Annotated in this window: 51 protein-coding genes and 2 pseudogenes (2 of these 53 cut by a window edge); 28 read left to right on the plus strand and 25 right to left on the minus strand. The window is 64.9% G+C overall.

Features of this window, described 5'->3' with window-relative positions:
* The 6 genes from IVB40_RS20385 to IVB40_RS20410 form a co-directional block, all read right to left on the minus strand.
* On the minus strand, positions 1-670 hold the beginning of the coding sequence (locus IVB40_RS20385) for an HlyD family type I secretion periplasmic adaptor subunit (protein ID WP_247816118.1). The gene continues 785 nt to the left of window position 1, outside the view; the window shows 670 of its 1,455 coding nt (coding positions 1-670); it begins with the start codon at positions 668-670; its stop codon lies off the left edge, out of view.
* The gene (locus tag IVB40_RS20390) at positions 657-2,789 is read right to left on the minus strand and encodes a type I secretion system permease/ATPase (protein WP_247816119.1); all 2,133 of its coding nucleotides are present in this window, start codon (positions 2,787-2,789) and stop codon (positions 657-659) included. Before IVB40_RS20390 ends, IVB40_RS20385 begins: the two co-directional genes overlap by 14 nt.
* 29 nt (positions 2,790-2,818) lie before the next feature.
* A complete protein-coding gene (locus tag IVB40_RS20395) occupies positions 2,819-5,665 on the minus strand; it encodes a calcium-binding protein (protein WP_247816120.1) in 2,847 nt (948 codons plus the stop codon).
* Positions 5,666-6,103: 438 nt separating this feature from the next.
* A complete protein-coding gene (locus IVB40_RS20400) occupies positions 6,104-6,595 on the minus strand; it encodes a hypothetical protein (RefSeq protein ID WP_018459090.1) in 492 nt (163 codons plus the stop codon).
* A 166-nt stretch (positions 6,596-6,761) separates the two neighbouring features.
* The gene (locus tag IVB40_RS20405; RefSeq protein ID WP_247816121.1) at positions 6,762-7,214 is read right to left on the minus strand and encodes a DNA polymerase III subunit chi; all 453 of its coding nucleotides are present in this window, start codon (positions 7,212-7,214) and stop codon (positions 6,762-6,764) included.
* Between the two features lie 6 nt (positions 7,215-7,220).
* Positions 7,221-8,720: a leucyl aminopeptidase gene (locus IVB40_RS20410; RefSeq protein ID WP_247816122.1), complete on the minus strand. Its 1,500-nt coding sequence runs from the start codon at positions 8,718-8,720 to the stop codon at positions 7,221-7,223.
* Between the two features lie 339 nt (positions 8,721-9,059).
* On the opposite strand from IVB40_RS20410, the gene lptF reads away from it, so the two are divergent.
* The 10 genes from lptF to IVB40_RS20460 all read left to right on the plus strand — a co-directional run bounded on the left by lptF (position 9,060) and on the right by IVB40_RS20460 (position 19,502).
* Positions 9,060-10,229 (plus strand): LPS export ABC transporter permease LptF, encoded by a 1,170-nt coding sequence (gene lptF, locus IVB40_RS20415; protein WP_247461685.1) that lies wholly within the window; start codon positions 9,060-9,062, stop codon positions 10,227-10,229.
* Positions 10,226-11,323: an LPS export ABC transporter permease LptG gene (gene lptG, locus IVB40_RS20420; protein ID WP_027569681.1), complete on the plus strand. Its 1,098-nt coding sequence runs from the start codon at positions 10,226-10,228 to the stop codon at positions 11,321-11,323. The genes lptF and lptG overlap by 4 nt, the downstream gene beginning before the upstream one ends.
* Positions 11,323-13,812 (plus strand): LPS-assembly protein LptD, encoded by a 2,490-nt coding sequence (locus tag IVB40_RS20425; RefSeq protein ID WP_247816123.1) that lies wholly within the window; start codon positions 11,323-11,325, stop codon positions 13,810-13,812. The genes lptG and IVB40_RS20425 overlap by 1 nt, the downstream gene beginning before the upstream one ends.
* Positions 13,813-13,881: 69 nt before the next feature.
* Positions 13,882-14,808, plus strand: a complete 927-nt coding sequence (locus tag IVB40_RS20430) for a SurA N-terminal domain-containing protein (RefSeq protein WP_027569679.1) — start codon at positions 13,882-13,884, stop codon at positions 14,806-14,808.
* The gene (gene pdxA, locus IVB40_RS20435; protein ID WP_247816124.1) at positions 14,808-15,824 is read left to right on the plus strand and encodes a 4-hydroxythreonine-4-phosphate dehydrogenase PdxA; all 1,017 of its coding nucleotides are present in this window, start codon (positions 14,808-14,810) and stop codon (positions 15,822-15,824) included. The genes IVB40_RS20430 and pdxA overlap by 1 nt, the downstream gene beginning before the upstream one ends.
* Positions 15,821-16,681, plus strand: coding sequence for a 16S rRNA (adenine(1518)-N(6)/adenine(1519)-N(6))-dimethyltransferase RsmA (gene rsmA, locus IVB40_RS20440; protein ID WP_027569677.1), 861 nt, complete (start codon positions 15,821-15,823; stop codon positions 16,679-16,681). Before pdxA ends, rsmA begins: the two co-directional genes overlap by 4 nt.
* 16 nt (positions 16,682-16,697) lie before the next feature.
* Positions 16,698-17,756, plus strand: coding sequence for an alcohol dehydrogenase (locus IVB40_RS20445; protein ID WP_027569676.1), 1,059 nt, complete (start codon positions 16,698-16,700; stop codon positions 17,754-17,756).
* A 168-nt stretch (positions 17,757-17,924) separates the two neighbouring features.
* Positions 17,925-18,086: a Flp family type IVb pilin gene (locus IVB40_RS20450; protein WP_007609340.1), complete on the plus strand. Its 162-nt coding sequence runs from the start codon at positions 17,925-17,927 to the stop codon at positions 18,084-18,086.
* Positions 18,087-18,159: 73 nt separating this feature from the next.
* Positions 18,160-18,396, plus strand: a complete 237-nt coding sequence (locus tag IVB40_RS20455) for a hypothetical protein (RefSeq protein WP_007609339.1) — start codon at positions 18,160-18,162, stop codon at positions 18,394-18,396.
* Positions 18,397-18,749: 353 nt separating this feature from the next.
* Positions 18,750-19,502, plus strand: a complete 753-nt coding sequence (locus tag IVB40_RS20460) for a Crp/Fnr family transcriptional regulator (protein WP_051462927.1) — start codon at positions 18,750-18,752, stop codon at positions 19,500-19,502.
* Here IVB40_RS20460 and IVB40_RS20465 read toward each other — a convergent pair.
* A complete protein-coding gene (locus tag IVB40_RS20465) occupies positions 19,481-20,218 on the minus strand; it encodes a Crp/Fnr family transcriptional regulator (RefSeq protein WP_027569675.1) in 738 nt (245 codons plus the stop codon). The genes IVB40_RS20460 and IVB40_RS20465 overlap by 22 nt on opposite strands.
* Positions 20,219-20,390: 172 nt before the next feature.
* Between IVB40_RS20465 and IVB40_RS20470 the strand changes: the two genes are divergently transcribed.
* The 5 genes from IVB40_RS20470 (at position 20,391) to IVB40_RS20490 (ending at position 25,257) form a co-directional block, all read left to right on the plus strand.
* On the plus strand, positions 20,391-20,630 hold the full coding sequence (locus tag IVB40_RS20470) for a hypothetical protein (RefSeq protein ID WP_027569674.1): 240 nt from the start codon (positions 20,391-20,393) through the stop codon (positions 20,628-20,630).
* 17 nt (positions 20,631-20,647) lie between these two features.
* Positions 20,648-21,349, plus strand: a complete 702-nt coding sequence (locus IVB40_RS20475) for a Crp/Fnr family transcriptional regulator (RefSeq protein WP_027569673.1) — start codon at positions 20,648-20,650, stop codon at positions 21,347-21,349.
* A 671-nt stretch (positions 21,350-22,020) separates the two neighbouring features.
* Positions 22,021-23,367: a caspase family protein gene (locus tag IVB40_RS20480; protein ID WP_027569672.1), complete on the plus strand. Its 1,347-nt coding sequence runs from the start codon at positions 22,021-22,023 to the stop codon at positions 23,365-23,367.
* Positions 23,368-23,394: 27 nt separating this feature from the next.
* Positions 23,395-23,889, plus strand: a complete 495-nt coding sequence (locus tag IVB40_RS20485; RefSeq protein WP_247286407.1) for a hypothetical protein — start codon at positions 23,395-23,397, stop codon at positions 23,887-23,889.
* 150 nt (positions 23,890-24,039) lie between these two features.
* The gene (locus IVB40_RS20490; RefSeq protein ID WP_247286409.1) at positions 24,040-25,257 is read left to right on the plus strand and encodes a hypothetical protein; all 1,218 of its coding nucleotides are present in this window, start codon (positions 24,040-24,042) and stop codon (positions 25,255-25,257) included.
* Here IVB40_RS20490 and gmk read toward each other — a convergent pair.
* The 9 genes from gmk to IVB40_RS20535 all read right to left on the minus strand — a co-directional run bounded on the left by gmk (position 25,190) and on the right by IVB40_RS20535 (position 33,882).
* Positions 25,190-25,849, minus strand: coding sequence for a guanylate kinase (gmk, locus tag IVB40_RS20495; protein ID WP_027569669.1), 660 nt, complete (start codon positions 25,847-25,849; stop codon positions 25,190-25,192). The two genes, IVB40_RS20490 and gmk, sit on opposite strands and share 68 nt — an antisense overlap.
* 3 nt (positions 25,850-25,852) lie before the next feature.
* Positions 25,853-26,740: a YicC/YloC family endoribonuclease gene (locus IVB40_RS20500; protein WP_027569668.1), complete on the minus strand. Its 888-nt coding sequence runs from the start codon at positions 26,738-26,740 to the stop codon at positions 25,853-25,855.
* 119 nt (positions 26,741-26,859) lie between these two features.
* The gene (mltG, locus tag IVB40_RS20505) at positions 26,860-28,128 is read right to left on the minus strand and encodes an endolytic transglycosylase MltG (protein WP_027569667.1); all 1,269 of its coding nucleotides are present in this window, start codon (positions 28,126-28,128) and stop codon (positions 26,860-26,862) included.
* A gap of 125 nt (positions 28,129-28,253) precedes the next feature.
* Positions 28,254-29,519 carry a beta-ketoacyl-ACP synthase II gene (fabF, locus tag IVB40_RS20510; protein ID WP_247816125.1) on the minus strand — a complete coding sequence of 422 codons (1,266 nt, stop codon included), beginning with the start codon at positions 29,517-29,519 and terminating at the stop codon, positions 28,254-28,256.
* A 108-nt stretch (positions 29,520-29,627) separates the two neighbouring features.
* Entirely contained in the window at positions 29,628-29,867 is a 240-nt protein-coding gene (locus IVB40_RS20515; protein ID WP_006020277.1) for an acyl carrier protein, read from the minus strand.
* A gap of 308 nt (positions 29,868-30,175) precedes the next feature.
* The gene (gene fabG / locus IVB40_RS20520; RefSeq protein WP_007592006.1) at positions 30,176-30,913 is read right to left on the minus strand and encodes a 3-oxoacyl-[acyl-carrier-protein] reductase; all 738 of its coding nucleotides are present in this window, start codon (positions 30,911-30,913) and stop codon (positions 30,176-30,178) included.
* Between the two features lie 102 nt (positions 30,914-31,015).
* Complete coding sequence (gene fabD / locus IVB40_RS20525) at positions 31,016-31,975, minus strand: ACP S-malonyltransferase (RefSeq protein ID WP_027569665.1); 960 nt, start codon at positions 31,973-31,975, stop codon at positions 31,016-31,018.
* Positions 31,976-32,148: 173 nt separating this feature from the next.
* The gene (locus tag IVB40_RS20530; protein WP_247816126.1) at positions 32,149-33,174 is read right to left on the minus strand and encodes a fatty acid desaturase family protein; all 1,026 of its coding nucleotides are present in this window, start codon (positions 33,172-33,174) and stop codon (positions 32,149-32,151) included.
* A 3-nt stretch (positions 33,175-33,177) separates the two neighbouring features.
* Positions 33,178-33,882 carry a TetR/AcrR family transcriptional regulator C-terminal domain-containing protein gene (locus IVB40_RS20535; protein WP_247360587.1) on the minus strand — a complete coding sequence of 235 codons (705 nt, stop codon included), beginning with the start codon at positions 33,880-33,882 and terminating at the stop codon, positions 33,178-33,180.
* A gap of 355 nt (positions 33,883-34,237) precedes the next feature.
* Here IVB40_RS20535 and rpsF point away from each other — a divergent pair, with 355 nt between their 5' ends.
* From rpsF to rplI, 4 genes are all read left to right on the plus strand, one after another.
* On the plus strand, positions 34,238-34,759 hold the full coding sequence (gene rpsF / locus IVB40_RS20540) for a 30S ribosomal protein S6 (RefSeq protein ID WP_027569662.1): 522 nt from the start codon (positions 34,238-34,240) through the stop codon (positions 34,757-34,759).
* A 5-nt stretch (positions 34,760-34,764) separates the two neighbouring features.
* Positions 34,765-35,004, plus strand: coding sequence for a 30S ribosomal protein S18 (gene rpsR, locus IVB40_RS20545; RefSeq protein ID WP_007592020.1), 240 nt, complete (start codon positions 34,765-34,767; stop codon positions 35,002-35,004).
* 129 nt (positions 35,005-35,133) lie between these two features.
* Positions 35,134-36,111, plus strand: coding sequence for a DUF2232 domain-containing protein (locus tag IVB40_RS20550; protein ID WP_247360586.1), 978 nt, complete (start codon positions 35,134-35,136; stop codon positions 36,109-36,111).
* Between the two features lie 63 nt (positions 36,112-36,174).
* Positions 36,175-36,780: a 50S ribosomal protein L9 gene (rplI, locus tag IVB40_RS20555; protein WP_027569660.1), complete on the plus strand. Its 606-nt coding sequence runs from the start codon at positions 36,175-36,177 to the stop codon at positions 36,778-36,780.
* 38 nt (positions 36,781-36,818) lie between these two features.
* On the opposite strand, the pseudogene IVB40_RS20560 reads toward rplI, so the two are convergent.
* Both IVB40_RS20560 and IVB40_RS20565 read right to left on the minus strand, forming a co-directional pair.
* Positions 36,819-37,100, minus strand: a pseudogene (locus IVB40_RS20560) (PaaI family thioesterase); the annotation flags it as partial.
* A gap of 42 nt (positions 37,101-37,142) precedes the next feature.
* Positions 37,143-38,159, minus strand: a complete 1,017-nt coding sequence (locus tag IVB40_RS20565; protein ID WP_247816127.1) for a hypothetical protein — start codon at positions 38,157-38,159, stop codon at positions 37,143-37,145.
* A 279-nt stretch (positions 38,160-38,438) separates the two neighbouring features.
* Here IVB40_RS20565 and IVB40_RS20570 point away from each other — a divergent pair, with 279 nt between their 5' ends.
* From IVB40_RS20570 to alr, 3 genes are all read left to right on the plus strand, one after another.
* Positions 38,439-39,689 carry a cyclopropane-fatty-acyl-phospholipid synthase family protein gene (locus tag IVB40_RS20570; protein WP_247816128.1) on the plus strand — a complete coding sequence of 417 codons (1,251 nt, stop codon included), beginning with the start codon at positions 38,439-38,441 and terminating at the stop codon, positions 39,687-39,689.
* Positions 39,690-40,446: 757 nt separating this feature from the next.
* Positions 40,447-41,955, plus strand: coding sequence for a replicative DNA helicase (locus IVB40_RS20575; RefSeq protein ID WP_247408411.1), 1,509 nt, complete (start codon positions 40,447-40,449; stop codon positions 41,953-41,955).
* A 51-nt stretch (positions 41,956-42,006) separates the two neighbouring features.
* On the plus strand, positions 42,007-43,287 hold the full coding sequence (gene alr / locus IVB40_RS20580) for an alanine racemase (RefSeq protein ID WP_247816129.1): 1,281 nt from the start codon (positions 42,007-42,009) through the stop codon (positions 43,285-43,287).
* A gap of 12 nt (positions 43,288-43,299) precedes the next feature.
* Here the strand turns inward: alr and IVB40_RS20585 are convergent, their stop codons facing one another.
* Complete coding sequence (locus IVB40_RS20585; protein ID WP_027517508.1) at positions 43,300-43,518, minus strand: hypothetical protein; 219 nt, start codon at positions 43,516-43,518, stop codon at positions 43,300-43,302.
* 40 nt (positions 43,519-43,558) lie between these two features.
* On the opposite strand from IVB40_RS20585, the gene IVB40_RS20590 reads away from it, so the two are divergent.
* The gene (locus IVB40_RS20590) at positions 43,559-44,329 is read left to right on the plus strand and encodes an exodeoxyribonuclease III (RefSeq protein ID WP_247816130.1); all 771 of its coding nucleotides are present in this window, start codon (positions 43,559-43,561) and stop codon (positions 44,327-44,329) included.
* A gap of 1 nt (position 44,330) precedes the next feature.
* Here IVB40_RS20590 and IVB40_RS20595 read toward each other — a convergent pair whose 3' ends face one another.
* The 4 genes from IVB40_RS20595 to IVB40_RS20610 all read right to left on the minus strand — a co-directional run bounded on the left by IVB40_RS20595 (position 44,331) and on the right by IVB40_RS20610 (position 47,916).
* A complete protein-coding gene (locus tag IVB40_RS20595; RefSeq protein ID WP_247816131.1) occupies positions 44,331-45,146 on the minus strand; it encodes a hypothetical protein in 816 nt (271 codons plus the stop codon).
* Positions 45,147-45,243: 97 nt separating this feature from the next.
* Positions 45,244-45,612, minus strand: coding sequence for a GFA family protein (locus IVB40_RS20600; protein ID WP_027569653.1), 369 nt, complete (start codon positions 45,610-45,612; stop codon positions 45,244-45,246).
* Between the two features lie 307 nt (positions 45,613-45,919).
* On the minus strand, positions 45,920-46,615 hold the full coding sequence (locus IVB40_RS20605) for an alpha/beta hydrolase (protein WP_247816132.1): 696 nt from the start codon (positions 46,613-46,615) through the stop codon (positions 45,920-45,922).
* 434 nt (positions 46,616-47,049) lie between these two features.
* Positions 47,050-47,916: a L,D-transpeptidase gene (locus IVB40_RS20610; RefSeq protein ID WP_247816133.1), complete on the minus strand. Its 867-nt coding sequence runs from the start codon at positions 47,914-47,916 to the stop codon at positions 47,050-47,052.
* Between the two features lie 189 nt (positions 47,917-48,105).
* On the opposite strand from IVB40_RS20610, the gene IVB40_RS20615 reads away from it, so the two are divergent.
* On the plus strand, positions 48,106-48,831 hold the full coding sequence (locus IVB40_RS20615) for a sulfite exporter TauE/SafE family protein (RefSeq protein ID WP_007609293.1): 726 nt from the start codon (positions 48,106-48,108) through the stop codon (positions 48,829-48,831).
* Positions 48,832-48,842: 11 nt separating this feature from the next.
* Here the strand turns inward: IVB40_RS20615 and IVB40_RS35730 are convergent.
* Positions 48,843-50,913: pseudogene (locus tag IVB40_RS35730) on the minus strand (EAL domain-containing protein).
* On the minus strand, positions 50,913-52,070 hold the full coding sequence (locus tag IVB40_RS20625; RefSeq protein ID WP_247816134.1) for an ABC transporter substrate-binding protein: 1,158 nt from the start codon (positions 52,068-52,070) through the stop codon (positions 50,913-50,915). Before IVB40_RS20625 ends, IVB40_RS35730 begins: the two are co-directional and overlap by 1 nt.
* Positions 52,071-52,287: 217 nt before the next feature.
* On the opposite strand from IVB40_RS20625, the gene radA reads away from it, so the two are divergent.
* The 4 genes from radA to IVB40_RS20645 form a co-directional block, all read left to right on the plus strand.
* Complete coding sequence (gene radA / locus IVB40_RS20630; protein ID WP_027569647.1) at positions 52,288-53,733, plus strand: DNA repair protein RadA; 1,446 nt, start codon at positions 52,288-52,290, stop codon at positions 53,731-53,733.
* 166 nt (positions 53,734-53,899) lie between these two features.
* Complete coding sequence (locus IVB40_RS20635) at positions 53,900-54,529, plus strand: CvpA family protein (protein WP_007592055.1); 630 nt, start codon at positions 53,900-53,902, stop codon at positions 54,527-54,529.
* Positions 54,530-54,556: 27 nt separating this feature from the next.
* A complete protein-coding gene (purF, locus tag IVB40_RS20640) occupies positions 54,557-56,062 on the plus strand; it encodes an amidophosphoribosyltransferase (RefSeq protein ID WP_007609288.1) in 1,506 nt (501 codons plus the stop codon).
* Between the two features lie 157 nt (positions 56,063-56,219).
* Positions 56,220-56,892: the 5' portion of an SDR family NAD(P)-dependent oxidoreductase gene (locus tag IVB40_RS20645; protein ID WP_247816135.1), read on the plus strand. The gene runs 68 nt beyond the window's last position; only the first 673 of its 741 coding nucleotides appear in the window; the start codon lies at positions 56,220-56,222; its stop codon lies beyond the right edge, outside the window.

The following is a 56,892-nucleotide window of genomic DNA, read 5'->3' on the forward strand; positions in this document are numbered from 1 at the left end:
TCTCGACACGCTGCTGGGTGACCGGCAGCAACGCATCAAGCTTGTGAATCGTCGCCGCAATCGTCTGATGTTCGGCCTCCTTCTGCGCTTCCTGACGCGCCAGCGCCGCGAGCTTGGCCCTGTTCTCGCTGACCTGATTGGCGAGGAGCTGCCGTTGCGTCGCGACCAGCATGGGATCGGCGTCCTCTGGTACGACGAGATCGGCGGACACCTCTTCGCCGCCTGCCAATGCGGCGCGCAGGCGCGCAACGTTGAGCCGCTCGGCCATGAGATCGTCGTGCAGACGATCGCGCTCTGCGGCGTTCACGGTCGGATCGAGCTCGATCAGCAGGTCGCCCGATTTGACCGATTGACCGTCCTGCACGTGAATGGCGCGCACCACGCCGGTCTCGAACGGCTGGACCACCTTGCTTCGCCCGCTCGACACGACCTTGCCGGTCGCGGACGCCACGATGTCGATCGTGCCCCAGGCCGACCAGGCCAGCGCTGCGCAGACAAGCAGCATCAGGACCAGGGCGATGGCGCGGCCGATCGGCGACGGCGGTGTTTCCGTGATTTCCAGCGCCGCCGGCAGGAAGGCGACTTCCTCGGCGCGCCGGCCCTTTCCATTCCGGAACGGGATCACGGTCTGCTCCGGACGAGCGGCCGGCACAGTGCTAGCCGACCTCATAAATGCCTCCCTGGAGACGATGCAGGGCGGCGTAGCGGCCGCCGGTCTTGATCAGCGCATCATGCGTGCCGTCCTCGACCAGACGGCCGCGTTCCAGGGTGAAGATGCGATCGGCGCCGCGGACGGTGGACAAACGGTGCGCGATGATCAGGACGGTGCGGCCTTTCGCGATCTCCTTCATGTTGTCATGGATGATCCGCTCGCTTTCATAGTCGAGTGCGCTGGTGGCTTCGTCGAAGATCAGGATCCGGGGATTGCCCACCAGCGCACGGGCGATCGCGATGCGCTGGCGCTGCCCGCCCGAGAGCGTCGAGCCGCGCTCGCCCACCATCGTATCGTAGCCCTCGGGGAGCTCCAGAATGAAATCATGAGCGCCCGCCAGCTTCGCCGCGTCGATGATGCGGTCCATCGGCAGGCTTGGATCGGCCAGCGCGATGTTGTCGCGCACCGACCGGTTGAACAGCATGTTGTCCTGGAGCACGATTCCGATCTGCCGACGGAGCCCGGCCGGGTCGGTCGTCATCAGATCCATTCCGTCGACCAGCACGCGGCCGCCTTGCGGAACGTAGAGCCGCTGCACCAGCTTGGCGAAGGTGCTTTTGCCCGAGCCGGACGATCCGACAATGCCGACGGTTTGTCCGGCTGGAATGTCGAATGAGACATCGTGCAGGATCTCCGGCCCATCGGGCCGGTAGCGGAAAGAGACGTGCTCGAAGCGGATGTTGCCCCGGATCGGCGGCAGCCCCGCGCGGGCGGCGGAGTACGCCGGCTCCGCCGCGCTGTTGAGGATGTCGCCGAGCCGCGCGATCGACAGCCGCGCCTGATGAAAATCCTGCCAGACCTGCGCGAGCCGCAGCACCGGGGCCGACACCCGCCCCGCGAAGATGTTGAAGGCCACGAGCTCGCCGACCGTCAATGCGTCACCGATCACCAGCCTGGCTCCGACATAGAGAATGGCGGCAGTGACGACCTTACTGACGAGCTGCACCAGCTGGCTTGCCGTGTTGCCGAGGCTGGTGACACCGAAGCTCGCCGAGACATAACCGGCGAGCTGCTCTTCCCAGCGACGCTGCATCTGCGGCTCGACCGCCATCGCCTTCAGCGTTTCGATGCCGCTGACGCTCTCGACCAGGAAGGCCTGGTTCTCGGCGCCACGGCGGAATTTCTGGTCCAGCCTGCGGCGAAACAGCGGCGTCGCCACGGCCGAGATCGCGATGTAGAACGGGAACGATGCGAGCACGATGAAGCTCATCTGCGCCGAATAGGCGAACATCACCGCCAGGAACACCGAGGTGAAGACCAGGTCGATGAGAAGCGTCAGGGACGAGCTGGTGATGAAATTGCGGATGTTCTCGAGCTCTCGGACCCGGGCCACGGAATCTCCGACGCGCCTGGCCTGAAACCAGGCCATCGGCAGCGCCAGCAGATGGTGGAACAGGCGTGCCCCGAGCTCGACGTCGATGCGGTTGGTCGTGTGCGCAAACAGGTAATTGCGCAGGATCCCGAGTACGGTGTCGAACAGGGAGACGACGACGAGGCCGATGACGAGGACGTCGAGCGTGGACAGCGAGCGGTGCACCAGCACCTTGTCGATCACGACCTGGAAGAACAGCGGCGAGACCAGCGCAAAAAGCTGGAGGAAGAACGAAGCCGCCAGCACCTCGCCCAGCAGCCGCCGGTATCTGCCGATCGCGCCGATGAACCAGGTGATATCGAACTGCCGGCCGAGGTCGGACAGGCCGGCGCGCCGGACCATCAGGATCAAGCCGCCGTCCCAGATCGCGCACAGCTCGTCGCGATCCATCAGCACCGGGCGCTGCGCCTCCGGGGACTGCACCAGCACCTTGTCGGCGGAGGCCTTTGCGATGACCATGAAGCCGCCGTCCCGCAGCATTGCGATCGCAGGCAGCGGGGTGTCCGACAGACGGCTCCACTGCGTTCGGTAGGTTCGCGCTTTAAGTCCGAGAGACCTGGCGCAGCGGACGATATCCGCTGCGCCGAAACTTGCCGCGCCGAGCCGGTGCCTGAGCTGCTCGCGATCGGCCGCAACGCCTTGCAGATGCAGCAGCGTCAGCAAGGCATCGAGCCCCGTATCGGCGGAGACCGCGTTGGTCGTCATGAGCGTTCTCCAGGCCGCAGCCGCCAGCTTCAGGCGTGCTGGGGCGGTGCGAGCACCTGGCTCTGCGCCGCGTGCGGATCGGGCAGCGGCATCTCGCCATTGCCCTCACCTGCCGGGACGAAGCTCGCCGCCATGGCCTGGTTGAGCAGCATCGCGGCCGCGAACGCTCCGCCCTGGATGACGACGTTGTTGCCGGTGCCGCCGTCCAGGATGTCGAGGCCGCCCCCGCCGATCAGCACGTCATCACCGGCACCACCCGCCAGCGTGTCGTTGCCGGGGCTGCCGATCAGCACGTCGTCGCCGTTGCCGCCATTGGCAACGAGCTGGATGCCGCCGTGCAAGCCGGAAGCCGTGATGACATCGTCGCCATCGAGGCCGTTGATGACGATCCTGTCGCCGGTGCCGGCATCGGTGATGTTGATGTCCTGGCCAAGCCCCGACACCGTGATGATGCCGTCGTGCTCGGTCACCGTGATGACGTCGTTGCCGCCGGTTGCGTTGATGGTCACGGTATCCGCGGCGCCGTCATTGGCGCCGAGATCGAGGTCGACCTGGCTGACGCCGGTGCCGGAGAGGTCGCCGACGGTAATGTTGTCGGCACCGCCGAGAGCATTGAAGTCGACATGCTCGACCCCGTTCAGGTCCATCGCAATGGCGGCGACATCTCGCGTGAACAGCACGCGGCCGCCATTGGCCGAAATGTTGATGTTCTCGCTGATATTGGCGCCGTTGAATGCCAGCGTGTCGGTGCCCTTGCCGCCTTCGACGGTATCGCTGCCGTCGCCGGGATTCCAGACGAAGGTGTCGTCGCCCGCACCGAGATTGGCGAAATCGTTGCCGCGTCCGCCGTTCACAATGTCATTGCCGGCACTGCCGGTGATGGTGTCGTTGCCGTCACCGCCGTTGATGTTGAGGCTGAACGACTGTCCCGCCTTGATGGAAGACGCATTGATGACGTCATTGCCTTGTCCGCCGTTGATGCCGAGCACATCACCGGCGTCCGCGTGTGCAATCGTCACCTGCGCAGCGAGGCCGTTGACCACGATCGATCCGCCGGAGGTCACAACCGATATGTTGTCGTCACCGGTCGTGCCGTTCGCGGTCACGCGGTCCGCCGCTCCATCGCCGCTCTGGCTGCCGGGGCCGGCACTGAGGTCGATGGCAACTTGCGTGATTCCTGTCCCGGTCAGATCGTTGACGGTGATGTTGTCGGCGCCGCCTGCTGCCGCGATCTGCACGTGCTCGACGCCAGCGAGGTCCATGACGATAGCACCGACGTCACGGGTGAGTAGCGCACGGCTTCCGTTCGCCGAGATCGACATGGTCTCGGCCACATTGGCGCCGTTGAACAACAGCGTATCGGTTCCCGTGCCGCCTTCGACAGTGTCGCTGCCGTCACCGGGATTCCACGTGAAGATGTCGTCGCCTGCGCCGAGAAGCGCGACGTCATTGCCGCGGCCGCCGATGACCTTGTCGTTGCCGTCGCCGCCGATCAGGGTGTCCGCGCCCTGGCTGCCGGTGATGGTGTCGTTGCCCGCCCCGCCGTCGATGGTCAGCCCGATCGCCGAGCCGAGCGTGGATGCATCGATCACGTCGTTACCGCCGAGCGCCTGCACGACCAGCCGGTCGTTGCCGGCCTCTGCGTTTGCGATTGTCACGACCTCTGGCAGCCCCGTGACCGTGACCGTTGTGCCCGTGGCTGTGACCTCGATGTGCTGATTGCCGTTGCTGCCGTTGACGGTCACCGTATCAGCTGCGCCGTCGCCTTGCGTCCCTCCCGGGACGGCTCCGAGATCAACCAGCACCTGCTTGACGCCGGTCCCGGTGAGATCGCCGACGGTGATATTATCGGCGCCGCCGCGCGCATCGAATTCGATCTGCTCGACGCTGTTGAGATCCATCGTGATGTTGGCGACGTCGCGGGTGAAGCGCACCCGGCCGCCATTGGCCGAGATGTTGATGGTCTCGTTGATGTTGGCGCCATTGAAAAGCAGCTTGTCGCTGCCCGAGCCGCCCTCGACCGTGTCGCTGCCGTCACCGGGATTCCAGATGAAAGTGTCGTCGCCACTCCCGAGCTGGGCGACGTCGTTGCCGCGTCCGCCATTGACGATATCGTCGCCGCTGCCGCCGATGATGAGGTCGTTGCCGTCACCGCCGATGATCCTGTCGTTGCCAGCGCCGCCATCGAGCGTCAGCGAGATCAGGCTGCCGAGCCCGTTGCCCGCGGTGATGGCATCGTCGCCGCCGCCACCGTGCAGGACGAGATTTTCCGTCGTGCCGATATCGAGCGAGAACGGCGCCGCGCCCGCCCCGTCGAGCCGCACGCGGGTGCCGTTCGCCGTGATCGTGAACGTCTCGGCGCCGTTGCTTCCGTTGACCTGAGCCGTATCGTTGCCCTCACCACCCTCGAACAGGTTGGTGCCGCCGCCGGGATTCCAGATCATGACGTCGTCGCCGGCCTCGCCGAACAGCTGGTTGTCGCCGCTGCCGCCGTCCAGCACGTCGTTACCCGCTCCGCCGAACAGCAGATCGTTGCCGCCGCCGCCCTTGATCAAATCGTTGCCGGCCTGACCAAACAGAAGATCGGCTCCCGAGCCGCCCGTGATCTTGTCATTGCCGTCGCCGCCGAAGACGTGCACCGCCGGCATCGGTCCGTGGCATTCGTCGACGGTGATCGTGTCGTCACCGCCCTGACCGAAGATGTCGATCGCGGTGGTGTTGTCGACCGTGGGTTCGCCACCAACCGTTTTCACGTGCCCGTTATTGACCAGGATGCGGCCGGACTTGTCGCGACTTATCACGAGGCCGTTATTCGCGCTGTCGCCGAAAATGGTGAGCTGCCCCGTAACCGGGGAAAACACAGAGGTAATGGACATCCAAATGATCCTTCCGACCTAGCCCCTCCCTTCGACGCGTAGCATTCGCGCACAAGACATTCTTGAACCGTTGCTTGAGACGCGCGTGATTATTCTGGAGATTTCCTCCAGTTTTCCTTCGGGGCAGTTTCCGACGGCGGATGCGAAGGCTCGCTCATCACGAACCGCCTGATCACGGATCACGCGTAACGCCCCCGTGATTTTCAACGCGCGCGGAAGAACGCAGCTCGAGGCAATGATGGCACTTTGGGCGAAGGTCGGCATCCGCGATGTCGAAACTCGCGAACAAGATCGCCGGCGAGCGCGAACGGGAGAGATCACGATTCACGCCTCTGCCGTCGCAATAGGGATGCAAAGCCGCTTGACGATGGGGACGAGCGTGCGCGGCTGATCGCATCGACAGCCGCAACCAGCTTCAGGGCAAAAGGCCGACCCGTGTTACGCCGACTTCTTCTTCGGCTTTGGCTTGGTCGCCTTCGGCATGACCGGTGCCTCCGGCGTGCCCTCGATCGAGGACAGGCGGCCGGCCGTGAAGGTGTAGATGCCGGCGCGCGGCCCGGTCGTCCACGTCACGACGGCAACGCGCCTGCCGGCGGCATCACCGGAGAGGTTGACGCTCGAGGGCGCGCCGATGCCGCGCACCACGTCGCATTCGGTGTGGCCGAGCGCGACGGTGCCGCCCATCGGAGCCGGCGCGGTCGTCGACGCATTCGCATCGGCCGGCCCGGGCGGCGGCGCCATGCCGGCGCAAGCCCCGTCGGCGCTGACCAGATCCTCGGCCCCAACCGGCTTGTCGGGGGTCAGCGGCGGCGACTCAATCGAGATGCTTTTGATGAACAGACGGCTGGGCGTGTTGAACCACTGGGCATCCCTGGACAACAGATCGGTCCCGCCCGAACAGCCCGCGACCAGCGGGGCTACGGCCGCCAACGCAATTATGAGCGAGCTGGGAAGCTTTTGATGTCGCACGATGAACTAAATTCCCCGAGTGAAGGATCGGCCCTAAGCAATTGTAGCAACATCACTTTGCGGCACGAAGGTGACAAAAGCCATCATCACCCGAAAAGTGCAAATTATCATTAATTGCGAGCGACGGCTAATTCCGCTTCTGCCATCGGCCCCGCTCGTCAGCCTGCCAATAGGTGACATCAAATCCCCGCGCCTTGCAATCCGCCCAGGCGCTGCGGGCGAACGCAAGCGCGTCCGGATCGTCGCCATCGAACAGCAGCACCATGCGCTCATAGCCCTGCGCGTCCTGCGGCAGCGCGGCGCTGTCGACGAGGAAGCGGACATTGGCACCGTTCGGATTGTCCTCCTCGACCGCCAGCACGATCGGCTGATCGGCGGCGTCGCTGACCCGCCATGTCGCGTGCGGCAGGAAGGAATCGTCGCGATAGGTCCACAAATGGGCGTCGAGCGTATCGGCGCGCTCCGGCGAGGTCGACTGCACCACGACGCGCCAGCCGCGCTCCAGCGATTTCTCGAGAAGCGGCGGCAACACGTTCTCCACCGTCATGTTTTGCAGATGGTAGAACAGGACTTCAGTCATCTCTGGTCATTTGCGTTCGTAATGGTCGGCGACCAGACGGTCGAGCAAGCGGACGCCATAGCCGCTTCCCCAGCTGTGGTTGATGTCGGTCTTCGGCGCCCCCATGGCGGTCCCGGCGATGTCGAGATGCGCCCAGGGCGTGCCGTCCACGAAACGCTGCAGGAACTGCGCCGCGGTGATCGAGCCGCCATGGCGGCCGCCGGTGTTCTTCATGTCGGCGAACTGGGAATCGATCAGCTTGTCGTATTCGGGGCCAAGCGGCAGGCGCCAGACCTTCTCGCCGCTCTCGATGCCGGCCGCCAGCAGCCGCTCGGCAAGCTCGTCATTGTTGGAGAACATGCCGGCATGCTCGGTGCCGAGCGCGACCACGATGGCGCCGGTCAACGTCGCCAGATCCACCATGAATTTCGGTTTGGTTTTCTTGGCGACGTACCAGAGCACGTCGGCAAGCACCAGGCGGCCTTCCGCGTCAGTGTTGATGATCTCGATGGTCTGCCCCGACATCGAAGTGACGATGTCGCCCGGGCGCTGCGCGTTGCCGTCCGGCATATTCTCGACGAGGCCGATGGCGCCGACGACGTTGACCTTGGCCTTGCGTGCCGCGAGCGCATGCATCAGGCCGACGACGCAGGCAGCGCCACCCATGTCGCCCTTCATGTCCTCCATGCTGCCGGCCGGCTTGATCGAAATGCCGCCGGTGTCGAAGCAGACGCCCTTGCCGACGAAGGCAACCGGCGCCTCACCCTTCTTGCCGCCGTCCCAACGCATGATCACGGTGCGGCTCGGCCGCGCCGAGCCCTGGCCGACGCCGAGCAGCGCGCCCATGCCGAGCTTGGCCATCGCCTTGACGTCGAGCACCTCGATCCTGACGCCGAGTTTTCGGAGCAGGCCCGCCCGGCGCGCGAACTCCTCGGGATAAAGCACGTTCGGCGGCTCGTTGACCAGGTCGCGCGCAATGACCACGCCGTCCACGATCGCAGCGGCCGATGCAAACGCCCTCTTCGCGGCGACGACATCGCCGACCGCAAACGAGACGTCGGCTCGCGTGCCGCCCTCCTCGCCGTCCTTCTTCTTAGTCTTGTAGCGGTCGAACTTGTAGGTGCGCAGCCGCAGCCCCGAGGCGATCGCGACCGCCTGCTCGCTCGTCATGGCGCCATTGGGCAGTTCCGCCATGACGGTCATGGCCGCCGCCCCGGACGGAAGCTTGCTCGCCGCCACGCCGCCGAATTTGAGGAAGTCGTTCGCCTTCAGGCCGGCCGCCTTGCCGGCGCCGATCACGATCAGGCGGGTGGCCTTCACGCCCTCGGGTGCAAGGATGTCGAGCGCAGCACCGCTTTTGCCCTTGAAGGCGGCGGCGGTGGCCGCCCGCTTCACGAGTTCGGTGGCGCCGCCGAGCGCCTTGGCGGTCGCCGGGCCGAGCTTCAGACCGTCATCGCAGAACACGACCATGATGCCACGGACGGCGGCAGACAATGGAACGAAGCCGACCTTGATGGCATCGGACATGAGTAACTCCTCAAAAACATTGCGCTTTTTACCGATCGGCGGTCCCGGCCACGGGCCGGAGCTGAACGGCGATTCACTGCGCGTGCCGCACTATGGGCCACCGGCCCGGCAGATGCCAAGCACCCCCGTGGCCGAGGGGCCACAACGAGGGAAATATTAACCATATATTGAGGGTGCCACGGGGCAGCCATTTTGTTGACGGATCAAAGGGATGGTACTGAGAGAGTAAGCCGGCGGATGAGATGGTTGGCCGACCTTGGGGATCCCCTTGCGGGGATTGGTTGGACAGCCGGAATTCCGGCCGGCATTGGGGACTTGGTGGGATTCGTGCGGTAGCGCATGGGGTCAATCGATAGGTATATCTTCCGCACGACGCTCGCGTCGTTTGCGCTGGTCTTGGTCAGCCTCACGGGCGTGATCTGGATTACGCAGGCGTTGCGCGGCATCGACCTGATGACGAGCCAGGGTCAGACCATCCTGACCTTCCTCGGCATCACCAGCCTCGTCGTGCCCGCGCTGGTCCTGATCATCTCGCCGATTGCGCTGATGATTGCGATCTCGCATACGCTGAACAAGCTCGCGACCGATTCCGAGATCATCGTGATGAATGCCGCCGGCTTCTCGCCGTTCCGGCTGTTCTATCCGTTCTTCTACGCCACCTGCGTCGTGGCGCTGCTGGTCGCCTTCATCGCGGCCTATCTCGCTCCCGACGGCATGCGGCGGATCAAGCAGTGGGACGCCGAGATCACCGCCGACGTGCTCACCAACATCCTGCAGCCCGGCCGCTTCGCCCAGCTCGACAAGAACCTGACGATCCGGATTCGCGAACGCCAGCCCGGCGGCATCCTCGCCGGCATCTTCATCGACGACCGCCGCGATCCGAACGAGCGGGTCTCGATCGTCGCCGAGCACGGCGAAGTCGTGAAGAACGACAACGGATCGTTCCTGGTGCTGGAGACCGGCAATCTCCAGCGCTTCGAGGCCGGCAAGCGCGATCCCGCGCTGGTGGCGTTCGGCCGCTACGGCTTCGACATGTCGAAGTTCTCGGGCCAGGGCCGCGATGTCACGCTCGGCATCCGCGAGCGCTATCTCTGGGAGCTGCTCTCGCCGTCCGAGGACGACCCTGTCTACAAGCAGATTCCCGGCCAGTTCCGCTCGGCCCTGCATGACAGCCTGCTGGCGCCGATCTATCCGTTCGCCTTTGCCGTGCTGACCTTCGCGTTCCTGGGTGCGCCTCGCACCACGCGCCAGAGCCGCAACTTCTCGATCGGCTCCTCGATCATCGCCGTGTTCGGCCTGCGCATGGCCGGCTTCGCCTGCTCGGTGATGGCGGTGAAATCGCCGGGCGCGGTGCTGGTCCAATATGCGATGGTCATCGGTGCCATCGGCCTCGGTCTGGCGATCATCATTGGCGGCCTCGTGGTCGAGCCGCCACCGCGCCTCATGGAGGCCATCAACAGGTCGAACGCGCGCATCGCGCGGCTGTTCCGACGCCCGGCCACCGCATGAGCATGCTCACCAACACACTCGGGCGCTATTTCGCCGGCCGTTTCGTGGTCGCGGCGCTCGGCGTGTTCGCCAGCATTTTCCTGTTGCTGGTGCTGGTCGATTACATCGAGATGGTGCGCAAGACCTCGGGGCTCGCATCCGCCTCCGCAGTCATGGTGGCCGAGACCTCGCTGTTCCGCGTGCCGCAGCTGTTGGAGAAGCTGACGCCGTTCTGCATGCTGATCGGTGCCATGACCTGCTATCTCGCCCTCTCCCGCCGGCTCGAGCTCGTGGTCGCGCGCGCCGCCGGCGTCTCCGCATGGCAATTCATCTCGCCGGCGCTCGGCAGCGCGCTGCTGATCGGCGTGATCGCCACCGTCGCCTACAATCCGATGTCGGCCAATCTGCGCGAGCTCTCCAAGCGCATGGAAGCCGAGCTGTTCGGCTCGGCGCCCGGCGGCGGCATTCAGGACGCCTCCGGCTTCTGGCTCAATCAGGTCACCAATGACGGCCAGACCATCATCAACGCGGCGCGCAGCGAGCAGCAGGGCGTCCGGCTCACAGGGCTCACCCTGTTCCGGTTTGACACAGAGCAGCACTTCAAGGAGCGGGTCGAGGCGCGCGAGGCGACGCTCGAGGCCGGCCGTTGGCTGTTCAAGGGCGTCCGCCGCTTCTCGCTGGATTCGCCGCCGGTCGATCAGGCCAGCCTGGAGATTCCGACGACGCTGACCGAGGCGCAGGTCCGCAACAGCTTTTCCACACCCGAGACTGTGTCCTTTTGGCAACTACCGAGCTACATCCGCTCGTCCGAGAGCTCGGGCTTCGCGACAGCCGGATACCGACTCCAGTATCAGAAGCTTCTGGCACAGCCGTTTTTGCTTGCGGCCATGGTGATGCTCGCGGCTTCCGTGTCGTTGCGCTTCTTCCGGATGGGCGGCGTGCAGAAGATGGTTTTGAGTGGCGTGGGCGCAGGCTTTCTGCTCTACGTTCTGTCGAAAGTGACTGAAGATTTGAGCAAGGCTGAGTTGATGCATCCGATCGCTGCGGCGTGGTTGCCCGTGGTGGTGGGCGGCCTCACCGGCTTTTTGGCCTTGCTGTATCAGGAGGACGGATAGTGACGGCCGTCCACCGCGGGCCCGTGTCTCGTTTGACGCGGCGCACATTGGTGCGCGCGAACGGGTGTGGCTTGTCCATTCGCAGGTTCCTGCTTGCTGTCGCCGCCGTGGCATCGCTCGGTGGCGTGGTGGACGTTGCCGCCGTTGCGCCGGCCTCCGCCCAGAGCTTCACCTACAATCCGCTGCCGCCGCGTGCGAAGCCGCCGAAGGCCGTCAACGACAACCAGATGCTGGTTCAGGCGACCGAGGTCGACTACGACTACAACAATTCGCGCGTCTCCGCGGTCGGTAACGTCCAGCTGTTCTACAACGGCACCAGCGTCGAGGCCGACAAGGTCATCTACGACCAGAAGACCAAGCGGCTCCACGCCGAAGGCAACATCCGCATGACGGATGCCGACGGCAAGATCACCTATGCGGAGATCTTGGACCTGTCCGACGACTACCGTGACGGTTTCGTCGATTCGCTGCGCGTCGATACGGCCGACCAGACCCGCATGGCGGCGAGCCGCTCCGATCGCTCCAGCGGCAACTACACGGTGTTCGAGAACGGCGTCTACACGGCCTGCGCGCCGTGCAAGGACGATCCGAAGAAGCCGCCGCTATGGCAGGTCAAGGGTGCGCGCATCATCCACGACCAGCAGGAGAAGATGCTGTATTTCGAGACGGCGCAGCTCGAATTCTTCGGCGTGCCCATCGCCTATATGCCCTATTTCTCGACGCCCGACCCGACCGTGAAGCGCAAGACCGGCTTCCTGATGCCGGGCTTCACGTCGAATACGCCGTTCGGCTACGGCGTCGAGGTTCCGTTCTACTGGGCGATCGCGCCCGACATGGACGCGACCTTCAGCCCGCGCATCACGTCCAAGCAGGGTGTGCTGTTCCAGGCCGAATTCCGCCAGCGCCTGATGGACGGCGCCTATCAGATCCGCGTCTACGGCATCGACCAGCTCGATCGAAGCGCGCTCGCCGGCCAGCCCGGCGACAAGCAATTCCGCGGCGCCGTCGACACCAAGGGTCAGTTCGCGCTGAACGACAAATGGGTCTGGGGTTGGGACGGCGTCCTGATGTCCGACTATTATTTCTTCTCGGACTATCGGTTGTCGCAATATCGCGATCCGCTCGGCTCGTTCCTGTATCTGCCGACGGATGCGCTCTCGCAGCTTTACCTGACCGGCGTCGGCAATCGCAGCTTCTTCGACGCGCGCACCATGTACTGGCTGAGCTACTCGGGCAACCAGAGCCAGGTGCCGGTCGTCTACCCCGTGATCGACTATTCGAACGTGCTGAACTATCCGGTCTTCGGCGGTGAGTTCAGCTACAAGACCAATTTCGTGAACCTGTCGCGTGACACCGCGGTGTTCGATCCGATCACGACGCTCGCCAACACCAACAGTCTGTGCACGACGGCATCGGCCGATCCGCTCGCGCGCACGCCGTCGCAGTGCCTGATGCGCGGCTTCCCGGGCACCTACACCCGCCTGACGGCCGAAGCGCAGTGGCGCAAATCCTTCACCGATCCGTTCGGTGAAATCTGGACGCCGTTCGCCATTCTCCGCGCCGATGCGATCAACTCCTCGGTCTCCAACCAGCCGGGCGTGTCGAACTATCTTCCTGTCGGCGACACCCAGGCGTTCCGCCTGATGCCCACCGTGGGCCTCGAATACCGCTATCCCTTCATCAACGTTCAGCCCTGGGGCTCGACCACCATCGAGCCGATCGCGCAGATCATCATTCGGCCGAACGAGACCTATGCCGGCAAGTTCCCGAACGAGGACGCGCAGAGCATGGTGTTCGACGCCTCGAACCTGTTCAGCGTCGACAAGTTCTCCGGCTACGACCGTGTCGAGGGCGGCGGCCGCGCCAATGTCGGCGTGCAGTCCACCACGCAGTTCGACAGGGGCGGCGCCATCAAGACGCTGTTCGGCCAGTCCTACCAGCTGTTCGGCATGAACTCCTTCGCGGTCCAGGACTCCATCAACACCGGCGTGGATTCCGGCCTGCAAAGGCCGCGCTCCGACTATGTGGCGAGCGCCGCCTATTCGCCCAACAGCACCTATACGTTCAGCGTTCGCTCGCGCATGGACGAGCAGACCTGGAACGTCCAGCGCTTCGAGGCGGAAGGCCGCGCCAACTTCAACCGCTGGTCCGTCAGCATGCTGTACGGCAATTACGCGGCGCAGCCGGAACTCGGCTATCTGACCCGCCGCGAGGGCATCCTGACGTCGGGCTCGATCAAGGTCGCGGCCAACTGGGTGGTCACGGGCTCGGCGCGCTGGGACCTGGAGGCCAACAAGATCAACCAGTATGTGCTCGGTGCTGGCTACGTCGACGATTGTTTTGTGCTCGGCTTGAACTATGTAACAGCGTATAGCTATTCCGCAGGCGCGACGCCGCCCGTGCTGAACCACGCGATCATGTTCCAGATCGGCCTGCGCACGCTGGCGAACACAGCGACGACCAGCAGTTCCGGCAGCGGTCTCCAGTGATTGGTTTGAAGGTGCCGGCCGCGTGTTCCCGATCGCAGGTTCACCGCGGCTGACATGCGAGCGACAAATATGACGATCCCATTGCCTGTCTTCCGCCTCTTCCTCCTCCTCACCGCCCTGCTCTTGGCCGGCACGCCGTCGCGCGCGCAGAACATCGTCGTGATGGTGAACGGCGATCCCATCACCGACTTCGACATTGACCAGCGCTCCAAGCTCGACCAGCTGACGACGCAGAAGACACCGGCCCGTCAGGAGGTCATCAACGAGCTGATCGACGACCGGGTGAAGATGAAGGAAGGCAAGAAATACGGGGTCGATCCCGGCGTCTCCGACATCAACCAGTCCTACGATGGCATGGCGCAGCGCATGCGCATCTCGCCGGACCAGCTCACCAAGTCGCTCGAGGTCAAGGGCGTCCGCCCCGAAACCCTGAAGAGCCGCATGAAGGCCGAGATGGTCTGGAGCAGCCTGGTGCGCGGCCGCTTCAAGGAAAAGCTGTTGGTCGGTGAGAAGGACGTCGCGCAGGCCGTGCAGGCCCAGACCGGCGACAAGCTGCAGATCGAGGGCACCGAATACAAGATGCAGCCGATCGTGCTGATCGTGCCGCGCGGATCGTCGCCGGCGTTCCTGGAGACGCGGCATAAGGAAGCCGAGCAATATCGCTCGCGCGTCGGAAGCTGCGAAGAAGCCAATTCGTTGTTCCGCTCCACTCCGAACGCCACCATCCGCGACATCGTCACCAAGACCACCGCTGAATTGCCCGAGGCGCTACGCAAGGTCCTCGACGACACGCCGATCGGCCACCTCACCGCCCCCGAGACGACCAAAGCGGGCATCGAGATGGTGGTGCTGTGCTCGCGCAAGCCGACCATGATCGACACGCCGAAGAAGCGCGAGGTCCGCGAGAAGATGTATCAGGAGAAGTACGAGAAGACCCAGAAGGCCTATCTCGAGGACCTCCGCAAGGCGGCGATGATCGAGTATCGCAACCGCTGATGGCCCAGCAGCCTGCCAAGCCTCTCGCGCTGACGCTGGGAGAACCTGCCGGCATCGGCCCCGACATCACCATCGCAGCCTGGCTCAAGCGCCGCGAACTGGACCTGCCCGCCTTCTATCTGCTCGGCGACGAGGCGCTGATCGCGCGCCGCGCCAAAGCGCTCGGCGCCGACGTCAGGATCGCTTCGGTGAGCGCCGGCGAGGCCGGGGCCGCTTTCCCTGAGGCCCTGCCCGTGGTCGCGACCGGCGAGCCCGCGAGTGCCGAGCCCGGCAAGCCCGACGCATCGAGCGCGCCGGCCGCGCTCGCCTCGATCCGCCAGGCGGTCACTGATGTCCGCGACGGTCGCGCCGGCGCCGTCGTCACCAATCCGATCGCCAAGAGCGTGCTCTATCGCGCCGGCTTCCGCCATCCCGGCCATACCGAATTCCTCGCCGAGCTCGCCGCGGAAGACGGCCGCGTGCCGCAGCCGGTGATGATGCTGTGGTCGCCGCGGCTTGCCGTGGTGCCCGTGACCATCCACGTCTCCTTGCGCGACGCACTGGCCCAGCTCACCAGCGAGCTGATCGTCTCGACCGTGCGCATCGTCGCGACCGAACTCAAATCCCGCTTCGGCATCGCCATTCCGCGCATCGCGATCTCCGGCCTCAATCCGCACGCGGGCGAGGACGGCTCGCTCGGCCACGAGGAGCAGACCGTGATCGCGCCGGCGATCAAGACGTTGCGCAGCGACGGCATCGAAGCGAAGGGACCGCTCCCCGCCGACACCATGTTCCACGAAGCCGCGCGAAACAGCTACGACTGCGCCGTCTGCATGTACCACGACCAAGCTCTGATCCCGATCAAGACGGTGGCGTTCGACGACGCGGTCAACGTCACCCTCGGCCTGCCCTTCATCCGCACCTCGCCCGACCACGGCACCGCCTTCGACATCGCCGGGACCGGCAAGGCCAATCCGGCAAGCCTGATCGCCGCGTTGAGGCTTGCGAGCCGGATGGCGGCTGCGAAAACCCGATGAGCGCGATCGACGACCTCCCACCGCTTCGCGAGGTCATTCGCCAGCACGCTTTGTCGGCCCGCAAATCGCTCGGCCAGAACTTCCTCCTCGACCTCAATCTCACCGCGCGCATCGCGCGTGCGGCGGCTCCGCTCGAGGACTCTACCATCATCGAGATCGGCCCCGGCCCGGGCGGATTGACGCGCGCCTTGCTCGCGCTCGGCGCCAGACGCGTCATCGCCATCGAGCATGACGAGCGCGCGATCCCTGCCTTGCAGGATATTTCCGCGCGCTATCCCGGCCGTCTCGAGATCGTGCATGGCGACGCCATGACCTTCAACCCGCGCCCGCTGCTGTCGGGCGAACGAGCAAAAATCGTCGCCAACCTGCCCTACAACATCGCGACCCACCTTCTCGTCGGCTGGCTCACCACCGAGCCCTGGCCGCCCTGGTACGACATGATGGTCCTGATGTTCCAGCGCGAGGTCGGCGAGCGCATCGTGGCGCGCGAGGACGACGAGGCCTATGGCCGGCTCGGCGTGCTCGCCAACTGGCGCTGCGAGACCAAGATCCTGTTCGACATTGGGCCGTCCGCCTTCGTGCCGCCGCCGAAGGTCACCTCTTCCGTCGTGCGACTGATCCCGCGCGAAACGCCTCTCGCCTGCGATCGCAAGCTGCTCGAACAGGTCGCCGCCGCCGCCTTCGGCCAGCGCCGCAAGATGCTGCGGCAAAGCCTGAAGGCGCTCGGCGCCGATCCCGCGCGGCTCGCCGCAGCTGCGGGCGTCGACGCGACGCGGCGCGCGGAGACCGTTCCGATTTCCGGCTTTGTTGCCATGGCCCGTGAATTGGCCAATATACGCAGCGAAACAGAGAGATAATTTCGGAGGAAGAAATATGGCGTTGATGCGTCGGCAGTCCCTTGTCAAGTTCGATGCGCCGCTGTGCGAGACCATCGTCGACACGCCGAAGCCGCAAGGAGGCGAGGTGCTGGTGCGCATCGAGCGCTGCGGCCTCTGCCACTCCGATCTGCACATCCAGGACGGCTACGCCGATCTTGGCGGCGGCAAGAAGCTCGACACCACGCGCGGCATGACGCTACCCTTCACGCTCGGCCACGAGATCGCGGGCGTAGTCGATGAAGTCGGCCCCGACGTGTTCGCCGGTCTCGTCGGCAGCAAGAAGGCGGTGTTTCCGTGGATCGGTTGCGGCCAGTGCCGCGACTGCGCCAATGGCGACGAGAACCTCTGCGCCAGGCAGCGCTTTCTCGGCGTCTCCATCGACGGCGGCTTCGCCACCCACGTGCTGGTGCCCGACGCGAAATATCTGCTCGACTACGATCCCCTGCCCGTCAACCAGGCCGCGACCCTGATGTGCTCCGGCGTCACCGCCTATGGCGCGCTCAAGCGCCTGGTCGACCGACCGCGCCAGCGCAACCTCCTGCTGATCGGCCTCGGCGGCGTTGGCATGATGGGCCTTTCCTTCGCGGCGGCCATGTTCAAGCAGCCGATCACGGTCGCCGATCTCAGCGGTGCCGCGCGCGAGACCGCGCTGAAGAACGGCGCGGCGGTGGCCTACGATCCGGCCGAGCCCGACGTGATCAAGCGCATCCTCAAGGAAACCGATGGCGGCTTCGACGAGATCGTCGATTTCGCGGGCAATGAGAAGTCCATGGCTTTCGCGGTCGCGGTCGCCGCGCGCGGCGGCAAGATCGTGGTCTCCGGCCTGATGGGCGGCCAGTTCACGTTGCCAATGGTGCAATGGGTCTACAAGCGCATGACCATCGAGGGCTTCATGGTCGGCACGCTCACCGAGGCTCACGAGCTGATGGCGCTCGCCCGCGCCGGCAAGATCAAGCCGACGCCGATGCGCGAGGAGCCGATGGGCGACGTCCAGACCTGGATCGACGAGCTTCGCGCCGGCAAGGTCGTCGGCCGCATCGTGCTCAAGAACTAGCGCCGTAGAAGATCGACGAACGCAGGGCGGCGGAATCCATTTCTCGCCGCCCGCTTCGTGGACGGCGATTAACTCGAAATTGACGCAAGGCGGGGTTCCGAATTGGGGAACCCGCTCCCTGCGGATTATGGTCCTCGCCAGCTCTCTTATTGGAATTCTGGCAAGACCATGCAGACCATCCGCCGCTTCCTCGCCGACGAGTCCGGCGCCACCGCGATCGAGTACGGCCTGATCGCCGCCGGCATCGCGCTCGCGATCATCGCCGTCGTCAACAATCTCGGCGCGACGCTGAACAAAAAGTTCACCTCGATCAGCAGCTCGCTGAAATAGCGCGGGCACGCTCGTTAATACACGGCATTCGTCTGTCCCGCGGAACGGCAACGGCCGCGCCGCGTTGGCAGCCATGTCCATTCGCTGCACCGTCGAGAACGCATTCTTCATCGCCTGGAGCTTCCTGGAGCAGAGCGGAGAGCTCGGCTCTCCGGACGAGACGGCGAACGTCCTGCTCGACGCCATCGAGGCCCAGCTCAGGACCGGTGAACGCCGGCAACTGATGCTCGCCAACAGGGCGATCGATGCCTATCGCGCCCACGCGGAAAAAAGCCGGCCCGCGCATGATTGCGAAGCACGCTTCGGGTGACGAACATCCTCGCCGCCCTCGGGCCCGCCGGCCCGGCGGCTTTTGAGGTATAGGCCGGCGGTCCGTCGGGCAGAGCGCACGGGCTGCGGCGCCCCGCATCGGGGACGCTACGCCGATCCGCGCCCCTGTTGTGTGCACTCCTGCACAGAGTTCGTGAAGTTGAAGGCCGCCGGGTTCGGCAGCGCCATTTGCCTCGCGTAACATGCGCCTCGCCAGCGATTTCCGTAATTCCGCAGACCGGAGGCCAATTTTTCAACGCTTGGAAAACGCCTTGTGTGCACTTTGGAACCGTCGGCTCCGTCGCGGAAACGTAGGGTTCTGGCCGGTGCCGATTCCCGGCCAGAGCAAGACATGTGACCGGTCGGCCCCAGAACGATCTTCTCCAGCGGCTCAGCCGCCCGGATTTCGAACTGCTCGCGCCGCACCTCCAGCCGGTTGAACTCGAGGCGAGCCACATCCTGCATCACGCGGGCGACGAGGTCGCGGCGGTGCATTTTCCCTGCCGCTCGACACTCGTGTCGTTCGCCGTGCCGGTCGAGGACGATCGCGAGGTCGAAAGCCTGCTGGTCGGACGCGAGGGCGCGGTGGGCATTGCCGCCGGCCGCAGCGCCTCGCTGGCCTATTCGCGCATCGTCGTGAAGCTGGGCGGCACCCTGATGCGGCTGCCGCCGCGCGCGCTCGAGCAGGCCCAGCAGAGGTCGGCCACGCTCCAGCAGGTGTTCTCGCGCTACGCCGACTGCCAGTTCGCTCAGCTGCTTCAGACCGCGGCCTGCAATGCCGCGCATTCGATCGAGCAGCGCGCTGCCAAGTGGATCATGTCGGCGCAGGAGCACGTCGGCGGCCCCGAGATCCCTCTCACCCACGAGCAGCTTGCCGGCATGCTCGGCGTCTCCCGCAGCTATGCCAGCCGCGTCATCCAGATGTTCAAGGCGAGGCGGATCCTCGCGACACGCCGTGGCGCCATCCTGATCCTCGACGCGCCGGCGCTCGAAGCCAGAGCCTGCCGTTGCAACGATTGGGTGAAGAAGCATTTCGACGAAGTGCTCGGCGCGCGGCATCTGCCAGCGGCTGACATATTGCGGCCTCACGCGCGCGGCGGCGACTGACGCTTGAGATGCAGATAGGTCGGACTGAAGCCTCCGAGCCGCTGCAGTTCGCGCCATTTCAGCACGATCAGCTCGCTGTCGCGCAAGTCCATGGTCCCGCTCCGCCTGAGGTCGGCGAGCGTCCGGTTCACCGTCGCGATCGCCATGCCCAGCGTCTCGCCGAGCTGCGCCAGGCTGATCGGCAGGCGGCAGCGATTGCCGCGAACGAGTTGCGCGGCGCGGGCGCGGTAGAACAGCTCGCAGAACAGGTGTGCCATGCGCGTGTGCATCGGCCGGGCGCTGTTGTTGGTGATGGCCTCGCGAAAAATAGCCGCATCGAGCAGTGTCTCGCGCCAGACCGAGAGCGCGAAGGTCGGTCGTCGCCGGAAGGCAATGAACAATTCGCGATGCGGGATGAAGGCCACCGAGGCGGGCCCGAGGGCGCAGAGGCCATGGTCCATCTGGTCGATGAACAAGCCCTGGGAGTCCGGCAAGTCGCCGGACAGATGGAACGCGAGATATTGCCGCCGGCCGCTGTCGAGCAGATGGTAGCGCGCGATCATGCCGGAGACGACCAGCGCCGAATGCTCGGGTTCGTCACCCTGACGGATGAAATCCTCGTTCGGCGCGAACTCGCGCTGCACAAAGGTCAGCCCGCGAATTTCAGCGACATCTTCCTGTGCGAGCGCGGTGTGCTCGCCCAGGTTCCGGATCAGCACGTCATGGGCTTTTTCCATGTGTCCCGTTCCACGTATCCCGCCAAAAATCCTGCCGCTTCGATCAAATGATACATCTGTCCCATATCCAGCGGACTAGAACGCTGGTCGGAAGCACAGGTTGCTACCGGTCTGCGACATTACTTGGTCGCAGCCCACCGTCCCTCGATCGCGGACTGCACCCGCCATTCGCATGAGCTCTACGACGATCCTGAAGCGCATTCGCCACCTGTTCGCACCGGATTCGGGCGAGCACCTCGACAGTATCAGCCATGCCTTCCTGCAGGGCAGGTTGAAGGAGCCGGCGCAGCCGATGTCGGATCAGGAGCTTGCGCGCGCCATCCGCGAGTTCCAGGCGGTTCCCGTCTCCGATTGGACCATCGCAAAACTCTCCCAACGCCTGCTCGACCCGGCGATGCCGCGTGACGAGTGAAACACCTCCTCTTGTCCATGCCGCACCCGAAGTTCATCGCTCATCTCCAGGCGATTGAAGGCCTCTCGGAAGACGAACGCCGCCAGATCGCTGGCCTGCCGTCCACGCTCCGTCAGGTTTCGGACGGCGAGATCGTGCTGCGCCAGGGTGAAGATGCCTCTCGCTGCGTTTTCGTCGTCAGCGGCTTTCTCTACCAGGCTCGCATCGTCGGCGATCGCAGCCAGATCCTCGCCTTCCACGTTCCCGGCGACATGCCGTGCCTGCACACGCTGCTGGTCTCGCCGATGGATGCGGACCTCGTCGGTCTTGGCCCCACCATCGTCGGCTACGTCGCACACAGCCAACTCAAGCAGCTGCTCGACGGCTCCATTCACCTGACCCGCGCGTTCTGGCGCGAGACGCTGATCGATGCGGCGATCTCGCGACAATGGATCGCGCGCCTCGGTGCACAGGCGGCACTGCCGAAGGTAGCGCATCTGATCTGCGAGCTCGCCGCAAGGCTGGAGGTCGTGGGCCTCGTCAAGAACCGCCGCTTCCAGATGCCGATGACGCAGCGGCATGTCGCCGATGCCTGCGGATTGTCGATCGTCCACGTCAACCGCACCATCCAGGAGCTGAGAGGGCGCCGATTGATTGCCTGGGAGGGAAGCGAGATCGAGCTATTGCAACCCGACGAACTCCGCGCGCTCGCGGATTTCACGCCGGATTATCTGACCTGAGCGCGACGGGCAAGTTGGGGGACGCGCCGGCGCTCCAACGAGGCAAGCCCGGTCGACCTGCGTCCGGGACACGAGATGGAAGGATAGCGCACGCTGTCTCCACGCAGTCATTGCGAGCGCAGCGAAGCAATCCAGAATGCCGCCGCGGAAAGATTCTGGATTGCTTCGCTTCGCTCGCAATGACGAGGAGGCCGCGGTCCTGCCCCAAGCCCTCTCGCCGCACAAGGCCTGCACCGCGACCGGAGGCAATAGTGCATCGCTCCCGGGAAGAGCACGAAGGACACCGTTAAAACCATCCACGCAGGGAAGGCCGGGCGATCGGCCACCCCATCGGTCCACCCCGTCTGCATTCCTGTAGCGCACGGACCAACGGGTGCCGCCGGCGCCCGGCCTTCCCTGCGCCCTTTGGCCTCCATTGGGCGATGAACGGCGGCAAGGCTCGGGCAGAATCTGCCGCGGGAACGTGCAAGCATGCGCCTCGCCTGCGAATACATAACGCAGCCTATCCGCGTCATGGCCGGGCTTGTCCCGGCCATCCACGCCTTGCCGCGCAGCACGAAGGACGTGGATGCCCGGCACAAGCCCGGGCGTGACGGCCTGTACAAATGCCGCACCGCTTTTCGCCGGCGCGTGGGACTGCTAGACTGACGCCATTATTTTGGGGAATTTTGATGCGCGCGAGGATTTTCAGTCGCGTCCCGGGGCTGGCGACGCTGGTCGCAGCCCTGCTCGTCGTCGCCACGCTACCTGCATCGGCCGAGAAGCGCATCGCGCTCGTGGTCGGCAACTCCGCCTACAAGAACATCACGCCGCTCGACAATCCATCCAAGGACGCGAGCCTGATGGCGGAGACGCTTGGCTTGCTCGGCTTCACGCTGGTCGGAGGCCGCGCCCAGCTCGATCTCGACAAGGGCGCGATGGACCTGGCGGTGCAGAGCTTTGGCCGGCAGGTGCAGGGCGCCGACGTCGCGCTGTTCTATTATGCCGGCCACGGCGTGCAGGTCTCGGGCGCTAACTATCTCGTGCCGGTCGGCGCCAATCCGACGCGCGAGGCCGACGTCGACTTCCAGATGACCGACGTCAACCTCGTGCTGCGCCAGATGCAGGGATCGGGCACGCGCCTCAACCTCGTGATCCTGGACGCCTGCCGCAACAACCCGTTCGGCTCGCGCGGCCTGCGCGCCTCCGATGGCGGTCTCGCGCAGATGCGCGCGCCGGAGGGCACGCTGATCTCCTACGCAACGCAACCCGGCAACGTCGCCCAGGACGGCAGCGACGGCCACAGCCCCTACACAAAAGCATTGGCCGCGACGGTCCGGACCGCGGGCCTCGACGTATTCCAGACCTTCAACCAGGTCGGCCTCGCGGTGAAGCGCGCCACCTCCGGCGCGCAGCAGCCCTGGGTGTCGTCCTCGCCGATCGACGGCACTTTCTATTTCGTACCCCCGACGCAAACCGCCCCGCCGCAGGTCGCAGCGATGCAGCCTGATCCGTTGCCGGCGGATCGGCTGCGCGCCGATCCGGACCGCGTCCCGTTGCGCGATGCCGCCCTGCTGAGCGAACTCAGCGAGCGGCTCTACGAGCTCAATTTCGATCCTGACAGCCCTGACGGAATGACCCGCGCGATCACAAAGCTCCAGCAGCGGATTTCCATGGCGCCGACGGGCGAAGCCACCGAAGGCCTGCTGCTGCGGATGCGCAAGATGGAGGACCTGAAGCCATGGGGCTCGATCGTCTACGGCCCCGACGGCAGTAAATGGGGCATATCCTGGAACCACGCCTCGCGGCGGGCGGCGGTGGCGGATGCGCGCGGCAATTGCGCCGGCGCCAAATGTCCGATCGAGCTGTCTTTCTATGGCAACCGCTGCGGCGCGTTCGCGATCTCCGACAAATCCTGGTCGCTGGTCCAGCGCGACAGCGTGCAGCGCGCGAAAGACGCCGCGCTTGACGAATGCGGCAAGGCTGGCAAAGTTTGCCGCATTATCGGTTCCGTCTGTGCCGACGGCTCTGGCCGCTGATACGATTTTCATTTTGGATTTTTACGCATGCGCAATGCCGTCATCCCCGCGATTGCCCTCGCCTTCTTCCTGTCCGCCACCATCGCTCCACCGTCCGCCGTCGCACAATCCGGCAGCGCCGGCGGCTCGATCGGCAATGACGAGAAATCGCTGTCCGGCTCGCGATCGGACCGTTCCGCCGAGCCGGCGCCCTCGGCGCGTCGCAGCAAGCCGGCCGAGGAGCCGCGCAGCTCCTCGCGACGCGGCGGTGGGGGTGGTGGCGGCGGGAGTTTCGACGGCGCCTGGATGGTCGTCAGCGTCGGCTGCGGCGGCACCACGTCCGGCGCGGTCGTGGTTTCCTCAGGCAAGGTCATAGGCCAAGGCGTCACGGGTACCGTCAGCGCAACCGGCGCGGTCAGCACGTTCGGTCAAGGCGATGGTGTGACCTTCACCGGCTCCGGCCGCCTCGCTGCCCGCAGCGGCTCCGGATCATTCCGCCGCTCAGACGGCTGCGGCGGAACCTGGACCTCAAGCAAGCAATAGCGGCGAAAAAGTCTGATCCCGCGGCGGAACGAACGCCGCGCAGGCCCGATTCAGGCCACATCCTCTCCGGATTTGCGGCTCATTGCCACCCAAGTCTTTGACGACAAAGGGAAGGTAACGAGTTGCGTCATGCGTAATCGGGAGACCAGGATGGGCAACCGCACCGCAAAATTCTTATCTGCCCTCGTAGGCAGCATCATTGCCGGCGCGCCACTTGCCGCCGTGTCGCAGAATGCCTCGACGCCGCCGAGCGCGGCAAATGCCGCGAGCGACTGCATTGGCTCGCCAAAGGGCGCCGCGCCGCAGGGCCAGCATTGGCATTATCGCCTCGAGCGCGCGACCAAGCGGCAGTGCTGGTATCTGCGTGCCGAAGGCGGCAAGGCCGCTCAAACCGCCCAGGCTGCGCCGGATACGCCTGCAGCGGATTCAGCCGTGCCGCAGCAGCACTCGGTCCAGGACGCGCGCGCCGAATATCTGACGCCGCAGAGCATCGTCACTGTGAAGACGCCTGCACAGGCGGGACCGGCGCCGACGCAGCAAGTTGCGAGCCCCTCCGCTGACGTCAACGCTCAGCAGCCCGCCGTCGCCGGGCGCTGGCCCGACGCCACCACGGCGTCCGCCGCGCCCACAGAGCAGCCATCGCCTGCACCTGTGGCGGCCGCTGCGCAGCCGACGACCACGAAGCCGGCGAAGTCCCCTGCTCCGATGGCTCTGGCCGCGGCCGACAGCACCGCCGACAAGCAGACCGGCTCGCTCCAGATGCTGCTGCTCGTGATCGGCGGCGCGCTGACGCTTGCCGGCATCCTCGCCAGCGTCATCTACCGCTTCGCCGGTGGACGCATCCGCGTCCAGGCCGCCGACCAGCGCCGCGTCAACTGGGACAATTTTGAGCCGCACGATCGCGACGATGGCCGTGCGCCCTGGCTCAACGCAGCGTCGGCCGGCGCGCCGCACGCTCGGCAGCCGCGCCCGGTGGATTTCGATGCCGTGCGTCCGCAGGCAGACCAGCTCAAGACCGCGCAGCTCGCCGCGATCGATCGCGAGATTGACGTGATCGACAAGCGCGTCCCGCAAGCGCACCAAGATGCCGCAGAGCTCGACGATGCCAATATCTTCGATGCCGATATCTTCAACGGAGAATTCCAGATCGAGGCGGCGCCGCGGCTCGCGGCCAATGACGTCAATGACGAAGAGCCGGCCGGTCGCGATGACGATGCGGGAGTCGAGGACGCCATCGACATCGACGTGATCACGACGATGCTGGAACGGCTCGCGAAGGACGGGCCGCGGCTGACGCAGCCTAACCTTGAAGCTGACCTTGCAGACCTCGCACGAAGCCCACGAGGCCGGTCTGCCGCTCGCGCTTGAGGCGTTCGGCCTTCAGGATCGACTGCACCTCGGCGAAGGCCTCGTCGACGTCATGGTTGATGACGATGTAGTCGTACTCCGCCCAGTGGCTCATCTCGTGGCTGGCGCGGCTCATGCGCTTGCGGATCACCTCGTCAGAATCCTGCGCGCGCGAATGCAGCCGCTTCTCGAGATCGGCGGCCGAGGGCGGCAGAATGAATACACTGACGACGTCGGCGCGCGCCTTCTCTCGGAGCTGCTGCGTGCCCTGCCAGTCGATGTCGAACAGCACGTCCTGCCCGGCTGACAGCGCAGCCTCAACCGGCGCACGCGGCGTGCCGTAACTGTTGTCGAACACGGTCGCCCATTCCAGCAGCTGGTCAGCCTTCACCATCGCGGCGAAGGTGGCCTTGTCGACGAACGAATAATCCCTGCCGTCGACCTCGCCCGGCCGCATCGCCCGCGTGGTCGCCGACACCGACATTCGAAGGCCGGGCATACGGTCGATCAACATGCGCGACAGCGTCGTCTTGCCCGCGCCCGACGGCGAGGACAGCACGAACATCAATCCGCGCCGCTCGACACCATCAGTTCCGTGACCGCCAATCGTCATCGATCACTCCAGATTCTGGACCTGCTCGCGGAACTGCTCGACCACGTTCTTCATGGCGAGCCCCGTATTGGTCAGCTCGATGTCGTTCGACTTCGAGCAACAGGTGTTGACCTCGCGGTGAAACTCCTGCGCCAGGAAGTCGAGCTTGCGTCCGACCGGGCCGCCCTTGCCGATCAGCTCGCGCGCCTGCGCGATGTGCGAGGCGATGCGGTCGAGCTCCTCGCGGATGTCGGCCCTGGTCGCAATCAGGATCGCTTCCTGCATCAGGCGGTCGGAATCGAAACGGTCGGAGGTGTCGAGGAGGCTCGCGATCTGCTCGGCGAGCCTCGACTTGATCGCCTCGGGCTTGCGGCCGGGCGCGGCCTCCGCCTTCTTCGCCAGCTGCTCGACCTCGTCGACGCGCTGTATCAGGATCTGCCCGAGCGAGGTCCCCTCGCGCTTGCGCATCTCGACGAGTTCGGCGAGCGCCTTGTCGAAGGCGTCCGCGGCGGCGGCGCGCGCGGCCTTGTCTTCTTCCTCGTCGCCCTCGGGCTCGGCAACCTCAATGACACCCTTGATGGCCAAAAGCCCGTCGACGCTCGGCGCGACCGCGTCGACCTTGCCGGCGATCACGGCGGCGGCCTTGAGGACGGCGTTGAGCACGTCCTCGTTGACGCGGACGCTGGTGGCCGCATTGGCGCGTTTGACGGTCAGATTGGCGTAGACGGTGCCTCGCGAGAGCAACTCGGCGGCCCGCTTCTTGGCATGAGCCTCGAGCTCGTCGAATCCCTGCGGCAGCCGCACCCGCAAGTCAAAGCCCTTGGCGTTGACCGACTTCAATTCCCATTCGAACGTATACGGCCCGCTCGCGCCGTGGCTTCGGGCAAAGCCGGTCATGGACGACAACGCCATCAGGTCAATTTCTCCAGAAGCACGGGATTCGCGCGGCCATCAAGCCACGCGAATCTTAAGACTATTTTGCAGGAAAGTGTAATCCGCAAAGTCCCGCGGGGGCAGGTCTGCGCGCAGGCCTAGCGCTGCACCACCGGGGGCGAGGCCTGCACCGCGCCTTGGCGGGCCGGCGGCGGACCCGCGGGGCGAGCGGCCGGCGGCTTTTTCTGCTGGTTGGGGCGCGCCGGCGTGGTCGCCGTCGGCGTATCGGCGGCACCGGGCGCGGCGGCGGCCGGCGCGTCCTCAGCCGGCTCGACCGTGTCGTTCTGGATCTGCTTTTCCATCGCGCGCAGCTTGGCGACGTTCTTCTGGTGCGCGTCGTAGGTCTCGGTGAAGGAATGCCCGCCGGTGCCGTCCGCGACGAAATAGAGGTCACGGGTGCGGGCCGGGTTGGCGGCAGCCTCGAGCGAAGCGCGGCCGGGGTTTGAGATCGGGCCCGGCGGCAGACCCTCGATGACATAGGTGTTGTAGGGCGAGGGCTGCGTGATCTCGCTGCGCTTGATCGGTCGGCCGAGCGTGCCCTTGCCGCCGACGAGACCATAGATGATCGTGGGATCGGACTGCAGCTTGATCCTCTGCTTCAGGCGATTGACGAACACCGCGGCGACGCGGCTGCGCTCGTCCGGCTTGCCGGTCTCTTTCTCGACGATCGAGGCCAGCGTCACCAATTGCTCCGGACTCTTGACCGGAATGTCCTGATTGCGGCGCTCCCAGATCTCGGTCAGCACTCGCTTGTGCGCCTGCTGCATGCGCTGGATCACCTGATCGCGCGGGGTGCCGCGCGGGAACTTGTAGGTCTCGGGCAGCAGCGTGCCTTCGCGCGGCAGCTCACGCACGCTGCCGGTGAAGATGTCGTTGTCGGACAGGCGCGCCACGATCTGCTCGGAGGTCAGGCCCTCCGGGATCGTCACGGCATGCTGCACCACCTTGCCCTCGACGATGGTGGCAATGACGTCGCGCAAGGACGCGTTCTTCTGGAACGAGTATTCACCGGGCTTGAGGTCCGAGCTCGCCTTCAACGCAGCGACGCTGGCAATGAACGCCCACGGATTGACGTCGGTCACGCCTTCCCGGTTCAACGTCTCGGCGATGTCGCGCTTGCCGGCCCGCTGCGGGATGTTGACGATCTTGTCTTCCTTCAGCGGTCCCGGCGCCTCGAGCACCTGTCGGCCGTAATAGTACACGCCGCCCGCACCGATCATCGCAATCAGCAGCAGGGTGATGATGGCGTTGCCGACGATCACGAAGGGATTACGCGCGCGGTCCGATCGCTTCGGCGGCGGCGGGACCTGCTCGGGCTCGAGCGCTGCCCGCGGACTCCGGGGCGAAATGGGCGGCCTTTCACTCATCGAAGCAACCTGAATCCTGCCGGTTCAATCGCGACCTGACAATCGCTTGCCGAGCCAAATGCACGCGCCCGCTTCCATGACTATCGCCGAATACGGCAAAACGGTGGATTCGTCGCAACAACAAACTAATGGACCAGACGCCGGAAGATGACCGACGCGTTGGTACCGCCAAAACCAAAAGAATTCGACAACGCGACATTGACCTCGCGCTTCTTCGCCTGATGCGGCACGAGATCGATCGCAGTCTCGACCGACGGGTTGTCCAGGTTGATGGTCGGCGGCACGACATTATCGCGAATCGCGAGAATGGCGAAGATCGCTTCGATCGCACCGGCCGCACCCAGGAGATGACCGGTCGACGATTTGGTCGAGGACATCGCGACCTTGGAAGCGGCATTGCCGAGCAGACGTTCGACCGCACCAAGCTCGATCTCGTCACCGAGCGGTGTCGAGGTGCCGTGCGCGTTGATGTAGTCGAGATCGGACGCGGTAAGGCCGGCTCGCTTGAGCGCCGCCGCCATGCTTCGGAAGCCGCCGTCGCCGTCGGGTGACGGCGAGGTGATGTGATAGGCATCGCCCGAGAGACCGTAGCCCATCACTTCGGCATAGATCTTGGCGCCGCGGCGTTTGGCGTGTTCGAGCTCTTCCAGGACCAGAACGCCGGCGCCCTCGCCCATCACGAAGCCGTCGCGGTCCTTGTCGTAGGGGCGGGAGGCCTTCTCGGGCGTTTCGTTGAAGGCTGTCGAGAGCGCACGTGCGGCGTTGAAGCCGGCAATGCCGATGCGGCCGATCGGCGATTCCGCGCCGCCGGCAACCATGACGTCGGCATCGCCGAGCGCGATCAGGCGGGCGGCATCGCCGACCGCGTGAGCGCCGGTCGAGCAGGCCGTGACCACCGAATGGTTCGGCCCCTTCAGCCCATGCTTGATCGAGACATAGCCGGAGGCGAGATTGATCAGCCGGCCCGGAATGAAGAACGGCGAGACCCGGCGCGGCCCGCGTTCCTTCAGCAGGATCGCAGTTTCTGCAATGCCGTTGAGGCCGCCGATGCCGGACCCAATCATGGTGCCGGTGGCGCATTTGTCCTCTTCGGTCTCGGGATGCCAGTTGGCATCGTCGAGCGCCTGGCCGGCTGCGGCCATGCCGAAGATGATGAAGTCGTCGACCTTGCGCTGGTCCTTCGGCTCCATCCAGATATCGGGGTTGAAAGTGTCGTTGGTACCGTCGCCGCGCACGACCGTGCAGCCGATCTTGGTCTGAAGATCGGAGACATCGAAGCTCTCGATTTTGCGTGCGCCGCTTTGGCCGTCGAGGATGCGTTTCCAGGTCGGCTCGACACCGCAGCCGAGTGGCGAAACCATGCCAAGACCCGTGACGACAACCCGCCTCATATCCGAAAACTCCGCATCGAAACATTCACGGCCAATAACAAGAAACCGGCTGACCGCTGTTGGGCGGTCCGTCCGGTTTCAATGTTGTCCCCGCGAAAATGAAGAGCCTTAGCTCTTCGCGTTCTTCTCGAGAAACTTGGTGGCGTCGCCGACGGTGAGAATCGTTTCCGCGGCATCGTCCGGGATCTCGCAACCGAATTCCTCTTCGAACGCCATCACCAGCTCGACGGTGTCCAGACTGTCGGCGCCGAGGTCGTCGATGAAGCTCGCAGCATCGACAACCTTCTCGGGTTCAACACCAAGGTGTTCGACCACGATCTTCTTAACCCGCTCGCCAATCTCACTCATTGCATAACCTCGTGTTGTTCCCTGTAGACCCGACCCCCCGGGACGATACGAGCCGTCGTGGTCGTTGACTGCCTTCGCTTACGAACTTTGATTTGGCCCCATCCTAACCGATGCAGGCCCGGCGAATGACGGCCAAGGCTCCGCATCGCCAATATACAGGGTTTCAAAAACCTGCAATGGCGTTCTTTGCCCATCCGTTGAAGGTCCGGTTATCATACTTCAATTGCGTTGACTACAAGCCTCATTTCGCTCCGGAAACGGCCGTTTGCCGCATTCCGCGCCGCCAGGGGGCGGTGCGGCATGGAGCGTCAGATCATGGCCATGCCGCCGTTGACGTGGATGGTTTGGCCGGTGACATAGGCCGCTTCGTTCGAACTCAGGTAGACGGCGGCCGCCGCGATGTCCTCGGGCGTGCCCAGGCGATTGGCCGGAACCTTGGTCAGAATCGTTTCGCGCTGCTTGTCGTTGAGCGCATCGGTCATCGGCGTCTTGATGAAGCCGGGAGCGATACAATTCGCGGTGACCCCGCGCTTGGCGTATTCGGCACCCAACGTCTTGATCATGCCGATCAGGCCCGCCTTCGACGCGGTATAATTGCCCTGCCCCGGGTTGCCGGTGACGCCGACCACCGAGGTGATGGCGATGATGCGGCCGAAGCGCTTGCGCATCATCAATTTGGTGGCCGCTCGGGCAAGCCGGAAGGTCGAAGTCAAATTGATGTTGATGACCTCCTCCCAGTCCTCGTCACGGAGCTGCACGAAGAGATTGTCGCGCGTGATGCCGGCATTGGCGACGAGGATGTCGACCTGTCCCATCGCCGCCTCCGCAGCGGGCACCAGCGCCTCGACCTCGTCGGCCTTGGAGAGATTGCAGGGCAGCACATGGGTGCGCTCGCCGAGCTTGCCGGCAAGCTCATCCAGCACTTCCTTGCGCGTCCCCGATATCGCGACGGTGGCGCCCTGCGCGTGCAGCGCCTGTGCGATCGCGCCGCCGATGCCGCCGGTTGCGCCGGTGACGAGCGCCTTTTTGCCAGTCAGATCGAACATCGATAACTCCTCCAAAGCACGATCCGGAAAAATGCGCAGCGGTTTTCCGAAAGGATCGTGCGTCAACTAAAGAACTCAAGCGCGACGACGAATCATCCCGCCTCAGGCCTGCTTCGCAGCGGCCAATGCATCCTTGGCGGCAGCAATGTCGTTGGGACCACCGACCGCGACGCCAACGGCACCGTCCGCAATACGCTTGACGAGACCGGTCAGCACCTTGCCGGCACCGATCTCGAAGAAACGGGTGACGCCCTGCCCCGCCATATAGGCCACCGACTCGCGCCAGCGCACGGTGCCCGTGACCTGCTCGACCAAGCGGCGGCGGATCTCGTCGGGATCGGTGATCGCGCTCGCCAGCACGTTCGACACCAGCGGGGCCGCCGGCGCCTTGATCGTGACCTTGGCCAGCGCCTCCGCCATCGCGTCGGCAGCCGGCTGCATCAGCTTGCAATGGAACGGTGCGGACACCGGCAGCAACATTGCGCGCTTGGCGCCCTTGGTTTTGGCGATCTCGACGGCGCGATCGACCGCGGCCTTGTCGCCGGAGACGACCACTTGCCCGCCGCCATTGTCATTGGCTGCCTGGCAGACCTGCCCCTGCGCGGCCTCGTCCGCCACCGCCACGGCTGCCTCGTAGTCGAGGCCGAGCAGAGCGGCCATCGCACCGACGCCGACCGGCACGGCTTTTTGCATTGCGAGACCGCGGATGCGAAGCAGCCGCGCGGTGTCGGAAATCGTCAGGCTGCCGGCCGCGGCCAGCGCCGAATATTCACCGAGCGAGTGGCCGGCGACGAAGGCCGCATCCCGCTCCACGGAAAACCCGGCTTCGGCCTCCAGCACGCGCAGGGTGGCGACAGACACCGCCATCAGGGCCGGCTGGGCGTTTTGAGTGAGCTGGAGGGTTTCGGCCGGACCATCCCAGATGGTCGCCGTCAGCTTCTCCCCCAGCGCGGTATCGACCTCGTCGAACACGGCGCGCGCCACCGGAAAGGCATCCGCCAGCGCCTTGCCCATGCCGACCGCTTGGGAACCCTGCCCCGGAAATGTGAATGCAGCCGTCATCGGCGCTCCCTGCTTGTCGGGCGTGATCTCTGCGAGAACCGGCAGCCGATTACGCACGGCCGTAGGCCATGGTTCCGGATCATGCTCCAAAGGGGGCCGTAGACACTGTCCGGGGCTGGAATGTCAAGCCAAGATAGGAACTTCGTTCAGCCTTCAACTGATGAGACGGCTCCCTAAAATCCGCCGGCCGTCTGGTTGGCGTCGACCTCGGACCCCGCTTGCGCGCGGCGCGCGCTGTTGACCAGTTGCCCCGGGCGGTCATCGCGGTTCGGCTTCGCGGTCGCAAGCCGCAGCACGGCCGCGTAACTCGGCTGCACCTCCATGCGGCCCGCATGCCGGCTCTGGCTCAGCAGGCGATGCACCTTCGGCAGATTATAGCAGGGCACATAGAACAAGAGATGATGTTCGAGGTGGTAGTTCACGTAATACGGCGCGATGAACAGACGCTCGAAGAAATTGGCGTAGGTGGTGCGGGTATTGCGCAAGGGATCGCTGCTGTCGGGCACGACTGCGTGCTCGGCGATGTTGCGGATACGGGTGATCACCATCATCCAGGTCAGGAGCGGCACCAGCCATAGCAGCGGATAGGCCCACCACACGCCGGCCGCCGTGAGCGCTGCGAACATCGCGCCATTGACCAGACATTCCGGGCCGAGCTGCTCCCAAAAATGCGCCGCGCGCTGTCGCAACGGCCAGTCCTTCGGCCCCAGCGCATTGAGCAACTGCGCCTTGCGCTGCTGGTAGCCGGTCTGCCCGGTCATGTCGCGAATGAACTTGCGGCGATAGCTCAGCTTCGTGATCGGAAATGGCGCCGACAGCACGAGATCGGGATCGTCCTCCTGCTGCGTGCGCGCATGATGCTGAAGGTGATAGCGCCGATAGCTGCGCGTCTCCGCAAACAGAGGATAGGCGCAGAACCACTGGCTCATGGTCAGATTGGTTTTCTCGTCGGCGGACAGGCAGCCATGCGCGCCGTCATGCATGAGGATCGCGAGCCCGAGCTGGCGCGAGCCGATGATGGCGACGGCGAAGAGATAAGTGATCGGATTGGGCCACCACGCGACCAAGGCGATTGCCGCGATGATGAGCGCCCAGGCGTGCGCGATCAGCGCGACGCCTTTCCAGGTCACGCGCTGGCGCACGTCGGCAAGTTGGTCGTCGGTCAGGAAATCGCGGGCACGCATGCGAAGCGCAGTCATGGCCTAACTCTCCTCATTCGAATTGCTCGATGCGTCGCGCGCGTCGACAAGGCGCAGGCGCGTCGTGTCACTATTGAATTTCGCCTGTTCACCCAGTACGCGCAGCATCTCGGCGCACAGCGCCTCGGGCGAACGGCCCATCGCGTAGCCCTCGAGGATGACGCCGATGGCGACGGCCCAGAACCGCCGCGAACTCTCATCGGGCGCGCGCAGGGAGCGCCAGCCGTGCCGCGCGACCTGGCTCGCATAGGCTCGCGCACCCTCACTGTGCAGGCGCTCGATGGTGCGCTCGACCAGCGGCGCGAGATCCTGGCGCCGCCGCGTCAGCGTCAGCGCCTCGGCGAAGAAGGTCACCGAATCGCTCGCCGTGACGGTCTCGGCCAGCGCGTGGGTATAGTCCCGCGGCGTGCGCGCCTTCAGCGCCGCCTGCTCGGTCGCTCGCGCCAGGTACAGCAACTCGCGGCAGGCGCATTCGACGAACAGCGCCTCCTTGGTGCGGAAGTAATAGGTGATCTGGCTCGGGAACGCGTTCGCAGCGGCTGCGATGTCGGTGATCGCCGTGCCCGACAGCCCCCGCTCCCGAAACAGCGGGCTCGCGGCATCCAGCAGCAGCGAGCGCATTTTGCGGCCGGCCGACCGCGTGGCGCGGGTGGCGTGTTTGGGGTCGCCTGCCGCCTCGAGCGGCTCCTGGGCCGACTTTTCTGCCATTGGGGTTCGCTCCCGTCAGATCTGTTTGTATGATATACAAACAAACAAATCAAGCCGGTATGGTGGTCCGCGGTGGATCCAGCCGCCCGCATAGACCATCCGCGCCAAAACGCCGCCTGCAACCTTGCCAGAGACCTTGCCAAGTCAGCCGAAATCCGTATAACGCGCCCATCCGCAGACCCCGGCCGGGAGCTGAACGGACGGTCTCAGCAAATCATTCGTGATTTTGGTGTGGCAGGGCCAGTCGGCCCGTCGTCCCGTGTTTCCGCCTTCTGAGCTTAATCCCAGAGTCCTTTCCGAAGGCCTCTTAAGGGCTTGACGCCGGGCGATGCGCCAACATGAGGAAAGGACTTCCATGGCTCTCTATGAGCATGTTTTTCTCGCGCGCCAAGACGCGAGCACGCAGCAGGTCGAAGAGCTGACTGCGCAGATGACCGGCATCGTCGAAGGTCTCGGCGGCAAGGTCACCAAGACCGAGAATTGGGGCGTACGCTCCCTCACCTACCGCATGAACAAGAACCGCAAGGCGCATTTCGTGCTGCTCAACATCGACGCACCGTCCGCGGCGATCGCCGAGATCGAGCGCCAGGAGCGCATCAGCGAAGACGTGATCCGCTATCTCAGCGTCCGCGTCGAGGAGCTCGAGGAAGGCCCGTCCGCGATGATGCGCAAGGCCGACCGTGACCGCGAGCGTGACGACCGTGGCGGCGGATTCCGTGGCGATCGCGAAGGCGGTGGCTTCCGTGGCGACCGCGAGGGTGGTTTCCGTGGTGGCGATCGTGAAGGTGGCGGCTTCCGCGGTGACCGCGGTCCGCGCCGTCCGCGCGAAGACGCTGAAACCACCACGACCACCACCACCACGACGGATGGGGAGTAAGAACAATGGCTGAAGCTGGTGCACGCCGCCCGTTTTTCCGTCGCCGCAAGAGCTGCCCGTTCACGGGCGCGAATGCTCCGAAGATCGACTACAAGGACTCCAAGCTGCTGATGCGTTACGTCTCCGAGCGCGGCAAGATCGTGCCGAGCCGCATCACCGCGGTGTCCGCGAAGAAGCAGCGTGAGCTTGCCCGCGCCATCAAGCGCGCGCGGTTCTTGGGCCTGCTGCCCTACGTCATTCGCTAAGACGAATTCGGCCGGCGGCGACATCGCCGCCGGCCGAGCTACCTAGTTTCTCATAAGGCTTCCGGGTCGTCCGGTCGCCGATGGTTGGGGCGAGATGCCTCTAACCGCTCGAAGGGAGCGGGACAGCTGATGATGGCCTTTGGACTGATAGCCCTGATCGCCGGCGCTGCGTCGGCCCTGATGTTCGCCTCGATCGCTTCGGGCGCGCTTATCTCGCTCGTCCTGTTCTATCTCGCACCGCTGCCGCTGATGGTCGCTTCGATCGGCTGGGGACCGCTTTGCGCGAGCCTCGGCGGCATCGCCGCCGCGGTTGGCCTCGGCGCGCTGTTCGGCCTGCCCTACTGCATTGCCTTCGCCGTCACCGTCGCATTGCCGGCCTGGTGGCTCGGCCATCTCGTCCTGCTCAGCCGGCAGGTCGGACCCGCCGCGCCGAAGCCCGCCGCCGAGCCGCCCACTGAGCCAGTGCTCGAGTGGTATCCGGTCGGCCGCATCCTGCTGTGGATCGCGGGCTTCGCCACACTGACCACGCTCGCCGCCCTGCTCACGCTCGGCACCGACGCCGAGACCATCACCGGCACGCTGCGCCGTGGCCTGATGCGCCTCCTCCGCGCCGCCGACCCGCAGACCTCCGGCGAGACCGACCAATTCGTCGACGCACTGGTGCGGATCGTGCCGGCCGCCGCCACCATCGTCGCGATGATGACGCTGACCCTCAACCTCTGGCTCAGCACCAAGGTGACGGCGACGTCGGGCCGGCTGCGACGCCCCTGGCCGGACCTGATGACGGCGGAGCTGCCGCCGATGACGCTCGTGGCGCTCTGCATCGCGCTCGCCTTCTGCTTCACCGGCGGACTGCTTGCGATCGTGGCGCAGATCGCGGCGGCGGCGCTGATGATGGGATATGCGCTGACCGGCTTTGCCGTGCTGCACACGCTGACGCTGGCGCTGAAGAGCCGCACCTTCTGGCTCGGCTCTACCTACGCCGTCGTGGTCGTGTTCGGATGGCCCGTCATGGCGATGGTGATCCTCGGCCTCGCGGATGCCGTGTTCGGCCTCCGCGAACGCTTCCTTCGTACGCGCCAGCCACCGCCGCTGCCGACCTCTTGAGTTCAAATCCGAAAGTTCAAGTTCGAAATTCCAACTCACTCAACACATCAAAGGAGAACGAATATGGAAGTCATTTTGCTGGAACGCGTCAACAAGCTCGGTCACATGGGCGAAGTCGTGAAGGTTCGCGACGGCTATGCCCGCAATTTCCTGCTCAAGCGCGGCAAGGCGCTGCGCGCCACCGCCGACAACCGTGCCAAGTACGACGGCATGAAGGCCGAGCTCGAGGCTCGCAACCTTGAGTCCAAGGGCGAGGCGTCCAAGATCGCCGAGAAGATCCAGGGCAAGAACATCATCGTGATCCGCCAGGCTTCGGAAGCCGGCCAGCTGTTCGGCTCGGTCAACGTGCGCGACATCGTCGTGGCGTTCGAAGCCGACGGTGTTTCACTGTCCCGCCCGCAGGTTCAGCTCGACGCGCCGATCAAGACCATCGGCAAGCACACCATCACGGTCGCCATCCACCCCGAGGTCGAGATCGAGATCAGTGTCACCGTGGCGCGCAGCCAGGACGAGGCCGAGCGCATCAACCGCGGCGAGGACATCTCGAGCCGGAACGAAGACCGGGATGCTGCGGCCGAAGCGATCGCAGCTGCCGGCGAGTTCTTCGACCCGGAAGCCCAGCAGGACGACGCCGAGCCGGCGCCGGCTGCGGAAGAGACCGAGAAGTAAGCCTCGCATTCGCGCAAGGCTTTCGAAGCCCGGTCGCCTCAGGCGGCCGGGCTTTTCGTTTTGGCGGCAACGTCCTCGCTCAGCATCGCGATCGACGCGAGCGCGGTTGCCGGTTGCTTCTCGATGCCGTCGGTGACGCAGAAAGCGTCGGCTGCGACCACGGAGACCTGACGCCCCGGCTTGATCACCCTCGCCCGGCCGATCAGCTTCTTGCCAGCCGCGGGCGACAACAGATTGAGCTTGTATTCGGCCGTCAACGCCGGCTGGCCGCGCGAGATCGCGGCTGCGATCGATCGTGTTGCGGTCAAGACGACGAAGGCCGCGCGAGCGCGCGGCCTTCGCATGTCGAAATATATGGTCGTTTATCGCGAAATCGGCGGCGTCGGCGGACCGGACGATTCGGCTGGCGGCGGTGGGGCCGCAGCGGTTGCGGGCGGCGCGGGCTCCTGCGACTTCGCTGGCGGTTCGGCCCTTGCGGCGGGCTTGGGGGCGGCGTCTTCCGCCGCCTTGGGCGCAGCTGGCTCGGCGGGCTTCGCGGCGGATGGTGCCGCCGGCGTCACCTGCGGCACTGGATCGGGCCGCAACGCCGGAGCCTCGCTGCCGCGCGGCTCAACCTTGGCACTTTCCGGCTTGGCCTCGGCGGGCTTCTCGGACGGCTTGCTGCCTTCAGATTTGCTGCCTTCGGATTTAGCCTCGCCGGAATCCCCCTTTGCAGTCTCAGGCTTTGTCTCGGGCTTGGACTCGACCTTCGGCTCGCTCTTCTTGTCGTCTGCCGTGGGCGCCGCGGCATCGACCTTCGGTGCCTCATCACTTCCCGGCTTGCCACGCTTGCCGAGACGCTTGGCCTTGCGCCCTTCGGGGGCAGCCTGGTCCTCGGGCTTCGCGCCTTCCTTCGTTCCTTCTTCGGCCGGCCGCGCGGCGCGTTTCTGACGCGCGCCCTCGACCGCGGGAGCGGCACCCTCGCCTTCCGGCTTGGCGGACTCCTGGGAACGTTGCCGGCGGCCCTGACGTTCGGGGGACTGCGCGGGATTGGTATTGGCTTCCTTGTCCTTGTCCTTGGCGCCGTCCTTCTTGTCCTTGCCGTCCTTGGCCTGGTAGCGGGTGTCGGTGGCTCCGTTGGAGACGAGGTAGGAGGCGAGCACGCCGGCCATGTCGGAGCTGGTCGTGTAATGCTGGCGCAGGAAGCCCGGCAGCGAACCCGGCGCCACCGTTTTCAACAGGCCGCGCGGGCTCTTGTGACATGCATTGCAGGTCTGCGCGAAAAGCTGGGATGGGGCCTTGCCGGCCTCGAGGTTCGTCGCCTGCGCGAGAACGGTATTGGTCGCGCCGAAGCCGATCAGAAGCAAGATCGTCGCGAGGCTGAGCGCTCGGCTCGACATTCCCATCATCTCCATTGAATTCCGAGAGGTGCAGCCGGCAGGCGGCGCCGCGGCGGGTCACCTTTTATCCGATTGAGCCGCGAATGGAAGCAGCCTCCGCGCGCAAGGATGTGATTAAGCGGTTTGGGAATATCCGCTTTGAGCGCAGCGCAATAGCGGGCCCGGGACACCTCCCTAGATCTAGATGCAACGCATAGGAACCGCCGAGATGCCCGGGCGTAGGGTGTGAAAGGCCGGGTAGTCGCATCTCTTCGGGTCCGCTCGAGAGGATGGGTGCCGATGGATCGATTGCTGCGTCAATTCCTGTCTCAATTCATCCGCCGCGGGTCGATGACGGTGACCACGGCGAAGGGCGCGAAGTTCACCGTCGGCGACGGCTCGGGCGAACCGGTCGCAGTCCGCTTCGTCACCGCGGACGCAGAACGAAGGATCCTCGTCAATCCCGAGCTCGGGCTTGGCGAGGCCTACATGGACGGCGAGTTCGTCGTCGAGCACGGCACCATAGCTGATGCCCTCGCGATCCTGCTCGATCAACCCGACCTATTGCCGCACTGGGCAAAACCCTGGTGGCACCTGCGCTATCTGGTGCGGCACCTGAAGCAGTTCAATCCGCGCCCGCGCTCCCGCAGCAACGTCGCACACCATTACGATCTCGATGCAAGGCTCTATTCGCTCTTTCTCGACGCCGACAAGCAATACAGCTGCGCCTATTTCGAGACGCCCGAGAGCACGCTCGACGATGCGCAGCTCGCCAAGAAACGGCACGTCGCCGCAAAGCTGCTCGTCAAGGGCGGCCAGCGCGTCCTCGACATCGGCTCTGGCTGGGGCGGACTTGGGCTCTATCTCGCCGAGATCGCAGGTGCTGACGTCACTGGCGTCACGTTATCGACGGAGCAGTTGCAGATCGGCAATGCGCGCGCAGCCGAAAAGGGCCTGACCAGATCGGCCAAATTCCTGCTTCAGGACTATCGCGACATCGCCGGCCCGTTCGACCGCATCGTCTCAGTCGGCATGTTGGAGCATGTCGGCGCGCGCTTCTACGACACCTACTTCCAGCGCTGCGCCGAGCTGCTGGACAAGGACGGCGTCATGTTGTTGCACTCGATCGGCCGTTCGCAGGGCCCGGACTCCACCAATCCGTGGATCGCCAAATACATATTTCCCGGCGGCTACATCCCTGCTCTCTCGGAGGTGCTGCCGGCGATGGAGCGGGCCGGCCTGCTGATCTGCGACATCGAGATACTGCGCCTGCATTACGCCGAAACGCTGAAGGCATGGCGCGAGCGCTTCATGGCGCGGCGCGAAGAAGCCGTGCAGCTGTATGACGAGCGCTTCGCGCTGATGTGGGAATTTTACCTGGCAGCCAGCGAGATGACGTTCCGCAAGCAGGATATGATGAACTTCCAGATTCAACTCACCCGGCGTCAGGGCGTCGTGCCTATGACGCGCAACTACATCGCGCGTGAAGAAGCCCGGCTGCGGGCCGTCGAGGCCGGCGCCAAGCCGAGGCTGAAGCTGGCTGGTGAATAAGTCCTAGTGGCGCAGGGTCGAAATCGGAGCGGATCGGAAAGAGGCCGTTAAGGCCAATTGCATCCGCAGTGCCTTCAGGATTTCGGGGGCGACCGGTTCCCGACGCACTTCAGGCCGCTCAGCATGCTCCATGGCCGCGATCAGCCCCGACAGCCAAAGTCGGCTGCCTGCTTCGCTTCGCCAATTCCGGGGCTGCCGTTCTGGCCGCATCGCTTGCCTCGTTCCCTGGTGGCAGACCGGGAGACAACCCCCCGCCCGCTTGCCTGTTCCGGCTGTACCCCCGAAAGAATCCGGGGAGATGTGATCTGCTTCACATAAGTCTCGTCGGCCCTGGCTTAGACCGTCGCCATGAGCAAAGAGACCCAAACCTCATTCGACGTGCAGGACGACCTCCGCACCGATTATGCCCTGATCGCTACCGGCGTCGGGGCGGCTCTGGTTGCACTGGTTTACCTCCTGCTGGTCTGAACCGAGCCGAAAGCGCCCAGCGTGCGTCATTTCGCGCGCGTCTCGATACGTCTGCCCGCCAACCCATTAGGTTCACTTCAACGAGCGTTTTCCGTGGCGCGGTAGCGACGGCTTTCAGGTCCCGGCATGGTTCCAGGAAAATCCGTCAAGCGCGGCGCGGGCTGCGGCGGCCAATCATCCACCATTTTAATGATCGGTTGATAGCGGCGAGCTTTTGCTTCCGCTTTGGTCTGAGGCGGCGCTTTATCCCGGCCCCGCATCCGCCCCAGAAAATTGCTATCGCTCGACCATGGCCCTGACTGATTCGAACGTTCTCAAACTCGCGCCCGAAGCCGGAACCCCCGCCTATCGTAGCGCGCCGCATAATATCGAGGCGGAACAGAGCCTGCTGGGCGCGATCCTGGTCAACAACGACGCGTTTTACCGCGTCTCCGACTTCCTGGAGCCGAAGCACTATTTCGAGCCGTTGCACCAGACCATCTTCGAGACCGCCTCGAGCCTGATCCGGATGGGCAAGATCGCGACGCCCGTCACGCTCAAGACCTTCCTGCCCGCCGACACCGACATCGGCGGCATGACCATCGGGCAATATCTGGCGCGCCTCGCCGCCGAAGCGACCACGATCATCAATGCGCAGGATTATGGGCGCACCATCTACGATCTGGCATTGCGACGCGACCTGATCGGCATCGGCGAGGACATGGTCAATGTCGCCTATGACGCCCCGGTCGACTTCGCGCCGCGGGCGCAGATCGAGGACGCCGAGCGCCGTCTCTACGAACTCGCCGAATCCGGCCGCTACGACGGCGGCTTCCAGAAATTCTCGCAGGCGCTGACGCTTGCGGTCGATCTGGCCGCGAAAGCGTTCCAGCGCGACGGAAAGCTGTCGGGCATCTCGACCGGCCTGCGCGACCTCGACACCAAGATGGGTGGGTTGCAGCACTCCGACCTCATCATCGTCGCCGGCCGCCCCGGCATGGGCAAGACGTCGCTTGCAACCAACATCGCCTACAACGTCGCCCGGGCCTATGTCGGCGAACTCCAGGCCGACGGCACCATGAAGGCCGCCCATGGCGGCGTCATCGGCTTCTTCTCCTGCGAAATGTCGGCCGACCAGCTCGCCACGCGTATCGTGGCCGAGCGCACCGGCATCCCCTCCTCCTCGATCCGCCGCGGCGGCATCTCGGAGGCCGATTTCGAGAAGATCCGCGAGGTCTCGATCGAGCTGCAGTCGTTGCCCTTCTATGTCGACGAGACCGGCGGTCTCTCCATTGCGCAGCTGATGGCGCGCGCCCGCCGGCTGAAGCGGCAGAAGGGCCTCGACCTCATCGTCATCGACTACATCCAGCTCTTGTCGGGTTCGGGCAAGCGCAGCGAAAACCGCGTGCAGGAAATCACCGAGATCACGACAAGCCTGAAAGCGCTCGCCAAGGAACTCAGCGTGCCCGTGATTGCGCTCTCGCAGCTCTCGCGCCAGGTCGAGTCGCGTGACGACAAGCGGCCGCAGCTCTCGGATTTGCGCGAATCGGGCTCGATCGAGCAGGACGCCGACGTCGTGCTGTTCGTCTACCGCGAGGAATATTACCTCGGAAACAAGGAGCCGCGCCCGGGCACACCCGAGCACGAAAAATGGCGCTTGGACATGGATCTTGCGCATGGCAAGGCCGAAGTCATCATCGGCAAGCAGCGCCACGGACCGACCGGCACCGTCGATCTGGCCTTCGAAGCATCGATCACACGGTTCGGCGACCTCGCGCCGGACAGCCAGGTGCCGGACCGCAGCGGCAACGACTATTGAGTTCCCTGGGTTGAACCCGACCGGCCTCTTGCGTAAAACGGCGCCATGACAATGGCGTCCGACTCGAAAATCATCCCGCAATCCGGCCTTCTCTCCGCGGAGGCCAATCAGGCTGCCGCGCTCGCGACCTTCGGTGGCGTGCTGACCGTCGATCTCGACGCCATCATCGCCAATTGGCGCAAGCTCGAGAAGACGGCGGTGCCTGCCGAATGCTCGGCGGTGATCAAGGCGGACGCCTATGGCTGCGGCGCCGAGCAGGTCGCGCGTGCCCTGAACAAGGCCGGCTGCAAGACCTTCTTCGTCGCCACCATCGAGGAAGCGCGCAAGGTGCGCGCGGCGGTGCCGGAGCCTGCGATTTACGTGCTCGGCGGCTATTTCCAGAACACCGGCGAGCACTACGCCCAGATCAACTGCCGCCCCGTGATCGGCGATCTCAACGAGCTCGCCGAATGGGACGTGTTCTGCCGCCGGACCGGCTGGACCGGTGGCGCCGCCATCCACATCGACACGGGCATGAATCGGCTCGGCCTGACGCTTGCGGAAGCACAGGCCATCATCCCCCGCATCAACGCCGGCGATCACGGCATCACGCTGGTGATGAGCCATCTGGTTTCGGCCGAGCAGCTCAACAGCCCGGTGAACGCCAAGCAACTCGCGGCCTTCCGCGGCATCGCCAGCGAATTCTCCGGCGTGCCGGCGGCGCTCGCCAATTCGTCCGGCGTCTTCCTCGGCGCGCCCTTCCAGTTCGACATGGTGCGGCCGGGCGCCGCGCTCTACGGCGTCAACCCGACGCCGGAGGCCGACAATCCGATGCAGCCGGTGGTCGATCTCAAGGCCCGCATCGTGCAGATCCGCAATATCGAGCGCGGCGAGAGCGTCGGCTATGGCGGCACCTGGACCGCACGGCGGCCGACGAAACTCGCGATCATCGCGGTCGGCTATGCCGACGGCTATTTCCGCGCCGCAAGCTCCAACGACGGCACCCGCGGCGCCGAGGTCATCGTCGCCGGCAAGCGCTGTCCGGTCGCCGGCCGCGTCTCGATGGATCTGATCGCGATCGACATCACCGATCTGCCGCCGAACGCGGCGCGGCGCGGCCACATGGTGACGCTGCTCGGCGAGGGCATTACCGTCGACGAGCTCGCGCATCATTTCGGAACGATCGGCTACGAGGTGCTGACCAGCCTCGGCCGCCGCTACGCCCGCATCTACAAGGGCGGGAACGTGGTGGAGCCGCTGGCCAAGCCGGCTCCAGCGCAAGCGGTCGAGCAGCAGACGGCCGCTCCGCCGCCGGTCGAGCAGCCCGCTAGCCCGCCGCCGCTGCCGGGCTGAGCAGCGCGCCGCTTACTTCTTTTTCCTGCTGTCCAGCGCCGTCTTGCAGGTTGCGCTGAGCTTGTCGCGCTTGGCGTTGAGGCAGGCGACGATGCCGCCGCCCGGCGCAATGCCGGCGCAGAATTTGTCATAGTCCGCCTTGCACGCGCCGCGCGGATCGGATGATTGTGCCGAGACGCCCCCGGAGAACGCAACGGCGACGGCGATAACGGCAAAGCTCAACTTGGACATTGTTTCTCCGGTAACGGAAGGCAGGAGCCGATAGCTCTACATGAAGATCGCGACCTTCAACATCAACAACATCAATCGCCGCCTGCCCAATCTGTTGGCATGGATGCGAACGGCGAAGCCCGAAGTCGTCGCACTTCAGGAGTTGAAGGCAAGTGATGGCGAATTTCCGGCGGCCGCGATCGAAAAGGCCGGTTACGGCGCAGTGTGGTGTGGACAGAAGACCTGGAACGGCGTCGCCATCCTGGCCCGCAATGCCGAGCCCGTTCTCACCCGCGATCGCTTGCCGGGAAAGCCCGGCGATCACGAAGCCCGCTACATCGAGGCCGCGGTACGCGGTGTCATCGTCACCAGCATCTACCTGCCGAACGGCAATCCGCAGCCGGGACCGAAATTCGACTACAAGCTCGACTGGTTCGCGCGGCTCAAGCGCCATGCCAGAACGTTGATCAAGCAGGATCTGCCCGTGGTGCTCGCCGGCGACTACAACGTTGCGCCTGATGAGATCGACATCTATCCGACGCGCTCGTGGGACAAGGATGCCTTGATCCAGCCGAAGAGCCGTGCGGCTTTTGCGTCGCTGGTGGCGCAAGGCTGGTGCGACGCGATCCGCGAACTACACCCGGAAAAGCGCATCTACACCTTCTGGGATTACAAGCGAAACCGCTGGCCGCGCGAAGCGGGCCTGCGGCTCGATCATCTCCTGCTCAGCCCTGCCCTCGTCTCACGCCTGGCAAAAGCCGGCGTGGACAAGAAGGTTCGCGGCGAGGAAGGCGCGAGCGATCACGCACCGGCTTGGGTCGTGCTGCGCTAGGTCAGCGCCCATAATATTCCTGCACCGTGTCCCACGCTGCTTTTTGCAGCAGCTCCACCGTCGGTGCGTCCAGTCCCATCGTGTAGGAATTGCCGACCGGCGAGCGGCCCGTCAGCGCGGCGAACGTCACGCAGGTCGCCAGATACGTGCCTGCGGGGCTCGGGTGCCGCTTGTCCGGCGCATACAGATTGAGCTCGGGCTGCAGCTTGCGCACGCGCGCGAAGGCAAGACCTGCGGGGATCACCAGCGCATCATTGGCGTTGCCTGCGATCGTGTAGGCCTCCGCCAACGCTTCCGTCATCTCAGGCTTGTCGGCGTAGGCCCAGGACATGAACAGGACCGGCCGCATGCCGTGGGCGCGGACGATCTCGCTGTCCTTCTTCGCGAAGGTCGCGAACGCGTCCTTCAATTGCGGATGGATCGGGCACTGGCTGCAATCCATCATCACGACGGCGTCGTACTGCCTGCCCGGCTTGTTGAAGACGACGTTGTTCTGCTCGTCGAACGAATAGGCGCCGAGGCCGCCCGGCCGCAGCAGATTGTCCATATCGTGCCAATCGAGGCCGGAGCCGCCGATCGTTGCCATGGTGTTGCGATAGGCCGCCTTGTTTTCGGGATACGCAGCCCGCTCCATGAAGGAGAGATGCCCGGGCATGCCGTTGTTGTAGTAGAAGAAGCTGTTGCCGACGAACAGCGCGGCCTTGGGGAAATCCGGTCCTGATGTCCTGACCTTGGGTTTGGTCTGCGCCTGCGCATTGAAGCCGGCTACAACGGCCAGACACATCGCGAGCATCACTCGCGCGAAAAGACGCATCATTGGCTTCCTCCCCTTTTCTGTCGGGCGGAAACAGATCAGCTTTTCAAGAGTGCCTCAAGAGCACGGACGAGCAGCAGACATGCGTGAGAGCGCATGCTCACCACAGATTCTTGCCGTCGATCATGGTCACCGGCACGGCCTCGAGATCGAACTCGTCAAACAGGCGCGCGTTGACGCCGACCTTGGGATTGTCGAAATCGGGCTTGCCGGTCGACCAGTCGGGCGACTCCGAATAGGTACCGCAGCCGCAGCTTGCGCAGAAATGGTGTTTGACCGTGCGGCTGCCCCAGAGATAGGTCGCGACGTTCTCCGCGGGCGACAGCAGCCGAAACTGCGCCGGCGTGTAATAGGCCCACAACGCGCCGCGCTTGGCGCAGAGCGAGCAGGTGCAGCGGGTCACGCTCGAGGGCGCCTCCGTCACCTCGAACACCGTCTCACCGCAATGACAGCTTCCCTCGATCGGCATGACCCGCTCTCCATTTTGTCAGGAGATGGTCGTAGCCGGACCCTGCTGCCAACATGCTGTCAGCAGCGCGCAGCCGGCCTTGACCGGTGTGCTGCGAACCCCGACTTGCCGCGCCAACTCGACAAAAACATGAAAAACAACCCCATGCACAGTAGCCGACCGCTGGGGAATCAATGGGTTACGCATGCTCCGAACCGGGCAAAACACCCGCGGGATGTCTCCGGAAGCAGTCATCGCCCACTGGACAGTGAACAGGAGAGATCGCCCACGAGCGACCTCTCCTTCGCATTCAGCGCAGTGACGGCGATCAGCCTTTTTGAACGGCGGCCGCGGCCTTGCGTATGACGTCGATGACCACACCAGGCTGGGACAGCATTGGCACGTGGCTGCTCGCGACCTCGGTCACTGTCGCTCCCATACGCTTCGAGACCCAACGTTGCAGATCGGGATGCACAGTGTGGTCTTTCGTGGCCAGGACGTACCAGCTTGGCTTCGATCTCCACGCGACCTTATCCGCGCTGAGCTTTTGCTGCTGGAACAGATCGTAGACGGGCGCATAGTGGGTGGCCCAAACCAGCTTCTGGTCTGCCTCGGAGAGGTCACCTGCGAAGAACTTGGTGCCGCTCGGAAGCATCCAGGCACGCCCATCCGCCACCTCGACGCGAGAGAAAATGTCCGACGGATATTTGTCGAGCTGATCCTGTACGGTTTCGCCGGCATCCGGAGCCACCGCTGCAATGTACACCAGCCCAACCACGCGCTCATCGGTGCCTGCGCCTGTAATCGTTGCCCCGCCGTAAGAATGACCGACGAGGAGGACGGGGCTGCCCACACGATTGAGCGTGCGCTTAACCGTCGCCAGATCCTCCTCGTAAGAGTCCAAACCATATTGAACGGCAATCACCTCATGCCCATCGGCCTGCAATGCAGGGATGACCTTACTGAAGCACGAGCCATCGGCCCAAATGCCGTGGCAGAAAACGATCGTTGGTTTGCCGTTCATGGGAACTTGCCTTCCTGATCACAATTGAAGAGCGACAGGATAGCGAGGCAATAAGGCGCGTCTTCCGAAATGGCACGGGTAGGTGTGGTCTTTCAAAATGGCGATGGACCGATTTTCAAAACGTCTCCTTCGCGTCAACAGTGCCGGTTTGACTAGCGCCGCGTCGCGTCCGGTCTGACCGACAGATAGCGTTAGCGCGCCGTGCTTCGGGAAGTCGAAGGCATGAAATTGCGATGGCGAATTGCAATCTTTGGTGCCGCTCTAACCGGCGCAGCTTTGAGCTACGCTTATACTCATACCGCAATCAGGGTGACTGAGCCGTGCCGGAGAAGTCCTCCGGGAGAGGTGGTCTGTCCTCCGCCCTACAGTCCGTAATGCTTATGCCTACCGGATGACCTCGTAGGCGACTTGCATTGCCCCCTTGTCCGGACGCGTTACTGGGCCTCGGCGATCTTCGGTCCGGATGACGGCATCTGCGCGTGAGTTGCCGAGAACCGGTTCGAAGGCGATGCCGGGTCCGGCAATCGGAAAGCGGCGTCGGCCGGCGCTACCTGGGGTGGTCGACGGGCAAGGGTTGTCGGAAGCACGATCACTTTCGCGCCGACTTTCACGCGATCATAGAGGTCAACGACGTCCTCATTGGTCAGCCGGATACAGCCCGACGAGACCCGCTTCCCGATCGTATCGGGCTTGTTGGTGCCGTGAATTCGATATTCCGTTTCGCCCAGATACATCGCCCGAGCGCCAAGCGGGTTGCCGGGACCGCCGGCCATGAACCGCGGCAGATAGGGCTGACGCGAGACCATCTCCGCAGGCGGATGCCAATCCGGCCATTCCGCCTTGCGAGCCACAGTCTGCTCACCGGACCATGTGAAACCTTCGCGGCCAACACCGATGCCGTAGCGCAGTGCCTGCGCGTCGTTCAGAACGAAATAGAGGAATGTGTTCTTGGTATCGATGATCACGGTGCCCGGGGTCTGGCGGCTGGCATAGTCGACCACCTGCCGAACCAATGCTCCGGGAACGTCGACCGCTTTGGGCGGCTCGACCAGAGGCGCAGGAGCCGGAAGCGGAGCCGGAGCCGCTGCTGACGGTGATGCACGAACCGGCGTTGAGACGTAAACCGGAGTGGACGACGCTTGGGCTTCGTGCGCGGGCGGCTTTCGTGCCGGTTGCACGTTCGCCGGCCGGGACAGCAAACCGTAGCCCAACGCGCCAACGGCCACAGCGCCAATTGCAACTCTCGCGGCCATCGGGATCGCGAAGGTCTCCGCCTTTCCGCGTTTGGCCCGCTTACCCATACTCTTCCCCCAGATCACTATGCCCAAGAGAGGTACCCAGTAAGATTTAAGAAACTTCGAAGCGAATTCGCTCAGACTGGAACCGTCGGTGATGGTTAACGCCGGGCTCTCGGCAAGACAGGGTTCCCTCGCCTCGCAGATCGCCTGCGCCCCTGGCCGCGGCTAAACTCCCGATTCGTGGAGACCGTTTTGGCTTTTCTCTTCGTCCTCATCGTCGGCCTCATCGCAGGCACCATTTCCGGCATCGTCGGCACGGGCTCGTCGATCATGCTGATGCCGGTGCTTGTCTATGCCTATGGGCCAAAGGAGGCGGTGCCGATCATGGCGGTGGCCGCCGTCATGGCCAACTTCTCACGAATCCTGGCCTGGTGGCGCGAGGTCGATTGGCGGGCCTGCGCGGCCTATTCGGTGACAGGCATTCCGGCCGCCGTGCTCGGCGCGCGGACGCTGCTGGCCCTGCCCTCTCACGCCGTCGATCTCGCCATCGGGGTCTTCCTGATCGCGATGGTGCCGGTGCGACACTGGCTGGCGCGGCACGATCTCAAGGCCAATCTCTGGCATCTGGCGATCGGCGGGGCCGTCATCGGTTATCTCACCGGCATCGTCGTCTCCACCGGCCCGCTCAGTGTCCCGCTGTTCCTGTTCTACGGCTTGTCCCGGGGCGCCTTCCTCGCGACCGAAGCGGCTTCTTCGCTCGGGCTCTATGCCGCGAAATCCGTGACCTTCGAACGGTTCGGCGCGCTGACCGGCGACGTGTTCGTCAAAGGCCTGATCGCTGGATCGTCGTTGATGGCGGGCGCCTTCATCGCCAAACGCTTCGTGCTGCGCCTGAAGCCGGAGATGTTCCGCGTCGTGATGGACGCGATCATGATCGCCGCCGGCCTCTCCATGCTGTGGAATGCGGCGCAGCCGTAGCCGCGCTGCGCTCAGACCGCAAATTCGGGTGCGATCGACGGGCTATCCTCGATGACGCGGCTCTGGTGGGCCGGCCGTCCCTCGAGCCATAGCAACACGGCCTCGAGTGGCTGCGGCCGATGATAGAGAAAGCCCTGGCCGAACCTCACGCCCATCTCGCGCATGGCTTGGGCCTGCTCGGCGCACTCGATGCCTTCGGCCACCAAAGTGAGGCCCAGCGTGCCGGCGAGCGACGCGATGACGCCAACAATCGCCTTGTCTTCCGCACTATCGGGGATCTCGCTGATGAAGGCCTTGTCGATCTTGACCTTGTCCAGCGGAAACCGCCTGAGATGGGCGAGCGAGCTGTAGCCCGTGCCGAAATCGTCGAGCGCGATGGTGGCACCCAGGCGCCGCAGGCGGTGCAGCGTCTCGGATGCGCTGGCCATGTTGTTGATCAGCGATCCCTCGGTGATCTCGAGCTCCAGCAACGATGCCGCCACGTCAAAGCGCGCGCAGGTCGCGCGCAGCTCGGCGGCGAACGAATGGTCGGCGAGCTCGGACGGCGGCAGATTGATCGCAATCCGGATATGCGGCCTGCCGGCCGCAGCCAGATGTTGCAGCGCGCGGCAGGCGTCGGTGAGCACATAGCGCGTCAGCCGCGCATTGTTGCCGCTGCGGCTCGATCAGCGGCAAGAATTCACCCGGACCGATCACGCCATGTTCCGGATGGCGCCAGCGGATCAGCGCTTCCAGGCCGACGATGTCGTGGCTTTCGAGATCGACTTGGCTTTGATACCAGACCTCGAATTGCCTCTCGTCGAAGCCTGTGGGAATGGCAAGCTCGAGCTCCCGGCGGCGGCGATAGTCGCGCTGAAGCGCTTCGTCGAGCACCGCGACCGTGCCGGGCGCCTTGCTCTTGGCATGGTAGAGCGCGATGTCGGCGAGCGCCGGCAGGTGCGAAAGCTCGGGATCTCCGGCACGGCGCACGGCAAGGCCGATGCTGGCACGCGGCACGACTTGCTTGTCGTGAAGTCGGATCGGCTCGGAAATCGCATCCAGCAAGTGGCGCGAAAACCTCTGCGCGGTCTCCTCGTTGCTGACCTCGGGTCGAATGACGACGAATTCATCGCCGCCGAGCCGAGCTACCCAATCTTGCGGTTCGACCGCACCACGAAGGCGCTCGGAAATGTGCACCAGGAACTTGTCGCCGGAGTCATGGCCAAAGGTGTCGTTGATGCCCTTGAAGTCGTCGAGATCGATGAAGCAGAGTGCGATCAGCGCGTCCGGTGAGCCGGCATCGTGACTCAGGGTCACGAGGTGCTCTGAGAGCGAACGGCGATTGGGCAGCCCCGTGAGCGGATCGTGCGCGGCCATGTGGCCGAGCCGGTCGAGCGCACCCGACGTCGTGTGCTGCATGGCGTTGAAGGCATGCGCGAGCTGACCGAACTCGTTCGAGGATTTGACCTCCGCCGGATAGGCGCGGCCGTCCTGCTTGCTGCGCTGGATCGCGGACATCATCGCCGCCAGCGGCCTGCCGATGAAGAGGTTGGCGGAGATCCGCATGGCGATCAGGGTCGCAAACGTTGCCAACAGGCCGACGACCAGCAGCAGCACCAGACGGCTGCCCGTGTCCGCGTAGAGCGCCGCATGCGAATATACGATCGCGATGCGGCCGGCCTGGACCGCCATGTTGCCGTTGCTGTAGTTGATCGGACGCGAGATCTCCGCGACCGCCTGTCCCACCGGGCGCGCCACCACGCGGGCAATCGCGATTCCGGTATCGTCGTAAACGGCCGCCGCGGCGATGCTCTCGTCGTGCATGATCTCGTTGAGCACGCTCGTGACCTGATCGTAGCGCATCTTCCAGAGCGGTTCGGCGATCAGCTCGGCACGGCTCTCCGCGAGGCGGGCGATGCGCGCGTCGAGCTGCCTGATCTGCGACCAGAAGCTCGAGGCCTCGACGCCGGCGGAGGCGAGCAATTGAACCAGCAGCAGAACGGGGACGGTGGCCCAGATCATCGCGCGGACGACCGAGCGCAAGCGCGGCGGCGGCGCCTGCTGCTTGCGATCCGGATCGATCATGTCGTCGCCGTTTCGCATCAGTCGGCAGCGCCTTCCACAGGGGTCAGCGACGAGATCAGCGCATCGACGGAGAAGTCGTACTGGCCGCAGCGCCCTGCCTTGGCCCTGAAACGCGCGAAATCGATGCGGTCGAAGGCGCGCGTGGTGATGAGGTCGTCGACCGCAGCGAGGTTGTCGCGCGTGATCGCGGACGTCTTGACCTCGACACGGGGTGATACGTCCGCAAAATCGCAGCCGTCGGCGTAATCGCGCAACAGAACGATCGACCAGCCGCCGAGCAGGAAATGCCCGCCGTCGGTCAGAAGCAAGCGGCCCGCCTTGATCTCGCGCAGCGCATCCTCCGACCAGTTGAGGCCGACCAATTGGATGTTCCGCCCGGGCGTGAGGCCGCCAGCGATCACCGCGCGAAGCGCTCCCAGCGCCATCGGATCGTTTCCGGCCCATATGCCTGCGGGCCGGATGTCTTTGCGCGCGGCCCAGCTCAGATAATTCGTGGTGACATGCTCGGCCTCCGACCACGTCCAGTTGGCGAACAGCATCCGATCCACCACGACGTCCGGCGCGGCGTCCACCGCGAGCTTGAGGCCCGCGTTGCGGGCGATCGAGGCCGGCGTGATCTCGTCGCCGCCCATGCCGAGAATGTGGATCTTGCCGTCCGGGCTCTGCCATTTCTCGGCACGCGCCGCGTCGATCAGGGCATTGGCCATCCGCGCGCCCGCGGTCTGAAGATCCGTCGTGATGTCGCCGAGCCAGGTCTTGAGCTTTTGACGCGGCGGTCCAAGACGCGCCGCATCGTCACCGATCAGCGTGTTCGAGAGCAGCAGCGTCCTGATCCCAGCGGCCTCGGCTGCCTCCATGATCGGGACGGCGGCCGATTCCTCGTTCGAGAGAATGAGAAAGTCGGGCTTGTCGCTGCGTGCGACCACGCCGAACCCGAGCTCCTGCATGGTGCGGTAATTGCGCTCGCTGGTCAGCACCTCGACATGCGCGCCGAGCTTGCGGCCGGCGGCCTGCATGGTCAGCGAAACCATGTCCCAATAGACCTCGCCGGTCTTGCCCGGGTTGACGAAGACGACGTTGAGACGCTTCGCATCGGCCGCAACAGCGCCGCCAGCCGGCATCAGAACGCCGCAGGTGATGCCGAAAGCCAGCAATATCCGCAAAAGTCCGGTCATTCGTTTCGCCATCCCGTATTGGTTCCGAAACTGGACCCGCGTCCGCTAACATTTGGCAAAGTCCGGCCTGTTGCGGCGGCATAGAGCTAACAAAGGGTGTATCAGGCGTGCCGAACTGCGATATGCGGTCCGCTCGGACTCACGCTCTCGACCCGTCATTCCGTGCTATCAGCAAACCTGAAACCCCCGACTCGCTGTCCCCGGACTCGCTGTCCCCATGGCCAAGAACACGCTTTCCTTCGTCTGCCAGAACTGCGGCGCGGCCTATAACCGCTGGCAGGGCAAGTGCGAGTCCTGCGGCGAGTGGAATACGCTCGCGGAGGAGGACACGACCGGCAGCGTGCCGGTGTCGATCCGCTCCAAACGCAAGGGGCGGACGTTCGCGCTGGAGAGCCTGTCCGGAAAAACCCAGGACGCCCCGCGTCTGTCCTCGGGCATGACGGAGCTCGATCGCGTCACCGGCGGCGGCTTCGTGCGCGGCTCGGTGCTTCTGGTCGGCGGCGATCCCGGCATCGGCAAGTCGACGCTGCTGACGCAGGCCACAAGCCTGCTCGCGCGCGCCGGTCACCGCGTCGTCTACATCTCCGGCGAAGAGGCGGTCGCACAGGTGCGGTTGCGCGCGGAGCGGCTCGGGCTGTCGGATGCGCCGGTGCAGCTCGCCGCCGAGACGTCGGTCGAAGACATCGTGTCGACGCTGTCCGAGGGCGCGGTGCCCCGGCTGATCGTGATCGATTCGATCCAGACGATGTGGACCGACACGGTGGAATCGGCGCCTGGCACGGTCACCCAGGTGCGCGCCTCGGCACAGGCCCTGATTCGTTTTGCCAAAAGGACCGGCGCGGCCATCATCCTGGTCGGCCATGTCACCAAGGACGGTCAGATCGCCGGCCCTCGCGTGGTCGAGCACATGGTCGATGCGGTGCTGTCGTTCGAGGGCGAAGGCTCGCAGCAATTCCGCATCCTGCGTGCCGTGAAGAATCGTTTCGGGCCGACCGACGAGATCGGCGTGTTCGAGATGACCGGGCTTGGCCTGCGCGAAGTCACCAATCCCTCCGAGCTGTTTTTGTCCGAGCGCGATCTCGGCACGCCCGGCACTGCAGTCTTCGCGGGCATCGAGGGCACAAGGCCCGTTCTGGTCGAATTGCAGGCGCTGGTGGCGCCGACCTCGCTCGGCACCCCGCGACGGGCCGTGGTCGGCTGGGATCCGAGCCGGCTGTCGATGGTGCTGGCGGTGCTGGAAGCCCATTGCGGGGTCAAGCTGTCCGGCCACGACGTCTATCTGAACGTCGCGGGCGGCCTGCGCATCCACGAGCCCGCGGCTGATCTGGCCGCCGCGGCGGCGCTGGTGTCCTCGCTGGTTAATGCGCAGTTACCCTCCGATGCGGTCTATTTCGGCGAGATCTCCCTGTCCGGCGTGGTGCGCCCGGTGGCGCAGACCCCGGCCCGGCTGAAAGAAGCGGCAAAACTCGGCTTTCAGCGTGCCGTGCTGCCCGAATCGGCCCGGGGCGAAGCCGCCGGCGATGCCGGCCTGTCGCTGAACGCGATCAACAGCCTGACGACATTGGTCGCCGAGATCGCCGCGCGCGGCTCCCGGCGGGGCGAGCCGAGCGCTCCGGCAGAGAAAAATGCCACACCGGCAAGATTCCGCCGTGGAGAGGGTTAGCCGGTGGTGACGTCCCCCGCCCTCGCCGCTATACAGCCGTCACAAAAGCAGCATGGGATTGCGTGGTTGCGGCCTTGCCGGGAACGTCGTCTGGCCCTCACTTAGGGGCGGCGGCCAAACACCGATTCGCTGAGCACCTTGAAGTACGAGCGGACCAGACCAGCCGATGCCAGTAACCATCCTCGACCTGATCCTGCTCGGTGTGATGCTGATTTCGGGCCTGCTCGCCATGGTTCGCGGCTTCATGCGCGAAATCCTGTCGATCGCGGCCTGGGGCACGGCGGCGATCGTCACCCTTTATTCGTTCTCGAAGCTGCTGCCGACCGCAAAGACCTATTTCAACAACGATACCGTCGCGAGCGTGGTCGTGGTCGCCGGCGTGTTCGTAGGCACCCTGGTCGTGGTCTCCGTGATCACGGTCCGGATCTCCGACATGATCCTGGATTCGCGCATCGGCGCGCTGGACCGCACCCTCGGCTTTCTGTTCGGGCTGGCGCGCGGGCTTTTGATCGTCGTGGTCGCCTTCCTGTTCTTCACCTGGCTGGTGCCGGACAAGCAGCGCCCGGATTGGGTCACAGGGGCCAAATCCCGCGTGGTGCTGCAGGGAACCGGCGATTGGCTGATGGCCCTCTTGCCTGACGACCCCGAGAACACCATCTTGAAGAGATTCAAGAAAAACAAACCAGATGAAGAGCAAACTGATTCCGAGCAGCAGCCTTCGGGCAGTGGCGACGGATACAGCAAACCGGCTCGTGACAGCCTTAAAAAGCTGATCGAGAAACCCGCGGCGCGTTGATAAGCCCTAACGAGAGGCTCGGACGAGATGCGAAATCCTGACCAGGACGCCCTACTTGATCTCGGCCCGGCCGCGCTGGAACTTCAAGACGATCTGGAGGGAGATACGCTGCGCGAGGAATGCGGCGTCTTCGGCATCTACGGCCACCCAGATGCCGCCGCCATCACGGCGCTCGGCCTCCACGCCCTTCAGCACCGCGGCCAGGAAGCCGCCGGCATCGTCTCCTATGACGGCGGCCGCTTTCATTCGGAACGCCGCCTCGGCCTCGTCGGCGACACCTTCTCCCGCCGCGAGGTGATCGACCGCCTGCCCGGCACAATGGCGGTCGGCCATGTCCGTTATTCCACCACCGGCGCGACCATCCTGCGCAACGTGCAGCCGCTGTTCGCCGAACTGAATGCCGGCGGCCTTGCGGTCGCCCACAACGGCAATCTCACCAACGGCCTGACGCTGCGCCGCGAGCTCGTGAAGAACGGCGCGATGATGCAGTCGACCACCGACACCGAGGTGATCCTGCATTTGGTCGCGCGCTCCAGGCGCAGCCGCTTCATCGAACGCTATATCGACGCGCTGCGCGAGATCGAGGGCGCCTATGCGCTGGTGTCGCTGACCAACAAGAAGCTGGTCGGCGCGCGCGATCCGCGCGGCATCCGTCCGCTGGTGCTCGGCGAACTCGATGGTTGCCCGATCCTGACCTCCGAGACCTGCGCCCTCGACATCATCGGCGCACGCTTCGTCCGCGACATCGAGCCCGGCGAGGTCATCGTGTTCGACGAGAACGGGCAGGACATCCACAAGCCGTTCCCGCCGATCGCGCCGCGTCCCTGCATCTTCGAATACATCTACTTCTCCCGTCCGGATTCCATCGTTCACGGCCGCTCGGTCTACGAGGTCCGCAAGGCCTTCGGTGCGCAGCTTGCGCGCGAGAGCCACGTGCCGGTCGATGTGGTGGTGCCGGTGCCGGACTCCGGCGTGCCCGCCGCGGTCGGCTACAGCCAGCATTCCGGCATCCCGTTCGAACTCGGCATCATCCGCAACCACTATGTCGGCCGCACCTTCATCCAGCCGACGCAGGCGATCCGCGAATCCGGGGTGCGCATGAAGCATTCGGCCAACCGCGCCGCGATCGAAGGCAAGCGCATCATCCTGATCGACGATTCACTGGTGCGCGGCACCACCTCGAAGAAGATCGTGCGCATGATGCGCGATGCCGGCGCCAAGGAAGTGCACTTCCGCCTCGCCTCGCCGCCGATCCTCTATCCCGATTATTACGGAATCGACCTGCCGGATCGCGGCGGTCTTCTTGCGGCGACACATTCGCTGGAGGAGATGCGCGAAATCATCGGCGCCGACTCGCTCGCCTTCCTGTCGATCGACGGCATGTACCGCGCCATGGGCGAGCCGGGCCGCGACCCCGCCAATCCGAAATTCTCGGATCATTGCTTCACCGGGGCCTATCCGACCCACCTCACCGACCAGACCCAGACCGAGCAGCAGCCGCGGCAATTGTCGTTGCTGGCGGAGGCGAGCTAAACTCGTCGTCCCGGCCTATTGCGCACGGGGGCCGGGACCCAATAACCACAGGTCTTTGTGGTTTGAAGAGGATGGCCTGACCATCTTCACCCAATCATCGCCGTCACGGCGTATGGGTCCTGGCTTTCGCCAGGACGACGCTGGATAGAACCTTTCAATGACAAATCCTCTCGCCGACCGCATCGCTCTCGTCACCGGCGCCTCGCGCGGCATCGGCTTCGCCACGGCCAAGGCGCTGGCCAAGGCCGGCGCGCATATCGTTGCGGTCGCGCGCACGCAGGGCGGGCTGGAAGAGCTCGACGACGAGATCCGCAAGGACGGCGGCAGCGCCACGCTGGTGCCGCTCAACCTCACCGATTCCGACGGCATCGCGCGCCTCGGTGCCGGCCTGCATGAGCGCTACGGTAAGCTCGACATCCTCGTCGGCAATGCCGGCGTGCTTGGGCCCTCCTCACCGATCGGCCATATCGAGCTGAAGGCCTTCACCGACGTGATGGCGGTCAACGTCTCCGCGAACTTCCAGCTGATCCGCTGCATGGAGCCGCTTCTGAAGCAGTCCGACGCCGGCCGCGCCGTGTTCGTCACTTCCGGCGCCGCCAACAAGGCGACCGCCTATGTCAGCCCCTACGCCGCCTCCAAGGCGGCGCTGGAAACGCTGGCGCGCGCCTGGGCGCAGGAGACCGCGAACACCAAGCTGCGCGTCAATCTGTTCAATCCGGGCCCCGTCCGCACTCGGATGCGCGCCACGCTGATGCCGGGCGAGGATCCGGCGACGCTCGATACGGCCGAGCAGGTCGCCGAATTGATCGTGCCGATGTGCGCGCCGGATT

Source organism: Bradyrhizobium sp. 40 (genome assembly GCF_023100925.1).
Classification (GTDB): Bacteria; Pseudomonadota; Alphaproteobacteria; order Rhizobiales; family Xanthobacteraceae; genus Bradyrhizobium.

Excerpts from the sequence above, each read along its gene's own strand:
- IVB40_RS20390 (WP_247816119.1), bottom strand. The coding sequence starts at position 2,789 with ATGACGACCAACGCGGTCTCCGCCGATACGGGGCTCGATGCCTTGCTG.
- IVB40_RS20395 (WP_247816120.1), bottom strand. The coding sequence starts at position 5,665 with ATGTCCATTACCTCTGTGTTTTCCCCGGTTACGGGGCAGCTCACCATT.
- IVB40_RS20405 (WP_247816121.1), bottom strand. The coding sequence starts at position 7,214 with ATGACTGAAGTCCTGTTCTACCATCTGCAAAACATGACGGTGGAGAAC.
- IVB40_RS20410 (WP_247816122.1), bottom strand. The coding sequence starts at position 8,720 with ATGTCCGATGCCATCAAGGTCGGCTTCGTTCCATTGTCTGCCGCCGTC.
- lptF (WP_247461685.1), top strand. The coding sequence starts at position 9,060 with ATGGGGTCAATCGATAGGTATATCTTCCGCACGACGCTCGCGTCGTTT.
- lptG (WP_027569681.1), top strand. The coding sequence starts at position 10,226 with ATGAGCATGCTCACCAACACACTCGGGCGCTATTTCGCCGGCCGTTTC.
- IVB40_RS20430 (WP_027569679.1), top strand. The coding sequence starts at position 13,882 with ATGACGATCCCATTGCCTGTCTTCCGCCTCTTCCTCCTCCTCACCGCC.
- pdxA (WP_247816124.1), top strand. The coding sequence starts at position 14,808 with ATGGCCCAGCAGCCTGCCAAGCCTCTCGCGCTGACGCTGGGAGAACCT.
- rsmA (WP_027569677.1), top strand. The coding sequence starts at position 15,821 with ATGAGCGCGATCGACGACCTCCCACCGCTTCGCGAGGTCATTCGCCAG.
- IVB40_RS20445 (WP_027569676.1), top strand. The coding sequence starts at position 16,698 with ATGGCGTTGATGCGTCGGCAGTCCCTTGTCAAGTTCGATGCGCCGCTG.
- IVB40_RS20450 (WP_007609340.1), top strand. The coding sequence starts at position 17,925 with ATGCAGACCATCCGCCGCTTCCTCGCCGACGAGTCCGGCGCCACCGCG.
- IVB40_RS20455 (WP_007609339.1), top strand. The coding sequence starts at position 18,160 with ATGTCCATTCGCTGCACCGTCGAGAACGCATTCTTCATCGCCTGGAGC.
- IVB40_RS20465 (WP_027569675.1), bottom strand. The coding sequence starts at position 20,218 with ATGGAAAAAGCCCATGACGTGCTGATCCGGAACCTGGGCGAGCACACC.
- IVB40_RS20470 (WP_027569674.1), top strand. The coding sequence starts at position 20,391 with ATGAGCTCTACGACGATCCTGAAGCGCATTCGCCACCTGTTCGCACCG.
- IVB40_RS20475 (WP_027569673.1), top strand. The coding sequence starts at position 20,648 with ATGCCGCACCCGAAGTTCATCGCTCATCTCCAGGCGATTGAAGGCCTC.
- IVB40_RS20480 (WP_027569672.1), top strand. The coding sequence starts at position 22,021 with ATGCGCGCGAGGATTTTCAGTCGCGTCCCGGGGCTGGCGACGCTGGTC.
- IVB40_RS20485 (WP_247286407.1), top strand. The coding sequence starts at position 23,395 with ATGCGCAATGCCGTCATCCCCGCGATTGCCCTCGCCTTCTTCCTGTCC.
- IVB40_RS20490 (WP_247286409.1), top strand. The coding sequence starts at position 24,040 with ATGGGCAACCGCACCGCAAAATTCTTATCTGCCCTCGTAGGCAGCATC.
- gmk (WP_027569669.1), bottom strand. The coding sequence starts at position 25,849 with ATGACGATTGGCGGTCACGGAACTGATGGTGTCGAGCGGCGCGGATTG.
- IVB40_RS20500 (WP_027569668.1), bottom strand. The coding sequence starts at position 26,740 with ATGGCGTTGTCGTCCATGACCGGCTTTGCCCGAAGCCACGGCGCGAGC.
- mltG (WP_027569667.1), bottom strand. The coding sequence starts at position 28,128 with ATGAGTGAAAGGCCGCCCATTTCGCCCCGGAGTCCGCGGGCAGCGCTC.
- fabF (WP_247816125.1), bottom strand. The coding sequence starts at position 29,519 with ATGAGGCGGGTTGTCGTCACGGGTCTTGGCATGGTTTCGCCACTCGGC.
- IVB40_RS20515 (WP_006020277.1), bottom strand. The coding sequence starts at position 29,867 with ATGAGTGAGATTGGCGAGCGGGTTAAGAAGATCGTGGTCGAACACCTT.
- fabG (WP_007592006.1), bottom strand. The coding sequence starts at position 30,913 with ATGTTCGATCTGACTGGCAAAAAGGCGCTCGTCACCGGCGCAACCGGC.
- fabD (WP_027569665.1), bottom strand. The coding sequence starts at position 31,975 with ATGACGGCTGCATTCACATTTCCGGGGCAGGGTTCCCAAGCGGTCGGC.
- IVB40_RS20530 (WP_247816126.1), bottom strand. The coding sequence starts at position 33,174 with ATGACTGCGCTTCGCATGCGTGCCCGCGATTTCCTGACCGACGACCAA.
- IVB40_RS20535 (WP_247360587.1), bottom strand. The coding sequence starts at position 33,882 with ATGGCAGAAAAGTCGGCCCAGGAGCCGCTCGAGGCGGCAGGCGACCCC.
- rpsF (WP_027569662.1), top strand. The coding sequence starts at position 34,238 with ATGGCTCTCTATGAGCATGTTTTTCTCGCGCGCCAAGACGCGAGCACG.
- rpsR (WP_007592020.1), top strand. The coding sequence starts at position 34,765 with ATGGCTGAAGCTGGTGCACGCCGCCCGTTTTTCCGTCGCCGCAAGAGC.
- IVB40_RS20550 (WP_247360586.1), top strand. The coding sequence starts at position 35,134 with ATGATGGCCTTTGGACTGATAGCCCTGATCGCCGGCGCTGCGTCGGCC.
- rplI (WP_027569660.1), top strand. The coding sequence starts at position 36,175 with ATGGAAGTCATTTTGCTGGAACGCGTCAACAAGCTCGGTCACATGGGC.
- IVB40_RS20565 (WP_247816127.1), bottom strand. The coding sequence starts at position 38,159 with ATGTCGAGCCGAGCGCTCAGCCTCGCGACGATCTTGCTTCTGATCGGC.
- IVB40_RS20570 (WP_247816128.1), top strand. The coding sequence starts at position 38,439 with ATGGATCGATTGCTGCGTCAATTCCTGTCTCAATTCATCCGCCGCGGG.
- IVB40_RS20575 (WP_247408411.1), top strand. The coding sequence starts at position 40,447 with ATGGCCCTGACTGATTCGAACGTTCTCAAACTCGCGCCCGAAGCCGGA.
- alr (WP_247816129.1), top strand. The coding sequence starts at position 42,007 with ATGGCGTCCGACTCGAAAATCATCCCGCAATCCGGCCTTCTCTCCGCG.
- IVB40_RS20585 (WP_027517508.1), bottom strand. The coding sequence starts at position 43,518 with ATGTCCAAGTTGAGCTTTGCCGTTATCGCCGTCGCCGTTGCGTTCTCC.
- IVB40_RS20590 (WP_247816130.1), top strand. The coding sequence starts at position 43,559 with ATGAAGATCGCGACCTTCAACATCAACAACATCAATCGCCGCCTGCCC.
- IVB40_RS20595 (WP_247816131.1), bottom strand. The coding sequence starts at position 45,146 with ATGATGCGTCTTTTCGCGCGAGTGATGCTCGCGATGTGTCTGGCCGTT.
- IVB40_RS20600 (WP_027569653.1), bottom strand. The coding sequence starts at position 45,612 with ATGCCGATCGAGGGAAGCTGTCATTGCGGTGAGACGGTGTTCGAGGTG.
- IVB40_RS20605 (WP_247816132.1), bottom strand. The coding sequence starts at position 46,615 with ATGAACGGCAAACCAACGATCGTTTTCTGCCACGGCATTTGGGCCGAT.
- IVB40_RS20610 (WP_247816133.1), bottom strand. The coding sequence starts at position 47,916 with ATGGGTAAGCGGGCCAAACGCGGAAAGGCGGAGACCTTCGCGATCCCG.
- IVB40_RS20625 (WP_247816134.1), bottom strand. The coding sequence starts at position 52,070 with ATGACCGGACTTTTGCGGATATTGCTGGCTTTCGGCATCACCTGCGGC.
- radA (WP_027569647.1), top strand. The coding sequence starts at position 52,288 with ATGGCCAAGAACACGCTTTCCTTCGTCTGCCAGAACTGCGGCGCGGCC.
- IVB40_RS20635 (WP_007592055.1), top strand. The coding sequence starts at position 53,900 with ATGCCAGTAACCATCCTCGACCTGATCCTGCTCGGTGTGATGCTGATT.
- purF (WP_007609288.1), top strand. The coding sequence starts at position 54,557 with ATGCGAAATCCTGACCAGGACGCCCTACTTGATCTCGGCCCGGCCGCG.